This is a genomic window from Vallicoccus soli (genome assembly GCF_003594885.1).
In the GTDB taxonomy this organism is placed as follows: domain Bacteria; phylum Actinomycetota; class Actinomycetes; order Motilibacterales; family Motilibacteraceae; genus Vallicoccus; species Vallicoccus soli.
The window spans coordinates 57,438-112,849 of record NZ_QZEZ01000009.1 but is presented as its reverse complement, the minus strand read 5'-3'; the positions used below and the strand labels follow the sequence as shown (position 1 = coordinate 112,849).

The 55,412-nt window shown below is 73.6% G+C and carries 63 protein-coding genes and 4 tRNA genes (2 of these 67 cut by a window edge); 3 read left to right on the top strand and 64 right to left on the bottom strand.

Features of this window, described 5'->3' with window-relative positions; all coding sequences use genetic code 11:
* From D5H78_RS16820 to D5H78_RS16590, 46 genes are all read right to left on the bottom strand, one after another.
* Positions 1–1,369 carry the start of an alpha-amylase family glycosyl hydrolase gene (locus tag D5H78_RS16820; RefSeq protein WP_119951661.1) on the bottom strand. It extends 2,045 nt beyond the left edge of the window, so 1,369 of the gene's 3,414 nt are visible here — the first part of the coding sequence; the start codon lies at positions 1,367–1,369; its stop codon lies beyond the left edge, outside the window.
* 141 nt (positions 1,370–1,510) lie between these two features.
* The gene (locus D5H78_RS20505; RefSeq protein ID WP_177891316.1) at positions 1,511–3,145 is read right to left on the bottom strand and encodes an ATP-binding cassette domain-containing protein; all 1,635 of its coding nucleotides are present in this window, start codon (positions 3,143–3,145) and stop codon (positions 1,511–1,513) included.
* Between the two features lie 166 nt (positions 3,146–3,311).
* Positions 3,312–4,169 carry a tRNA pseudouridine(38-40) synthase TruA gene (gene truA / locus D5H78_RS16810; protein WP_218566724.1) on the bottom strand — a complete coding sequence of 286 codons (858 nt, stop codon included), beginning with the start codon at positions 4,167–4,169 and terminating at the stop codon, positions 3,312–3,314.
* 50 nt (positions 4,170–4,219) lie between these two features.
* Complete coding sequence (rplQ, locus tag D5H78_RS20340; protein ID WP_119951659.1) at positions 4,220–4,900, bottom strand: 50S ribosomal protein L17; 681 nt, start codon at positions 4,898–4,900, stop codon at positions 4,220–4,222.
* A gap of 110 nt (positions 4,901–5,010) precedes the next feature.
* Positions 5,011–6,045: a DNA-directed RNA polymerase subunit alpha gene (locus D5H78_RS16800; RefSeq protein WP_119951658.1), complete on the bottom strand. Its 1,035-nt coding sequence runs from the start codon at positions 6,043–6,045 to the stop codon at positions 5,011–5,013.
* A gap of 100 nt (positions 6,046–6,145) precedes the next feature.
* Positions 6,146–6,772 (bottom strand): 30S ribosomal protein S4, encoded by a 627-nt coding sequence (gene rpsD / locus D5H78_RS16795; protein ID WP_119951657.1) that lies wholly within the window; start codon positions 6,770–6,772, stop codon positions 6,146–6,148.
* A gap of 19 nt (positions 6,773–6,791) precedes the next feature.
* Positions 6,792–7,196 carry a 30S ribosomal protein S11 gene (gene rpsK / locus D5H78_RS16790; RefSeq protein ID WP_119951656.1) on the bottom strand — a complete coding sequence of 135 codons (405 nt, stop codon included), beginning with the start codon at positions 7,194–7,196 and terminating at the stop codon, positions 6,792–6,794.
* A 53-nt stretch (positions 7,197–7,249) separates the two neighbouring features.
* On the bottom strand, positions 7,250–7,630 hold the full coding sequence (gene rpsM, locus D5H78_RS16785) for a 30S ribosomal protein S13 (protein ID WP_119951655.1): 381 nt from the start codon (positions 7,628–7,630) through the stop codon (positions 7,250–7,252).
* Positions 7,631–7,824: 194 nt separating this feature from the next.
* Positions 7,825–7,938 carry a 50S ribosomal protein L36 gene (rpmJ, locus tag D5H78_RS16780; protein WP_119951654.1) on the bottom strand — a complete coding sequence of 38 codons (114 nt, stop codon included), beginning with the start codon at positions 7,936–7,938 and terminating at the stop codon, positions 7,825–7,827.
* 341 nt (positions 7,939–8,279) lie between these two features.
* Positions 8,280–9,086, bottom strand: a complete 807-nt coding sequence (map, locus tag D5H78_RS16775; protein WP_218566723.1) for a type I methionyl aminopeptidase — start codon at positions 9,084–9,086, stop codon at positions 8,280–8,282.
* A gap of 4 nt (positions 9,087–9,090) precedes the next feature.
* Positions 9,091–9,762 carry an adenylate kinase gene (locus D5H78_RS16770; protein ID WP_119951652.1) on the bottom strand — a complete coding sequence of 224 codons (672 nt, stop codon included), beginning with the start codon at positions 9,760–9,762 and terminating at the stop codon, positions 9,091–9,093.
* Complete coding sequence (gene secY, locus D5H78_RS16765; protein ID WP_119951651.1) at positions 9,762–11,072, bottom strand: preprotein translocase subunit SecY; 1,311 nt, start codon at positions 11,070–11,072, stop codon at positions 9,762–9,764. Before secY ends, D5H78_RS16770 begins: the two co-directional genes overlap by 1 nt.
* A 291-nt stretch (positions 11,073–11,363) precedes the next feature.
* A complete protein-coding gene (gene rplO, locus D5H78_RS16760; RefSeq protein ID WP_119951650.1) occupies positions 11,364–11,840 on the bottom strand; it encodes a 50S ribosomal protein L15 in 477 nt (158 codons plus the stop codon).
* A gap of 2 nt (positions 11,841–11,842) precedes the next feature.
* Positions 11,843–12,025: a 50S ribosomal protein L30 gene (rpmD, locus tag D5H78_RS16755; protein WP_119951649.1), complete on the bottom strand. Its 183-nt coding sequence runs from the start codon at positions 12,023–12,025 to the stop codon at positions 11,843–11,845.
* Positions 12,025–12,648 (bottom strand): 30S ribosomal protein S5, encoded by a 624-nt coding sequence (rpsE, locus tag D5H78_RS16750; RefSeq protein ID WP_119951648.1) that lies wholly within the window; start codon positions 12,646–12,648, stop codon positions 12,025–12,027. The genes rpmD and rpsE overlap by 1 nt, the downstream gene beginning before the upstream one ends.
* A gap of 46 nt (positions 12,649–12,694) precedes the next feature.
* A complete protein-coding gene (gene rplR / locus D5H78_RS16745) occupies positions 12,695–13,072 on the bottom strand; it encodes a 50S ribosomal protein L18 (protein ID WP_119951647.1) in 378 nt (125 codons plus the stop codon).
* A 2-nt stretch (positions 13,073–13,074) separates the two neighbouring features.
* Complete coding sequence (gene rplF / locus D5H78_RS16740; protein ID WP_119951646.1) at positions 13,075–13,614, bottom strand: 50S ribosomal protein L6; 540 nt, start codon at positions 13,612–13,614, stop codon at positions 13,075–13,077.
* Positions 13,615–13,631: 17 nt separating this feature from the next.
* Entirely contained in the window at positions 13,632–14,030 is a 399-nt protein-coding gene (rpsH, locus tag D5H78_RS16735) for a 30S ribosomal protein S8 (RefSeq protein ID WP_119951645.1), read from the bottom strand.
* 64 nt (positions 14,031–14,094) lie between these two features.
* A complete protein-coding gene (locus tag D5H78_RS16730) occupies positions 14,095–14,280 on the bottom strand; it encodes a type Z 30S ribosomal protein S14 (RefSeq protein ID WP_119951644.1) in 186 nt (61 codons plus the stop codon).
* Between the two features lie 2 nt (positions 14,281–14,282).
* Positions 14,283–14,864: a 50S ribosomal protein L5 gene (gene rplE / locus D5H78_RS16725; protein ID WP_119951643.1), complete on the bottom strand. Its 582-nt coding sequence runs from the start codon at positions 14,862–14,864 to the stop codon at positions 14,283–14,285.
* Positions 14,864–15,187: a 50S ribosomal protein L24 gene (gene rplX, locus D5H78_RS16720; RefSeq protein ID WP_177891313.1), complete on the bottom strand. Its 324-nt coding sequence runs from the start codon at positions 15,185–15,187 to the stop codon at positions 14,864–14,866. Before rplX ends, rplE begins: the two co-directional genes overlap by 1 nt.
* Position 15,188: 1 nt before the next feature.
* Positions 15,189–15,557, bottom strand: a complete 369-nt coding sequence (rplN, locus tag D5H78_RS16715; RefSeq protein ID WP_119951642.1) for a 50S ribosomal protein L14 — start codon at positions 15,555–15,557, stop codon at positions 15,189–15,191.
* Positions 15,558–15,662: 105 nt separating this feature from the next.
* Entirely contained in the window at positions 15,663–15,947 is a 285-nt protein-coding gene (rpsQ, locus tag D5H78_RS16710) for a 30S ribosomal protein S17 (RefSeq protein ID WP_119951641.1), read from the bottom strand.
* Between the two features lie 14 nt (positions 15,948–15,961).
* Positions 15,962–16,210: a 50S ribosomal protein L29 gene (gene rpmC, locus D5H78_RS16705; RefSeq protein WP_119951640.1), complete on the bottom strand. Its 249-nt coding sequence runs from the start codon at positions 16,208–16,210 to the stop codon at positions 15,962–15,964.
* Positions 16,210–16,629 (bottom strand): 50S ribosomal protein L16, encoded by a 420-nt coding sequence (rplP, locus tag D5H78_RS16700; protein ID WP_119951639.1) that lies wholly within the window; start codon positions 16,627–16,629, stop codon positions 16,210–16,212. Before rplP ends, rpmC begins: the two co-directional genes overlap by 1 nt.
* Before the next feature lie 2 nt (positions 16,630–16,631).
* Positions 16,632–17,510, bottom strand: coding sequence for a 30S ribosomal protein S3 (rpsC, locus tag D5H78_RS16695; protein WP_119951638.1), 879 nt, complete (start codon positions 17,508–17,510; stop codon positions 16,632–16,634).
* The gene (gene rplV / locus D5H78_RS16690; RefSeq protein WP_281268713.1) at positions 17,510–17,899 is read right to left on the bottom strand and encodes a 50S ribosomal protein L22; all 390 of its coding nucleotides are present in this window, start codon (positions 17,897–17,899) and stop codon (positions 17,510–17,512) included. The genes rpsC and rplV overlap by 1 nt, the downstream gene beginning before the upstream one ends.
* Positions 17,892–18,173 (bottom strand): 30S ribosomal protein S19, encoded by a 282-nt coding sequence (gene rpsS, locus D5H78_RS16685; protein ID WP_119951637.1) that lies wholly within the window; start codon positions 18,171–18,173, stop codon positions 17,892–17,894. The genes rplV and rpsS overlap by 8 nt, the downstream gene beginning before the upstream one ends.
* 11 nt (positions 18,174–18,184) lie before the next feature.
* Positions 18,185–19,018 (bottom strand): 50S ribosomal protein L2, encoded by an 834-nt coding sequence (rplB, locus tag D5H78_RS16680; RefSeq protein WP_119951636.1) that lies wholly within the window; start codon positions 19,016–19,018, stop codon positions 18,185–18,187.
* A 34-nt stretch (positions 19,019–19,052) separates the two neighbouring features.
* Positions 19,053–19,364 (bottom strand): 50S ribosomal protein L23, encoded by a 312-nt coding sequence (gene rplW, locus D5H78_RS16675; RefSeq protein ID WP_119951635.1) that lies wholly within the window; start codon positions 19,362–19,364, stop codon positions 19,053–19,055.
* Entirely contained in the window at positions 19,361–20,059 is a 699-nt protein-coding gene (rplD, locus tag D5H78_RS16670) for a 50S ribosomal protein L4 (protein WP_119951634.1), read from the bottom strand. Before rplD ends, rplW begins: the two co-directional genes overlap by 4 nt.
* Positions 20,056–20,721 (bottom strand): 50S ribosomal protein L3, encoded by a 666-nt coding sequence (rplC, locus tag D5H78_RS16665; protein ID WP_119951633.1) that lies wholly within the window; start codon positions 20,719–20,721, stop codon positions 20,056–20,058. The genes rplD and rplC overlap by 4 nt, the downstream gene beginning before the upstream one ends.
* Positions 20,722–20,738: 17 nt before the next feature.
* Positions 20,739–21,047: a 30S ribosomal protein S10 gene (gene rpsJ / locus D5H78_RS16660; RefSeq protein ID WP_119951632.1), complete on the bottom strand. Its 309-nt coding sequence runs from the start codon at positions 21,045–21,047 to the stop codon at positions 20,739–20,741.
* Positions 21,048–21,458: 411 nt separating this feature from the next.
* Positions 21,459–22,652 (bottom strand): elongation factor Tu, encoded by a 1,194-nt coding sequence (gene tuf / locus D5H78_RS16655; protein ID WP_119951631.1) that lies wholly within the window; start codon positions 22,650–22,652, stop codon positions 21,459–21,461.
* A gap of 120 nt (positions 22,653–22,772) precedes the next feature.
* A complete protein-coding gene (gene fusA / locus D5H78_RS16650; RefSeq protein ID WP_119951630.1) occupies positions 22,773–24,875 on the bottom strand; it encodes an elongation factor G in 2,103 nt (700 codons plus the stop codon).
* Positions 24,876–24,959: 84 nt separating this feature from the next.
* Positions 24,960–25,430 carry a 30S ribosomal protein S7 gene (rpsG, locus tag D5H78_RS16645; RefSeq protein ID WP_119951629.1) on the bottom strand — a complete coding sequence of 157 codons (471 nt, stop codon included), beginning with the start codon at positions 25,428–25,430 and terminating at the stop codon, positions 24,960–24,962.
* A complete protein-coding gene (rpsL, locus tag D5H78_RS16640; RefSeq protein WP_119951628.1) occupies positions 25,430–25,804 on the bottom strand; it encodes a 30S ribosomal protein S12 in 375 nt (124 codons plus the stop codon). Before rpsL ends, rpsG begins: the two co-directional genes overlap by 1 nt.
* Positions 25,805–26,118: 314 nt before the next feature.
* Positions 26,119–30,006: a DNA-directed RNA polymerase subunit beta' gene (locus D5H78_RS16635; RefSeq protein ID WP_119951627.1), complete on the bottom strand. Its 3,888-nt coding sequence runs from the start codon at positions 30,004–30,006 to the stop codon at positions 26,119–26,121.
* A 93-nt stretch (positions 30,007–30,099) separates the two neighbouring features.
* Positions 30,100–33,639, bottom strand: coding sequence for a DNA-directed RNA polymerase subunit beta (gene rpoB / locus D5H78_RS16630; protein WP_119951626.1), 3,540 nt, complete (start codon positions 33,637–33,639; stop codon positions 30,100–30,102).
* A gap of 375 nt (positions 33,640–34,014) precedes the next feature.
* Positions 34,015–34,407: a 50S ribosomal protein L7/L12 gene (rplL, locus tag D5H78_RS16625; protein ID WP_119951625.1), complete on the bottom strand. Its 393-nt coding sequence runs from the start codon at positions 34,405–34,407 to the stop codon at positions 34,015–34,017.
* Positions 34,408–34,492: 85 nt separating this feature from the next.
* Positions 34,493–35,119, bottom strand: a complete 627-nt coding sequence (gene rplJ / locus D5H78_RS16620; RefSeq protein ID WP_119951624.1) for a 50S ribosomal protein L10 — start codon at positions 35,117–35,119, stop codon at positions 34,493–34,495.
* Between the two features lie 331 nt (positions 35,120–35,450).
* On the bottom strand, positions 35,451–36,170 hold the full coding sequence (gene rplA / locus D5H78_RS16615; protein WP_119951623.1) for a 50S ribosomal protein L1: 720 nt from the start codon (positions 36,168–36,170) through the stop codon (positions 35,451–35,453).
* 85 nt (positions 36,171–36,255) lie between these two features.
* Entirely contained in the window at positions 36,256–36,687 is a 432-nt protein-coding gene (gene rplK, locus D5H78_RS16610) for a 50S ribosomal protein L11 (RefSeq protein ID WP_119951622.1), read from the bottom strand.
* 83 nt (positions 36,688–36,770) lie between these two features.
* Entirely contained in the window at positions 36,771–37,700 is a 930-nt protein-coding gene (gene nusG / locus D5H78_RS20120; protein WP_245941688.1) for a transcription termination/antitermination protein NusG, read from the bottom strand.
* A gap of 73 nt (positions 37,701–37,773) precedes the next feature.
* On the bottom strand, positions 37,774–38,031 hold the full coding sequence (gene secE / locus D5H78_RS16595) for a preprotein translocase subunit SecE (RefSeq protein WP_165865777.1): 258 nt from the start codon (positions 38,029–38,031) through the stop codon (positions 37,774–37,776).
* Positions 38,032–38,119: 88 nt separating this feature from the next.
* Positions 38,120–38,192 (bottom strand) — tRNA-Trp (locus D5H78_RS16590).
* Positions 38,193–38,325: 133 nt separating this feature from the next.
* Between D5H78_RS16590 and D5H78_RS16585 the strand changes: the two genes are divergently transcribed.
* On the top strand, positions 38,326–39,579 hold the full coding sequence (locus tag D5H78_RS16585) for a pyridoxal phosphate-dependent aminotransferase (RefSeq protein WP_119951620.1): 1,254 nt from the start codon (positions 38,326–38,328) through the stop codon (positions 39,577–39,579).
* Complete coding sequence (locus D5H78_RS16580) at positions 39,576–40,670, top strand: adenosine deaminase (RefSeq protein ID WP_119951689.1); 1,095 nt, start codon at positions 39,576–39,578, stop codon at positions 40,668–40,670. Before D5H78_RS16585 ends, D5H78_RS16580 begins: the two co-directional genes overlap by 4 nt.
* On the opposite strand, the gene D5H78_RS16575 is transcribed toward D5H78_RS16580, so the two are convergent.
* The 9 genes from D5H78_RS16575 to D5H78_RS16540 all read right to left on the bottom strand — a co-directional run bounded on the left by D5H78_RS16575 (position 40,667) and on the right by D5H78_RS16540 (position 46,397).
* Entirely contained in the window at positions 40,667–41,716 is a 1,050-nt protein-coding gene (locus D5H78_RS16575; protein WP_119951619.1) for a UDP-N-acetylmuramate dehydrogenase, read from the bottom strand. The two genes, D5H78_RS16580 and D5H78_RS16575, sit on opposite strands and share 4 nt — an antisense overlap.
* 11 nt (positions 41,717–41,727) lie before the next feature.
* Complete coding sequence (locus D5H78_RS16570) at positions 41,728–42,201, bottom strand: MaoC family dehydratase (RefSeq protein ID WP_119951618.1); 474 nt, start codon at positions 42,199–42,201, stop codon at positions 41,728–41,730.
* A complete protein-coding gene (locus tag D5H78_RS16565; RefSeq protein ID WP_119951617.1) occupies positions 42,198–42,644 on the bottom strand; it encodes a MaoC family dehydratase N-terminal domain-containing protein in 447 nt (148 codons plus the stop codon). Before D5H78_RS16565 ends, D5H78_RS16570 begins: the two co-directional genes overlap by 4 nt.
* 111 nt (positions 42,645–42,755) lie before the next feature.
* Positions 42,756–42,887: a 50S ribosomal protein L33 gene (rpmG, locus tag D5H78_RS16560; RefSeq protein ID WP_245941691.1), complete on the bottom strand. Its 132-nt coding sequence runs from the start codon at positions 42,885–42,887 to the stop codon at positions 42,756–42,758.
* Between the two features lie 128 nt (positions 42,888–43,015).
* A tRNA-Met gene (locus D5H78_RS16555) sits at positions 43,016–43,091 on the bottom strand.
* Between the two features lie 31 nt (positions 43,092–43,122).
* Positions 43,123–43,195: transfer RNA gene (locus D5H78_RS16550), tRNA-Thr, on the bottom strand.
* A 73-nt stretch (positions 43,196–43,268) separates the two neighbouring features.
* Positions 43,269–45,806: a putative bifunctional diguanylate cyclase/phosphodiesterase gene (locus D5H78_RS16545; RefSeq protein WP_119951615.1), complete on the bottom strand. Its 2,538-nt coding sequence runs from the start codon at positions 45,804–45,806 to the stop codon at positions 43,269–43,271.
* A 30-nt stretch (positions 45,807–45,836) separates the two neighbouring features.
* On the bottom strand, positions 45,837–45,995 hold the full coding sequence (locus D5H78_RS19445) for a hypothetical protein (RefSeq protein ID WP_165865776.1): 159 nt from the start codon (positions 45,993–45,995) through the stop codon (positions 45,837–45,839).
* Positions 45,996–46,315: 320 nt separating this feature from the next.
* A tRNA-Tyr gene (locus tag D5H78_RS16540) sits at positions 46,316–46,397 on the bottom strand.
* 97 nt (positions 46,398–46,494) lie between these two features.
* Between D5H78_RS16540 and D5H78_RS16535 the strand changes: the two genes are divergently transcribed.
* Entirely contained in the window at positions 46,495–46,983 is a 489-nt protein-coding gene (locus D5H78_RS16535) for a YajQ family cyclic di-GMP-binding protein (RefSeq protein WP_119951614.1), read from the top strand.
* Between the two features lie 50 nt (positions 46,984–47,033).
* Here the strand turns inward: D5H78_RS16535 and D5H78_RS16530 are convergent, their stop codons facing one another.
* The 9 genes from D5H78_RS16530 to D5H78_RS16490 form a co-directional block, all read right to left on the bottom strand.
* The gene (locus D5H78_RS16530) at positions 47,034–47,873 is read right to left on the bottom strand and encodes a M48 family metalloprotease (RefSeq protein ID WP_119951613.1); all 840 of its coding nucleotides are present in this window, start codon (positions 47,871–47,873) and stop codon (positions 47,034–47,036) included.
* A gap of 93 nt (positions 47,874–47,966) precedes the next feature.
* The gene (locus tag D5H78_RS16525) at positions 47,967–49,451 is read right to left on the bottom strand and encodes an NADH-quinone oxidoreductase subunit N (RefSeq protein WP_119951612.1); all 1,485 of its coding nucleotides are present in this window, start codon (positions 49,449–49,451) and stop codon (positions 47,967–47,969) included.
* On the bottom strand, positions 49,452–50,936 hold the full coding sequence (locus D5H78_RS16520; protein ID WP_119951611.1) for a complex I subunit 4 family protein: 1,485 nt from the start codon (positions 50,934–50,936) through the stop codon (positions 49,452–49,454).
* Positions 50,933–52,882 (bottom strand): NADH-quinone oxidoreductase subunit 5 family protein, encoded by a 1,950-nt coding sequence (locus D5H78_RS16515; RefSeq protein ID WP_119951610.1) that lies wholly within the window; start codon positions 52,880–52,882, stop codon positions 50,933–50,935. Before D5H78_RS16515 ends, D5H78_RS16520 begins: the two co-directional genes overlap by 4 nt.
* Positions 52,879–53,232: an NADH-quinone oxidoreductase subunit NuoK gene (gene nuoK / locus D5H78_RS16510; RefSeq protein WP_119951609.1), complete on the bottom strand. Its 354-nt coding sequence runs from the start codon at positions 53,230–53,232 to the stop codon at positions 52,879–52,881. The genes D5H78_RS16515 and nuoK overlap by 4 nt, the downstream gene beginning before the upstream one ends.
* On the bottom strand, positions 53,233–53,865 hold the full coding sequence (locus tag D5H78_RS16505) for an NADH-quinone oxidoreductase subunit J family protein (RefSeq protein WP_218566722.1): 633 nt from the start codon (positions 53,863–53,865) through the stop codon (positions 53,233–53,235).
* Positions 53,862–54,410 (bottom strand): 4Fe-4S binding protein, encoded by a 549-nt coding sequence (locus D5H78_RS16500; RefSeq protein ID WP_119951608.1) that lies wholly within the window; start codon positions 54,408–54,410, stop codon positions 53,862–53,864. Before D5H78_RS16500 ends, D5H78_RS16505 begins: the two co-directional genes overlap by 4 nt.
* 33 nt (positions 54,411–54,443) lie before the next feature.
* On the bottom strand, positions 54,444–54,836 hold the full coding sequence (locus tag D5H78_RS16495) for a hypothetical protein (RefSeq protein WP_119951607.1): 393 nt from the start codon (positions 54,834–54,836) through the stop codon (positions 54,444–54,446).
* A gap of 61 nt (positions 54,837–54,897) precedes the next feature.
* Positions 54,898–55,412, bottom strand: the 3' portion of a protein-coding gene (locus D5H78_RS16490) for a complex I subunit 1/NuoH family protein (RefSeq protein WP_119951606.1). Its footprint extends 445 nt past the window's final position; the window shows 515 of its 960 coding nt (coding positions 446–960); its start codon lies off the right edge, out of view — the gene reads right to left on this strand; it ends in the stop codon at positions 54,898–54,900.

Here is a 55,412-nt window from a genome sequence, read left to right as displayed (position 1 = left end):
CGTACACCTCGCCGAAGGAGAAGAAGTCGGGCGTCCCGGCCGCCTCGGCCGCGGCCTCGATGCGGGGGGCGAACTCCTGCCAGAACTCGATGTTGACGTGCTTGACGGTGTCGATGCGGAAGCCGTCGATGCCGAAGCCGGCCCACGCCTCGTAGACCTCGCTCATCCCGTCGACGACCTCGGGCCGCTCCGTGAAGAGGTCGTCGAGGCCGACGAAGTCGCCGTACTCGTCGGACTCGGTGCCGTCGAACCGGGCGTTGCCGCGGTTGTGGTACATCGTCGGGTCGTTGAGCCACGCCGGGACCTTCACCGTCGCGTCGGACGGCTGCGGGAAGACCGGCGTGTACGGGAACGAGGTCTGCGGGTCGAGCGGCGGGAAGTCCTCGCTGCCGGCGACGTCGCGGTCGTCGAAGACCTCGCCCGAGGCGTCCCGGTACGGCACCTGCTCCTTGCTGACGTAGTCGTACTCGCCCTCGGCGTAGTCGATGACGTCGGCGGTGTGGTTCGTGATGATGTCGAAGAAGACCTTCATGCCGCGGGCGTGCGCGGCGTCGGTGAGCTCGCGGAGGTCCTCGTTCGTGCCCAGGTGCGGGTCGATCTGGGTGAAGTCGGTGATCCAGTAGCCGTGGTAGCCCGCGCTCTCCTGCCCGGGCGGGCCCTGCACGGGCTTGTTCTTGAACGACGGCGTCAGCCAGATCGCGGTCGTGCCCATGCCCTGGATGTAGTCCAGGCGCTCGATGATCCCGCGGATGTCGCCGCCGTGGTAGAAGCCGCGGTGCTCGGGGTCGTACCCGCTCTGCAGCCGGTCCGCGGGCAGCCCGCCGAGGTCGTTCGACGGGTCGCCGTTCTCGAAGCGGTCGGCCATGACGAAGTAGAACCGCTCGCGGGTCAGGTCCTCGCGCAGGGAGCCGCGGGCGGCCAGGCGGCGGTCGGCGGCCGTGACGCCGGCCGCCCGGGCGACGGGCACCACGGTGGTGCGGCGGGTCGCCTCGTCGTACGTGAAGCGCAGCCGGACGTCGCCGGCGACGACCACGGGGCCGCGCGCCGCGCTGCCGTCGGGGGCGTAGCGCGCCCCGTCGTCGGCGACCTGGACGCGCCAGGTCCCCTTGGGCACGGTGAGCACCCGGCTCCACGTGCCGTCGCCGGCGGGCTGCAGGCGGGTGCGGGAGCAGGCGGCGTCCCAGTCGCGGGCGCAGCCGAGCTCGGACTGCAGGCTGCCCACGAGGACGGGGGCGCCGGTGGCCGGCGCGGCGCTGGCGGGCAGGGCCGCGCCGACGGCGGGGAGGGTGGCGACGAGGCCCGCGGCGAGCGCGGGCGCGAGGGTCTTGCGGGCGCGACGACGGCGGTGTCGGGACGCGGGTGGGTGCACGGGGTCCTCCGGCGGCGGCGGGACGGCCGTACGCCGCCCCGCACTGGGTGGTGTCCCGAGAACGGTGCCACCCCGCGGCCCGCTTGGGAAGGGGCTTGCAGCAAGAACCTGCGAAGCGGGTGCAGGTTCTTGCAGCGACCGTCAGCGGGCCCGCTCCACCCGCCCCTCGTCCCACACCGGCTCCGCGCTCTCGCGCACCCGCCCGTCGGCGCCGAGCACGAGGAAGCGGTCGAAGCCGCGGGCGAACCAGCGGTCGTGCGTCACCGCCAGCACCGTCCCCTCGTACGCCCCCAGGGCCTCCTCGAGCGCCTCGGCCGACTCCACGTCGAGGTTGTCCGTCGGCTCGTCGAGCAGCAGCAGCGTCGCCCCGCCGAGCTCGAGGCGCAGCACCTGCAGGCGGGCCTGCTGCCCGCCGGACAGCGACTCGAAGGCCTGGTCGGCCTGCCGGTGCAGCTCGTAGCGGCGCAGCGCCGACATCGCCGGGCCGCGGCCCAGCGCGTGCTCGCGCTCCAGGACCTCCACGAGGGTCCGCCCGAGGAGCTCGGGGTGCTCGTGGGTCTGCACGAAGTGCCCCGGCACCACCCGGGCGCCGAGCCGCCACTCCCCGGTGTGCGCCACCGGCTCGCCCGCGAGCAGGCGCAGCAGGTGCGACTTGCCCGACCCGTTCGAGCCCAGCACGGCCACCCGCTCGCCCTGGTGCACCTCGAGGTCGAACGGCTCCATGAGCCCGGTGAGCTCGAGCCGCTCGCACACGACCACCCGCTTGCCGGTGCGCGCGCCGCGCAGGCGCATGCGCAGGCGCTGCTCCGGGGGCGGGGCCTCGGGCGGGCCCGCCGCCTCGAACTTGGCCAGCCGGGTCTGCATGGCCCGGTAGCGCGAGGCCATGTCGGGGCTGTTGGCCGCCTGCTGCTGCAGGGTGCGCACGAGCTCGCGCAGCCGCGCGTGCTCCTCCTCCCAGCGCCGCAGCAGCTCCGCCAGCCGCTCGTGCCGGTCGCGGCGCGCCTGCGGCCAGGTCGCGAACCCGCCGCCGTGCACCCACGCCGTGCCGCCCTCGACCGTGACGACGCGGGTCGCGGTGCGCGCGAGGAGCTCGCGGTCGTGCGAGACGTACAGCACCGTCTTCGGCGTCGCCCGCAGCTGCTCCTCGAGCCAGCGCTTGCCCGGCACGTCGAGGAAGTTGTCCGGCTCGTCGAGCAGCAGCACCTCGTCCGGCCCGCGCAGCAGCGCCTCGAGCACGAGCCGCTTCTGCTCCCCGCCGGACAGCGTCGCGGCGGCGCGCCACTGGGCCCGCTCGTACGGCACCCCCAGCGCGGCCACCGTGCAGGTGTCCCACAGGACCTCGGCGTCGTACCCGCCGGCGTCGGCCCAGTCCGCGAGCGCCTGCGCGTAGCGCAGCTGCGTCGGCTCGTCGTCGCGCTCCATCATCGCCAGCTCGGCCTCGTCGACCGCCCGGGCCGCCGCCTGCACCCGCGGCGGGGCGGCCCCGAGCAGCAGGTCGCGCACGGTCGGGGGCCCCGTCGGCCCGTCCTCGTCGCCGGCCCGGCCGACGGTGCCGACGAGCTGGCGCATCACCCCGAGCCCGCCGCTGCGCACGACCTGCCCCGCGTGCGGCTGCAGGTCGCCCGCGACGAGCCGCACCAGCGTCGTCTTGCCCGCCCCGTTGGCCCCGACGAGCGCCACCTTCGCCCCGTCGCCCACCCGGAACGACACGTCGGCCAGCAGCTCCCGCCCGTCCGGCAGCCGGTACCCGACGCCCCCCACGTCCACGTGCCCCATGGCCCCGATCCTCCCGGCGCACCCGGTCCCCGCGCACCCGGTTTCCGCGCGCCGTCGGCGTCGCGCACCCCCGCGCCCCTGCCCCGTTGACCACGTGCGGCAGGCGTACGGGTGCCGGCCAAGGCTCGCCCGCCTCGTCCGGCACCCGTACGGGTGCCTCACGTGGTCAACGGGCGAGCGGCGGGTCCGGGCGGCGGGCGCGGGTCTGCGCCGCCCGGGCGGCGAGCTCGGCGTCGGGCGGGTAGCCGACCTCCTCGAGCACGAGCCCCTCCGGCCCGACGACGGTGACGGCGGGGTCGCGGCGGCGCGCGGACAGGACCCCGCGCGGCCAGTCCGGCGGGCGGCGGCCGTCGCCGACCGCGAGCAGGGCGCCGACGAGCGCGCGCACCATCGAGTGGCAGAAGGCGTCCGCGACGACGGTGCCCTCGAGCAGGCCCGCGTACGGCCCGTCCTCGACCCGTCGCCACTGCAGGCGCTGCAGCGCCCGCACCGTCGAGGCGCCCTCGCGGCGCCGGCAGAAGGCGGCGAAGTCGTGCTCGCCGAGCAGCAGCGCGCCGGCGGCGGTCATCGTCGCGGGGTCCAGCGGGCGGGGGTGGCGCAGCACGTGGTGGCGCACCAGCGGGTCGGGCCCCTGCGGGGCGTCGCAGACCCGGTACGCGTACCGCCGCCAGACCGCGCCGAACCGGGCGTCGAAGCCGGGCGGGGCCGGGGCCGCGCGGCGCACCCGCACGTCCGGCGGCAGCGTCCCGGCCAGGCGCAGGACGAGGGCCTCCCCGGGTTGGCGCGGCGAGCGGCCGGGGACCGCCTCCCACGCCGCCCGCGGCACGTCGAGGTGGGCGACCTGCCCGCGCGCGTGCACGCCCGCGTCGGTGCGCCCGGCCACGGTGAGCTGCGCCGGCCCGTCGAGGCGCAGCACCCGGGTGAGCGCCGCCTCGAGCTCGCCCTGCACCGTGCGCAGGCCGGGCTGGCGGGCCCAGCCGGCGAAGGCCGTCCCGTCGTACGCGAGGTCGAGCCGGACGCGCACGAGCCCACCGCCCTCGGGGGCGGTGGGCTCGTGGTCGTGCTGGGAGGCGGTCAGGACGACGGCTTGTCCTCGTCGCCCTCGGCCTGCGACTCCTCGCTGGCGCCCTCGGTCTGCGGCGAGGTCGAGCCCTCGGCCGGGTCCTCGGCGGGCACCTGCTGGTCCGGGCCCTCGCCCTCGGCGACCGGGGCGGCGGGCGCCTCGGTGGCCTCGGTGGCCTCGGTGCCCGGCTCGTCGCTGGCGCCGACCTGGTCGTCGACCGCGACCTCGGACGGGGTGGCGACGTCGCCCGCGCTGGCGGCGGTGCCCGCGGCGGTGGCGCCGGCGGTGCGCCGGGTGGCGGCCTCGGCCTCGCCGACGGCCTGCTGGGCCACGGTCAGCGGCTCGACGAGCTCGATGACCGCCATGGGGGCGTTGTCGCCCTTGCGGGGGCCGATCTTGGTGATGCGGGTGTAGCCGCCGGGGCGGTTCTCGTACCGCGGGCCGATCTCGGCGAACAGGACGTGCGCCACGCCCTTGTCGCGGATCACGGACATGACCTGCCGGCGCGCGTGCAGGTCGCCGCGCTTGGCCTTGGTGACGAGCCGCTCGGCGAGCGGGCGCAGCCGGCGGGCCTTGGCCTCGGTCGTCGTGATGCGGCCGTGCTCGAAGAGGGCGGTCGCCAGGCCGGCGAGCAGCAGCCGCTCGTGGGCGGGGCCGCCGCCGAGGCGCGCTCCCTTGGTGGGCGTGGGCATGGGGTGGTCTCCTCGGGGTCCGCCGACCCCTCAGCGGGTCGGGTGGGCGCGGGTCGGGCTCGGGTCGCGCGGGCGGGCCGCCCCCGGCGGTGCCGGGGGCGGCGGTGGCGTCAGTACTGCTCGTCCTCGGCGAAGGACTGGTCGGCGTCGTCCGCGCCGTCGCCCTCGGCGCCGTACGAGTCGACGACCGCGCTCGGGTCGAACCCGGGCGGGCTGTCCTTGAGGGCCAGGCCCATGGTGACGAGCTTGGCCTTCACCTCGTCGATGGACTTCGCCCCGAAGTTGCGGATGTCCAGCAGGTCGGCCTCGCTGCGCGAGACGAGCTCGCCGACCGAGTGGATGCCCTCGCGCTTGAGGCAGTTGTACGACCGGACGGTCAGCTCGAGCTCCTCGATGGGCAGCGCGAGGTCCGCGGCCAGCGCCGCGTCCGTCGGGGACGGGCCCATGTCGATGCCCTCGGCGTCGACGTTGAGCTCGCGGGCGAGGCCGAACAGCTCGACGAGGGTCTTGCCCGCCGAGGCCATGGCGTCGCGCGGCAGCATCGAGGACTTGGTCTCGACGTCGACGATGAGCCGGTCGAAGTCGGTGCGCTGCTCGACGCGGGTCGCCTCGACCTTGTACGTCACCTTGAGGACCGGCGAGTAGATCGAGTCGACCGGGATGCGCCCGATCTCCTGGCCCGCCTGCTTGTTCTGGACCGCCGACACGTACCCGCGGCCCCGCTCCACGGTCAGCTCCATCTCGAGCTTGCCCTTGGCGTTGAGCGTGGCGATGTGCAGGTCGGGGTTGTGCACCTCGACGCCCGCCGGCGGCGCGATGTCCGCGGCGGTGACGGTGCCCGGGCCCTGCTTGCGCAGGTACATGACGACGGGCTCGTCGTGCTCGGAGCTGACCACGAGGCCCTTGATGTTGAGGATGACGTCGGTGACGTCCTCCTTCACCCCGGGGATGGTCGTGAACTCGTGGAGCACGCCGTCGATGCGGATGCTCGTGACCGAGGCACCGGGGATCGACGACAGGAGCGTGCGCCGCAGGGAGTTGCCGAGCGTGTAGCCGAAGCCGGGCTCCAGCGGCTCGATCGTGAACCGGGAGCGGGCGTCGGTGACGACGTCCTCGGTGAGCGTGGGGCGCTGTGCGATGAGCACGGGTCTGTCCTTCCCGCGGCGCCCACCATTTGACGCCGCGAACGGGACGCCGGGCCCGCCCGCGACCCCGGCGGGGGTGCGGTGCGGGCCCGGTGTCAGGTCACTTCGAGTAGAGCTCGACGATCAGCTGCTCCTGGACCGGCGTGTCGATGACCTGCCGGGCCGGGAGCGAGTGGACGAGGATGCGCATGGTCGAGGGGAGGACCTCGAGCCACGCCGGGACGGGGCGCTCGCCGACCATGCCGCGGGCGATGACGAACGGGTCCAGCTCGACGGAGCTCGGCCGGATGTCCACGATGTCGTTCTCGGTGACGCGGTACGACGGGATGTCGACCTTCTGGCCGTTCACCCGGAAGTGGCCGTGGCGCACGAGCTGGCGGGCGGCGTCGCGGCTCGGCGCGAAGCCCGCGCGGAACACGACGTTGTCCAGCCGGCTCTCGAGGATGCGCAGCAGGTTCTCACCGGTCTTGCCGGTGCGGCGGTTCGCCTCCTCGTAGTAGCCGCGGAACTGCTTCTCGAGGACGCCGTAGATGCGCGCGCACTTCTGCTTCTCGCGCTTCTGCAGCAGGTACTCGCTGTCCTTGGTGCGGCCGCGCCCGTGCTCGCCCGGCGGGTAGGGCCGGATCTCGATCGGGCACTTCGGGGACTCGCACTTCGCGCCCTTGAGGAAGAGCTTCATCTTCTCGCGGCGGCAGCGCTTGCAGTCGGGGCCGGTGTAGCGGGCCATGGTGCTCTCGTTCTCCTTCTCAGACCCGACGCCGCTTCGGCGGACGGCAGCCGTTGTGCGGGACGGGGGTGACGTCCTGGATGGACCCGACCTCGAGGCCGGTCGCCTGCAGCGACCGGATCGCGGTCTCGCGGCCGGAGCCGGGGCCCTTGACGAACACGTCGACCTTGCGCATGCCGTGCTCCTGCGCGCGGCGCGCGGCCGACTCGGCGGCCATCTGCGCGGCGAACGGCGTCGACTTGCGCGAGCCCTTGAAGCCCACGTGGCCGGCCGAGGCCCACGCGATGACGGCACCCGTCGGGTCGGTGATGGAGACGATCGTGTTGTTGAACGTGCTCTTGATGTGCGCGTGGCCGTGGGCCACGTTCTTCTTCTCCTTGCGGCGCACCTTCTTGGCGCCCGCCTGGCGGCTCTTCGGAGGCATGGTTCAGGACTCCTGGCTGGACTTGGTGGTTCCGGGGCAGCGGCGCGCGGCCGTCACTTCTTGCCGGGCTTCTTCTTGCCGGCGATGGCGCGGCGCGGGCCCTTGCGGGTGCGGGCGTTGGTGTGCGTGCGCTGCCCGTGCACCGGCAGGCCGCGGCGGTGCCGCAGGCCCTGGTAGCTGCCGATCTCGACCTTGCGGCGGATGTCGGCGGCGACCTCGCGGCGGAGGTCGCCCTCCGTGCGGTAGTTGGCCTCGATCCAGTCGCGCAGGGCGACGAGCTGCGCGTCGTCGAGGTCGCGCACGCGGGTGTCCGAGCTGATGCCGGTCTGGGCGAGCGTCTCGACCGCCCGGGTCCGGCCGATGCCGTAGATGTAGGTCAGGGCGATCTCCACCCGCTTCTCGCGGGGGAGGTCGACGCCGACGAGGCGTGCCATGTCGGTGGTGCTCCTTGCGTCGTCGGAGGTCCTGCGCGCCGCCCCCGCCGGGCCCGCTGGTGCGGTCCCCGCGGCCCCGGCCTCCGTCCGGGGGTCGACCCCCTGGGGGGCCGTTGCGGTACGCGTGCTTCGTCGTGCTCCCCGCCGCTGCTGCGGCGGTGTCGTGCGTCAGCCCTGCGAGGGCCCGGTGCTGCTCAGCCCTGGCGCTGCTTGTGGCGCAGGTTGTCGCAGATCACCATGACGCGACCGTGCCGGCGGATCACCTTGCACTTGTCGCAGATCGGCTTGACGCTCGGCTTGACCTTCATCGCTCGTCCCTCGGGTTGGCAGTCGTCGACCGCCCCGGGGAGGAGCGCTCGACGGTGTCGTCGCGGCCCGGCGACGCCCGCGAGGGCGCACCGCTGCTGGCCCACGCGCCTGACGGCGGTCCCCCGTGCCGTGCCAGCCGCTGGGCACGCGGGACCGAGGCTGCTCGTGAGCCGACGCACTAGGCTACCCGACCCGCGCCGCTGGGCGAAATCGCGCCCGGGCGGGCCCGCAGGGCGACTGCGCCCAGGGCGCCAGGGGCCCGGGGCGTCAGGGGCGTCAGGGGCCCGGGGCGTCAGGGGCCCGGGGCGTCAGGGGCCCGGGGCGTCAGGGGCCCGGGGCGTCAGGGGCGCGCGGCGGCGCTCGCACCGACCGCCGCGAGGCCGGCGGCGCCGCCGTCGAGCGCGGTGAGCACGCGCGGGCCCTCGGCGGTCACGGTGAACGTGTGCTCGAAGTGCGCCGAGCGCGCGCCGTCGGCGGTGACCACCGTCCAGCCGTCCTCGAGCAGGCGGGTGTGCCGGGTGCCGAGGTTGAGCATGGGCTCGACGGCCAGCACCATGCCCTCGACGATCCGCGGGCTGCGCCGCGCCGAGTGGGCGTAGTTCGGCACCTGCGGCTCCTGGTGCATCGCGGTGCCGATGCCGTGCCCGACGTACTCCTGGACGAGCCCGTACTCGCCCTGGGCGCGGACGAAGGCCTCGATGGCGCCGCCGATGTCGGACACCGTCCCGCCGAGGCGCGCGGCCGCCATGCCGCGCCACATCGCCTCCTCGCAGACCGCGAGCAGGCGCGCCAGCTCCTCCCCCACGGCGCCGACCGGCACCGTCACGGCGGAGTCGCCGTGCCAGCCCTCGACGATCGCGCCGCAGTCGATGCTCACCACGTCGCCGTCGCGCAGGGCGCGCGGGCCGGGGATGCCGTGCACGACCTCGTCGTTGACCGAGGCGCAGATCGTGGCCGGGAAGCCGTGGTAGCCCTTGAACGAGGGGACGCCGCCGCCCGAGCGGATGTGCTCCTCGGCGAGGGCGTCCAGCTCGGCCGTCGTGACGCCGGGGGCCACGGCCCCGCGCAGCAGCTGGAGGGTCTCGCCGACCAGCAGCCCGGCGGCGCGCATCCGCGCGACCTCCTCGGGCGACTTGAGCTCGATCACGCGCTCACGCCTCCGGCGCCACACGCCCCGCCGCCCGCTCCAGGGCCGCGACGGCCCGCTCGGTCACCTCGGCCACCGGCCCGAGGGCGTCGACCTCCTCGACGAGCCCGCGCTCGCCGTAGTAGCCGACGAGCGGGGCGGTCTGCTCGGCGTACACGTGCAGCCGGTGCCGGACGGTCTCGGCCCGGTCGTCGTCGCGCTGGAACAGCTCCCCGCCGCAGGCGTCGCAGACGCCCTCCGCGGACGGCGGGTCGAACTCCAGGTGCCAGACGTGCCCGCAGGAGCGGCAGGTGCGCCGCCCGGAGAGCCGGCGCACGACCTCCTCGTCGTCGACCGCCAGCTCGAGCACCACGTCGAGCCGGGCCCCGAGCTCGGTGAGGATGTCGTCGAGGACGGCCGCCTGGTGGACGTTGCGCGGGAAGCCGTCGAGCAGGAAGCCCTCGGCCGCGTCGTCCTGGGCGAGCCGGTCGCGCACCATGGCGATCGTGACCTCGTCCGGGACGAGGTCACCGGCGTCCATGTACTTCTTCGCCTCCTGGCCGAGGGGCGTCCCCTGGCTCACGTTGGCGCGGAAGATGTCGCCGGTGCTGATCTTCGGCACCCCGAAGCGGTCGGCGATGAAGGCGGCCTGGGTGCCCTTGCCGGCACCGGGCGGCCCCACGAGGACGAGACGCACTAGCGGAGGAACCCCTCGTAGTTGCGCTGCTGGAGCTGGCTCTCCAGCTGCTTCACGGTCTCCAGCCCGACGCCGACCATGATCAGGATGCTCGTGCCGCCGAAGGGGAAGGTCTGCTGGTTCGCGCCGATGAGGGCGAACGCGATGATCGGCAGCAGCGCGATGATGCCGAGGTAGAGCGCCCCCGGGAGGGTGATCCGGGAGAGCACGTAGTCGAGGTACTCCGCCGTCGGCCGGCCCGCCCGGATGCCGGGGATGAAGCCGCCGTAGCGCTTCATGTTGTCGGCGATCTCGGTCGGGTTGAACGTGATCGACACGTAGAAGTACGCGAAGAAGATGATGAGCAGGAAGAACGTCAGCATGTACGACCAGTGGGTCCCCGACACGAGGTAGCGGTTGACCCACTCCGCCCAGCCCGGCGGGTTCGTCCGGTCGGCGAGCTGCACCGCCAGCGAGGGCAGGTAGAGCAGCGACGAGGCGAAGATGACCGGGATGACGCCGGCCTGGTTGACCTTGATCGGGATGTACGTCGAGGTGCCGCCGTACATCCGGCGCCCGACCATCCGCTTGGCGTACTGCACCGGGATCCGGCGCTGGCCCTGCTCGATGAAGACGACGAGCGCGACGATGACCAGGCCGATGGCGATGACGATCGCGAAGACGTCCCAGCCGCTCTGGATGCGGATCTGCCACAGCGAGGTCGGGAACCCGGCCGCGATCGAGGTGAAGATCAGCAGCGACATGCCGTTGCCGACGCCGCGGTCGGTGATGAGCTCGCCGAACCACATGATCACCGAGGTGCCCGCGGTCATCGTGAAGACCATGACGACGATGGTGAACAGCGAGTCGTCGGGGATGAGCGGCTGCGGGCAGTTCGGGATGAGCCCGCCTGGCTGGCGCGCGAGGGCGATGATGCCCGTCGCCTGCAGCACGGCCAGGCCGATGGTCATGTAGCGCGTGTACTGCGTGAGCTTCGCGGTGCCGCTCTGGCCCTCCTTCTTGAGGGTCTCGAAGCGCGGGATCACCACCGTCAGCAGCTGCACGATGATGCTCGCCGTGATGTACGGCATGATCCCGAGCGCGAAGACGGACAGCTGCAGCAGCGCCCCGCCGCTGAAGAGGTTGACGAGCTGGAACGCGCTGCCGCCGGTCGTGCCGGCGGCGTCGAGGCACTGCTGGACCGTCTCGTAGGAGACGCCCGGCGTCGGCACCTGCGAGCCGAGGCGGAACAGCGCCACGATCCCCATGGTGAAGAAGATCTTCTTGCGCAGGTCGGGCGTCCTGAAGGCCCGGGCGAACGCGGTGAGCACGTGTCCTCCTGCGCGGTGCGGCCGGCGCTCGTGCCGGCACCGCCTGGTCAGCGTTGGTGCGGTGGTCCCCGGGCGGACGCCCGGCCGAGTTGCGACGATAACAGTACGGCGCGCCACCCCGGGCCCCGTCGGGCTCCGTCGCGCCCGGGGCCGGGGCCGTCCCCCGGGCCGCGCTGCGCCGCGCGCCGGGTGGTGCGCCGGGGGTGGTGCGCCGGGGGGTGGTGCGCCGGGGGGTGGTGCGCCGCAGCCCGCGGCGCCCCTCGTGGGGGCGCCGCGGGCTGCGGGTGCGGCTCAGCGGGCGGTGGTGCTCCCGCCGGCCGCGGCGATCTTGTCGCGGGCGGACGCCGAGACGGCGTCGACCGCGACGGTCAGGGCGACGGTGACGTCGCCGGTACCGAGCACCTTGACCGGCTGGCCCTTGCGGACCGCGCCCTTGGCCACGAGGTCCTCGACCGTGACCTCGCCGCCCTCGGGGTAGAGCGCGGCGAGCTTGTCGAGGTTCACGACCTGGTACTCGGTGCGGAACGGGTTCTTGAAGCCGCGGAGCTTGGGCAGCCGCATGTGCAGCGGCATCTGCCCGCCCTCGAAGGCCCCGGGCACCTGGTAGCGGGCCTTGGTGCCCTTGGTGCCGCGGCCCGCGGTCTTGCCCTTGGACCCCTCGCCGCGGCCGACGCGCGTGCGGGCGGTCTTCGCCCCCGGCGCCGGGCGCAGGTGGTGGACCTTGAGCGCGTGCGTCTTCGGCTGGCCGCTCTGCGTCTCGTCAGCCATCGTCAGTCGACCTCCTCGACCGCGACCAGGTGGGCCACGGTCCTCACCATCCCGCGGACCTCGGGCCGGTCGTCGCGGACGACGACGTCGCCGATGCGGCGCAGGCCGAGGGTGCGCAGGGTGTCCCGCTGGTTCTGCTTGCCGCCGATCTCCGACTTCAGCTGCGTGACCTTGAGGCGGGCCATCAGGCACCCACCCCGGCACGGGCGCGCAGCAGCGCCGCCGGCGCGACGTCCTCGAGCGGCAGGCCGCGGCGCGCGGCCACCGCCTCGGGGCGCTCGAGGCCGCGCAGGGCGGCCACCGTCGCGTGGACGATGTTGATCGGGTTCGACGAGCCGAGCGACTTCGACAGCACGTCGTGGATGCCGGCGCACTCCAGGACGGCGCGCACCGGGCCACCGGCGATGACACCGGTACCCGGGGACGCCGGCTTGAGGAGCACGACGCCCGCGGCGGCCTCGCCCTGCACCAGGTGCGGGATGGTGCCCTGGATGCGAGGGACCTTGAAGAAGTGCTTCTTGGCCTCCTCCACGCCCTTGGCGATGGCGGCCGGCACCTCCTTGGCCTTGCCGTAGCCGACGCCCACCGTGCCGTCGCCGTCGCCGACGATGACGAGGGCGGTGAAGCTGAACCGCCGGCCGCCCTTGACGACCTTGGCCACGCGGTTGATGGCCACGACGCGCTCGACGTACGCGGTCTTGTCGGCGCCGCTGTCTCCGCGGCGGTCGCGGTCGCGACGGTCGCGGCGGTCGCCGCCGGCGGCGCCGGTCCCGCCCGTGCCGCCTCCGCGGCGCTGGGGTCCAGCCATCAGAAGTCCCTCTTCCTCGTCGTGGACGGTCGGGTGCTGGGGGTCCTCACAGCTCGAGGCCCCCCTCGCGGGCGCCGTCGGCGACAGCGGCCACCCGGCCGTGGTACTTGTTCCCGCCGCGGTCGAACACGACCGCCGCGACGCCGGCGGCCTTGGCGCGCTCGGCGACGAGCTCGCCCACGCGGCGGGCCTTGGCGGTCTTGTCGCCCTCGTGCGCGCGCAGGTCCGCCTCCATGGTGGAGGCCGAGGCCAGCGTGCGGCCGGCGCTGTCGTCGACGACCTGCACGAAGACGTGCCGCGACGAGCGGGTGACCACGAGGCGGGGGCGGGCCGGGGTGCCGGTGACCTTCTTGCGGACCCGGACGTGACGGCGGGCGCGCGCGACGCTCTTGGCGCCGCGGCGGATCTTGACGGAGATCGCCATGACTACTTACCAGCCTTCCCGACCTTGCGGCGGATGACCTCGCCCTGGTAGCGCACGCCCTTGCCCTTGTACGGGTCGGGCTTGCGCAGCTTGCGGATGTTCGCCGCGACCTCGCCGACCTTCTGCTTGTCGATGCCGGACACGACGAAGCGCGTCGGGGCCTCGACGGTGAAGGCGATGCCCTCCGGCGGGTCGATGACCACCGGGTGGCTGAAGCCGAGCGCGAACTCCAGGCTGGTCCCCCGCGCCTGGACGCGGTAGCCGACGCCGACGATCTCGAGCGTCTTGCGGTAGCCCTCGGTCACGCCCGCGACCATGTTGGCCACGAGCGTGCGGGTGAGCCCGTGCAGGGCCCGCACCGTGTTCTCGTCCGAGGGACGGGTCACGGTGAGCGTGCCGTCCTCGCCGCGGGTGATCTCCAGCGGCGACGGCACGGTGTGGTTGAGCGTCCCCTTGGGCCCGGTGACGGTGACGGCGCGGCCGTCGATGTCCACCTGCACGCCCGCGGGCACGGGGATGGGAAGGCGTCCGATGCGCGACATGCTGTTCCTCCCTCCCCTTACCAGACGTAGGCGAGGACTTCCCCGCCCACGCCCTTCTTGTTCGCCTGGCGGTCGGTCAGCAGCCCGCCGGACGTCGAGATGATGGCCACGCCGAGGCCGCCGAGGACCTTCGGCAGCGCCGTGGACTTCGCGTAGACGCGCAGGCCCGGCTTGGACACGCGCCGCACGCCGGCGATCGAGCGCTCGCGGTTCGGGCCGAACTTCAGGCGCAGGACGAGCGTCTGGCCCACCTCGGCGTCCTGGACGCTCCACCCCGCGATGTAGCCCTCCTGCTGGAGGATCTCGGCGATGTGGCTCTTGAGCTTGCTGTACGGCATCGCCACGGTGTCGTGGTACGCCGAGTTCGCGTTGCGCAGACGGGTGAGCATGTCTGCGATCGGGTCGGTCATGGTCATGGGAGCCTCGAGGCCCTTCCCGCCGTGGTTCCCCCTGGGGGGCCTGCGGCGACTGGAGCGGTGGTTACCAGCTGCTCTTGGTGACGCCGGGGAGCTCGCCGCGGTGGGCCATCTCCCGCAGGCAGATCCGGCACAGGCCGAACTTGCGGAAGACGGAGTGCGGCCGCCCGCAGCGCTGGCACCGGGTGTAGGCGCGCACGCCGAACTTCGGCTTGCGCAGCGACTTGTTGATCAGCGCCTTCTTGGCCACGGTCAGGACTCCTTGAACGGGAAGCCGAGGTGGCGCAGCAGGGCGCGGCCCTCGTCGTCGGTCTGGGCGGTCGTCACGACCGTGATGTCCATGCCGCGGACCCGGTCGACCTTGTCCTGGTCGATCTCGTGGAACATCGCCTGCTCGGTGAGCCCGAAGGTGTAGTTGCCCCGCCCGTCGAACTGCTTGGGCGACAGGCCGCGGAAGTCGCGGATGCGCGGCAGCGCGAGCGACAGCAGCCGGTCGAGGAACTCCCACATCCGGTCGCCGCGCAGCGTGACGTGCGCGCCGATCGGCTGGCCCTCGCGCAGCTTGAACTGCGCGATGGACTTGCGGGCCTTGGTCACGGCCGGCTTCTGGCCGGTGATCGCGGTGAGGTCGCGGACCGCGCCCTCGATGAGCTTGGAGTCGCGCGCCGCGTCCCCGACGCCCATGTTCACGACGATCTTCGTGACGCCCGGCACCTGCATGACGTTCGCGTAGCCGAACTGCTCGCGCAGGGCCGCCTGGATCTCCGAGCGGTACCGGGTCTTCAGGCGCGGCTGCACCCGCTCGGGGGCCGCGGTCTCGGTGGTGGTGCTCATCAGATGTCCTTACCGGTCCGCTTCGAGACGCGGACCTTCTGGCCGTTCTCGTCCACGCGGGTGCCGACGCGGGTGCGCTTGCCGTCCGAGGGGTCGACGAGCATCACGTTGCTCACGTGGACCGGGGCCTCCTGCGTGACGATGCCACCGGCACCGCCGCCGGCGCCCTGCCCGGCCTTCGTGTGCTTCTTGATGCGGTTGACGCCCTCGACGAGCACCTTCTCGCGGTCCGGGTAGGCCGCGATGACCTTCCCCTGCAGACCCTTGTCCTTGCCGCTGATGACCTCGACGAGGTCACCCTTGCGCACGTGCAGACCGGCCATGTCAGAGCACCTCCGGAGCCAGCGAGATGATGCGCATGAAGCGCTTGTCGCGCAGCTCGCGCCCGACCGGGCCGAAGATGCGCGTGCCGCGGGGGTCCCCGCCGTCCTTGACGATGACCGCCGCGTTCTCGTCGAAGCGGATGTAGGAGCCGTCGGGACGACGACGCTCCTTGACGGTGCGGACGACGACGGCCTTGACCACGTCGCCCTTCTTCACGGTGCCGCCCGGGATGGCGTCCTTGACGGTCGCCACGATGACGTCACCGATGCCGGCGTAGCGGCGCCCGGAGCCGCCGAGCACGCGGATGCACAGCAGCTCCTTGGCACCCGTGTTGTCGGCGACGCGCAGCCGCGACTCCTGCTGGATCACTTCACTGTCTCCTGTCGTCGCGCCGGTTCTCGCGCTCGGCGAGCCTGGCGGAACGGATGGTGGCGGCGGTCCCCGCCGCCCGCGGGCGGGCGGCGGGACCGCGCACTACTTGGCCTTCTCGAGGACCTCGACGACGCGCCAGCGCTTGGTGGCCGACAGCGGGCGGGTCTCCATGAGGAGGACCCGGTCGCCGACGCCGCACTGGTTCTGCTCGTCGTGGCACTTGAGCTTGCTGGTGCGCCGGATGACCTTGCCGTAGAGCGCGTGCTTGACGCGGTCCTCGACGGCCACCACGACGGTCTTGTCCATCTTGTCGCTCACCACGAGGCCCTCGCGGGTCTTGCGGAACCCGCGGGTGCTCTCGCCGGCGGGCGAGGTGCTCTCGCTCATGGGTGCCTCTCCGCTCATGCCGCACCGCCGGTGCTGCCACCGAAGGCCTCCACCGCGCCGATGCCGAGCTCGCGCTCGCGCATCACGGTGTAGATGCGGGCGATGTCCTTGCGCACGGCACGCAGTCGGCCGTGGTTCTCCAGCTGCCCGGTGGCCGCCTGGAAGCGGAGGTTGAACAGCTCCTCCTTGGCCTCCCGCAGCTTGGTGACGAGCTCGTCGTCCTCCGAGCGGCGCAGGTCGGAGGCAGTGGTGCCGGTGGCCATCAGACCTCGCTCCCCTCGCGCGTGACGATCTTGCACTTCATCGGCAGCTTGTGGATCGCGCGCGTCAGGGCGGCGCGGGCCACGGCCTCGTTCGGGAACGTCAGCTCGAACATGACGCGCCCGGGCTTGACGTTGGCGACCCACCACTCCGGCGAGCCCTTGCCCGAGCCCATGCGGGTCTCGGCGGGCTTCTTGGTCAGCGGGCGGTCCGGGTAGATGTTGATCCACACCTTGCCACCACGGCGGATGTGCCGGGTGATCGCGATGCGGGCCGACTCGATCTGCCGGTTGGTGACGTACGCCGGCTCGAGGGCCTGGATGCCGTACTCGCCGAACGTCACGCGGGTGCCGCCCTTGGCCGCGCCGTGGCGGTCGGGGTGGTGCTGCTTGCGGTGCTTGACCCGCCGCGGGATCAGCATGGTCAGCTCTCCGTTCCGGACTGGGCCTCGCGCACGGCCACCTCGACCGCGGAGGCGTCGGTCTGCGGCGGGTGCGAGCCCGCCTCGCGCACCGTGCCGTCGCCGGACGCGGTCACCGGGGCGGCCGGGGCGCCACCACGGGCACCGCCGGTGCCGCCGGCACCGGGCCGACGCGCACGGGTCGGGCGGCCGCCGGCGCCGCCGCGGGGACCGCGGCCGGGGGCCGCGGCGGCCGCCTGCTCGCGGGTCTCGCGGACGCTGTTGACGTCGCCCTTGTAGATCCACACCTTGACGCCGATGCGGCCGAACGTCGTGCGGGCCTCGTACAGGCCGTAGTCGATGTTCGCGCGCAGCGTGTGCAGCGGGACGCGGCCCTCGCGGTAGAACTCCGAGCGCGACATCTCCGCGCCGCCGAGGCGGCCCGAGCACTGCACCCGGATGCCCTTGGCGCCGGCCTTCATCGTGCTCTGCATCGACTTGCGCATCGCGCGGCGGAAGGACACGCGGCTCGACAGCTGCTCGGCCACGCCCTGCGCGACGAGCTGGGCGTCGAGCTCGGGGTTCTTGACCTCGAGGATGTTGAGCTGGACCTGCTTGCCGGTCAGCTTCTCCAGGTCGCCGCGGATGCGGTCGGCCTCCGCGCCGCGGCGGCCGATGACGATGCCCGGCCGGGCGGTGTGGATGTCCACGCGGACGCGGTCGCGGGTGCGCTCGATCTCCACCTTGGAGATGCCGGCCCGCTCCATGCCCTTGGTCATCATCCGGCGGATGGCGACGTCTTCCTTGACGTAGTCCTTGTACAGCTTGTCGGCGTACCACCGGCTCTTGAAGTCCGTGGTGATGCCGAGGCGGAACCCGTGCGGGTTGACCTTCTGCCCCACTACCGGGCCCTCCCCTTCTGGCTGTCGCGCGACTCGACCACGACGGTGATGTGGCTGGTGCGCTTGTTGATGCGGTAGGCCCGGCCCTGGGCGCGCGGGCGGAACCGCTTGAGCGTCGGGCCCTCGTCGACGTAGGCCGCCGAGACCCAGAGCGTGTCCGGGTCGAGCCGCTTGTTGTTCTCGGCGTTGGCGACCGCGCTGGCGAGCACCTTGCCGACCGGCTCGCTGGCCGCCTGCGGCGCGAACTGCAGGGTGGCCAGGGCCTGGTCGGCCTTCATCCCGCGGATCGCGTCGATGACGCGGCGGACCTTCATCGGCGTCATGCGGACGTAGCGGGCCTGCGCGAGCGCCTGCCCCTCGGTGAGGTGGCGCGCCTTGTTCTCAGCCACGACGCGACCTCCTGTCCTCCTTGACGTGCCCGCGGAAGGTGCGGGTCGGGGCGAACTCGCCCAGCTTGTGGCCGACCATCGCCTCGGTGACGAAGACCGGCACGTGCTTGCGCCCGTCGTGCACGGCGATCGTGTGCCCGAGCATGGACGGCACGATCATCGAGCGGCGGGACCAGGTCTTGATGACGTTCTTGGTGCCCTTGTCGTTCTGCACGTCCACCTTCTTCTGCAGGTGGTCGTCGACGAACGGGCCCTTCTTCAGGCTGCGCGGCATCGCGACTGCTCCTAGCGCTTCTTGCCGGTCTTGCGGCGACGGACGATGAGCTGGTCGCTCGCCTTGGCCTTGCGGGTGCGACCCTCCGGCTTGCCCCACGGGGTCGTCGGGTGGCGACCGCCGGAGGTCTTGCCCTCACCACCGCCGTGCGGGTGGTCGATCGGGTTCATGGCGACGCCGCGCACGGTCGGGCGCTTGCCCTTCCAGCGCATGCGCCCGGCCTTGCCCCAGTTGATGTTCGACTGCTCGGCGTTGCCGACCTCGCCGACGCTCGCGCGGCAGCGCACGTCCACGTTGCGGATCTCGCCCGAGGGCATCCGCAGCTGGGCGTACGGCCCGTCCTTGGCGACGAGCTGCACGCTCGCGCCGGCCGAGCGGGCGATCTTCGCGCCGCCGCCCGGGCGCAGCTCGATGGCGTGGACCACCGTGCCGACCGGGATGTTGCGCAGGGGCAGGTTGTTGCCCGGCTTGATGTCCGCGCCCGGGCCGTTCTCGATCCGGTCGCCCTGCTTGAGGCGGGCCGGCGCGAGGATGTAGCGCTTCTCGCCGTCCGCGTAGTGCAGCAGCGCGATGCGCGCGGTGCGGTTGGGGTCGTACTCGATGTGCGCGACGGTGGCCGGCACGCCGTCCTTGTCGTTGCGCCGGAAGTCGATCAGGCGGTACGCGCGCTTGTGCCCGCCGCCCTGGTGGCGCACGGTCACGCGGCCGTGGACGTTGCGCCCGCCCTTGCTGTGCAGGGGGCGGACCAGCGACTTCTCCGGCTCGGAGCGCGTGACCTCGACGAAGTCGGCGACGCTCGAGCCGCGACGGCCCGGCGTCGTCGGCTTGTACTTGCGGATGCCCATGAGGTGTCTCAGTCCCTTCTTCTAGAGGCGCCGGTCAGGAGACCGGGCCCCCGAAGATGTCGATCCGGTCGCCCTCGACGACGGTCACGATCGCGCGCTTGGTGTCCTTGCGCTTGCCGTAGCCGAACCGGGTCCGCTTGCGCTTGCCCTGGCGGTTGACGATGTTGACGCCCTTGCGGACCACCTTGACGCCGAAGACCTTCTCGACCGCGATCTTGATCTCGGTCTTGTTGGCGTCCGGGTGGACGAGGAACGTGTACTTGTTCTCGTCGAGCAGGCCGTAGCTCTTCTCGGAGATGACCGGCGCGAGCAGGACGTCGCGCGGGTCCTTCTGCAGCTCGCTCACTGCTCGCTCCCGTCGGTCTCGAGGGCGGCGGCCTCCGTGGAGGTCGCGACGGCGCTCGCACCGCGGCCGCGGGTCGGGCCGGCGAGGAACGCCTCGAGCGCGCCCTGGGTGAACACGACGTCGTCGGAGACGAGGACGTCGTAGGTGTTGAGCTGGTCCGCGGGGAGCACGTGCACCTCGGGGGCGTTGCGCAGGCTCAGCTGCGCGAGCTCGTCCGAGCGCTCGACGACCGCGAGGACGTGGCGGCGCTCGGACACCCGGCGCAGCACGGCGAGGGCGGCCTTCGTCGAGGGGGCCTCCCCCTCCACGACGCCGGTCAGCACGTGCACGCGGCCGTGGCGCGCCCGGTCCGACAGGGCCCCGCGCAGGGCGGCGGCCTTCATCTTCTTGGGCGTGCGCTGCTCGTACGAGCGCGGCGTCGGGCCGTGGACGATGCCACCGCCGGTCATCTGCGGCGCGCGGGTCGAGCCCTGGCGGCCGCGGCCGGTGCCCTTCTGGCGGAACGGCTTGCGCCCACCGCCGCGGACCTCGCCGCGCGTCTTGGTGTCGTGCGTGCCCTGGCGGGCCGCCGCGAGCTGGGCCACGACCACCTGGTGGATCAGCGGCACGTTGACCTGCACGTCGAAGACGTCGGCCGGCAGCTCGACGGTGCCGGCGACCTCGCCGGCCGGGGTGAGGACGTCGATGGTCGTCACTGCTGCGCTCCCTTGCCCTTGGACGCGGTGCGCACGAGGACGAGCCCGCCCTTGGGGCCCGGCAGGGCGCCCTTGATGAGGAGCAGGCCGCGCTCGGCGTCGACCGCGTGCACGGTCAGGCCCTGCGTGGTGGTGCGCACGCCGCCCATGCGGCCGGCCATGCGCAGGCCCTTGAAGACGCGACCGGGGGTCGCGCAGCCGCCGATGGAGCCCGGCGAGCGGTGCTTGCGCTGCGTGCCGTGCCCCGCGCCCAGGCCCTTGAAGCCGTGGCGCTTCATGACGCCGGCGTGGCCCTTGCCCTTGCTGCGGCCGGTGACGTCGACCTCCTGGCCGGCGGCGAAGGCCTCGGCCGTGAGCTCCTGGCCGGGGGCGAAGTCCGCGGCGTCCTGCGTGCGCAGCTCGACGAGGTGCCGGCGCGGCGTCGTGCCGGCCTTGGCGAAGTGCCCGGCCAGCGGCTTGGTGACCTTGCGGGGGTCGATCGCGCCGTACGCGATCTGCACCGCGGCGTAGCCGTCCTTGTCGTCCGTGCGGACCTGCGTCACCACGCAGGGGCCGGCCTTGACGACGGTGACGGGCACCAGGCGGTTGCCCTCGTCCCACACCTGCGTCATGCCGAGCTTCTCGCCGAGCAGCCCGCGGATGCTCTTGATCTGCTGAGTCATGGGGTTGTCCGCGTCCCTCAGAGCTTGATCTCGATGTCGACGCCCGCCGGCAGGTCGAGCCGCATGAGCGAGTCGACGGTCTTCGGCGTCGGGTCGATGATGTCGATGAGGCGCTTGTGCGTGCGCATCTCGAAGTGCTCGCGCGAGTCCTTGTACTTGTGCGGCGAGCGGATGACGCAGTAGACGTTCTTCTCCGTCGGCAGCGGCACCGGACCGGCGACCTGGGCGCCCGTGCGGGTCACCGTGTCGACGATCTTGCGCGCCGAGCTGTCGATGACCTCGTGGTCGTAGGCCTTCAGCCTGATGCGGATCTTCTGTCCCGCCATGGCGTGCTCGTTTCCTCTTCTCGTACCGCTGCTGGCTCTCGGTCTCCGCTGCCGGGACCCCCCGCGAGGGGGGCCGGTCCCGCCCGCCGGGGCGACCGCTCCGACCCCCGGGGTCGGGCGTGTCGCGCTCCGCCTGCACGCGCCCCTCGGGGACCGTGCGCTGCGGGGGCCGGGCGGACCGCGGACGACCCGTCGGCTCCACCCAGGGCGCGGGCGACGGCCCCTCCCCCGCGACCCGTGGGGGCCTGGGGCTGGTCCGTGCGTCCGCCCGCGCTCGGGCAACCGGACTAGTATGCCGCAGCCTCGGGGGCTATGGCGAATCGGTGCCCTGACCTGCGACGGGGGCCGGGCCAGGGGCGGGGCGACGTGCGCCCGGTGACCCCGGCCCGACCCCCGTCGGGCGGTGCAGGACTACTTGATGATCTTGGTGACCCGGCCGGCGCCCACGGTGCGGCCGCCCTCGCGGATGGCGAAGCGCAGGCCCTCCTCCATGGCGATGGGCTGGATCAGCGAGACCTTCATCTCGGTGTTGTCGCCCGGCATGACCATCTCGGTGCCCTCGGGGAGGTCCACCACGCCGGTGACGTCCGTCGTCCGGAAGTAGAACTGCGGACGGTAGTTGTTGAAGAACGGCGTGTGCCGGCCGCCCTCGTCCTTGGACAGGATGTAGACCTGGCCCTCGAACTCGGTGTGCGGGGTGGTCGTGCCCGGCTTGATGACGACCTGGCCGCGCTCGACGTCCTCGCGCTTGATGCCGCGCAGCAGCAGGCCGACGTTCTCGCCCGCGCGCCCCTCGTCGAGGAGCTTGCGGAACATCTCGATGCCGGTGACCGTCGTGGTCTGCTTGGTCTCCTTGATGCCGACGATGTCGACCGTCTCGTTGACCTTGACCACACCGCGCTCGACGCGGCCGGTGACGACCGTGCCGCGACCGGTGATCGTGAAGACGTCCTCGACGGGCATGAGGAACGGCTTGTCGACCTCGCGCTCGGGCTGCGGGATCGCGGTGTCGACCGCGTTCATGAGCTCGACGATCGAGTCGGCCCACTTCTCGTCGCCGTTGAGCGCCGGGAAGGCCGCGACGCGGACCACGGGGACGTCGTCGCCCGGGAACTCGTACTCCGAGAGGAGCTCGCGGACCTCGAGCTCGACGAGCTCGAGGATCTCCTCGTCGTCGACCATGTCGCACTTGTTGAGCGCGACGACGATGTAGGGGACGCCGACCTGGCGGGCCAGGAGGACGTGCTCCTTCGTCTGCGGCATCGGGCCGTCGGTCGCCGCGACCACGAGGATGGCGCCGTCCATCTGCGCCGCACCCGTGATCATGTTCTTGATGTAGTCGGCGTGGCCCGGGCAGTCGACGTGCGCGTAGTGGCGCTGCTCGGTCTGGTACTCGACGTGCGCGATCGAGATCGTGATGCCGCGCTGCCGCTCCTCCGGCGCCTTGTCGATCTGGTCGAACGGCGTGAAGGGGTTGATGTCCGGGTACTTGTCGTGCAGCACCTTGGTGATCGCCGCGGTGAGCGTCGTCTTGCCGTGGTCGATGTGACCGATGGTGCCGATGTTGACGTGCGGCTTAGTCCGCTCGAACTTCGCCTTCGCCACTGGGATCTCCTTCTCGACTGTGGGGTAGCGCCGTACGACGTCAGGGGTGCTGCCGTGCGGGTCTGTGCGCCAGGGTAGTGCCGGTGCCGGCCGCTCCCCGGGGCGGGTGCGAGCAGCTGCTCACTCGCCCCGGGACTTCTTGATGATCTCCTCCGCGACGTTCTTCGGAACCTCCGCGTAGGAGTCGAACTGCATCGCGTAGCTGGCGCGGCCCTGCGTCTTGCTGCGCAGGTCGCCGACGTAGCCGAACATCTCCGACAGCGGCACCAGCGCCTGGACCACGCGGGCGCCCGAGCGCTCGTCCATGGCCTGGATCTGGCCGCGGCGCGAGTTCAGGTCGCCGATGACCTCGCCCATGTAGTCCTCGGGCGTGGTGACCTCGACGGCCATCATCGGCTCGAGCAGGACGGGGTCGGCCTTGCGCGCACCCTCCTTGAACGCCATGGAGCCGGCGATCTTGAAGGCGAGCTCGGAGGAGTCGACCTCGTGGTACGCGCCGTCGAGCAGGGTGACCTTGACGTCGACGAGCGGGTAGCCGGCGAGGACGCCGAACTCCATGGCCTCCTGGCAGCCCGCGTCCACCGAGGGGATGTACTCGCGGGGGATGCGACCGCCGGTGACCTTGTTCTCGAACTCGTAGCCGCCGTCGCCGCCGCCCGTGGGCTCCATGGCGATCTGGACCTTGGCGAACTGGCCCGAGCCACCGGTCTGCTTCTTGTGCGTGTAGTCGATCCGGTCCACCTTGCGGCGGATCGTCTCGCGGTACGCCACCTGCGGCTTGCCGATGTTCGCCTCGACGCGGAACTCGCGGCGCATGCGGTCGACCAGCACCTCGAGGTGCAGCTCGCCCATGCCCGAGATGACCGTCTGGCCGGTCTCCTCGTCCGTGCGGACCTGGAAGGTCGGGTCCTCCTCGGCCAGGCGCTGGATCGCGGTGCCCAGGCGCTCCTGGTCGCCCTTGGACTTCGGCTCGATGGCCACGTTGATGACCGGGGCCGGGAAGTCCATGGACTCGAGGATGATCGGCGCCTCGGGGCCGCAGAGGGTGTCGCCGGTGGTGGTGTTCTTCAGGCCCATCACCGCGACGATCGAGCCGGCCGAGGCCTTCTCGATCTCCTCGCGCTTGTTGGCGTGCATCCGGTAGATCTTGCCGATGCGCTCCTTGTTGCCCTTGGTGCTGTTGAGCACCGAGGAGCCCGAGGTGAGCGTGCCGGAGTAGATCCGCAGGTAGGTGAGCTTGCCCAGGTGCGGGTCGCTCATGATCTTGAACGCCAGCGTCGACAGCGGGGCGTCCTCGTCGGGGTCGCGGGTGAGGACCTCCTCGGCGTTGCCGACCGCGTGGCCCTCGGTGGCGCCGACGTCCATCGGCGACGGGAGGTAGGACACGACGGCGTCGAGCATGGGCTGCACGCCCTTGTTCTTGAACGCCGAGCCGCAGAGCACCGGGGTGAGCTTGCCCGCGATCGTCGCGCGGCGGATGGCCGCGACGAGCGTCTCGGTGTCCGGCTCCTCGCCCTCGAGGTAGAGCTCCATGAGCGCGTCGTCGGCCTCGGCGATCGTCTCGAGGAGCTTGTCGCGCCACTCGCGCGCGGCCTCGGCGTGCGAGGAGGGGATCTCCTCGACCTCGTAGTCCGCGCCCTTCTTCGTCTCGCCGCGCCAGGTCAGCGCGCGCATCTGGACGAGGTCGACGACGCCCATGAAGTCGCCCTCGGTCCCGATCGGGATCTGGAGCACGAGCGGGGTCGCGTTGAGGCGCGAGACGATCATGTCGACGCAGCGGTGGAACTCCGCACCGGTGCGGTCGAGCTTGTTGACGAAGCAGATGCGCGGGACGTTGTAGCGGTCCGCCTGGCGCCACACCGTCTCGGACTGCGGCTCCACGCCGGCGACGCCGTCGAAGACCGCCACCGCGCCGTCGAGGACGCGCAGCGACCGCTCGACCTCGACCGTGAAGTCGACGTGGCCGGGCGTGTCGATGATGTTGATGGTGTGGTCGCCCCACTCGCAGGTCGTCGCGGCGGACGTGATGGTGATGCCGCGCTCCTGCTCCTGCTCCATCCAGTCCATCGTGGCGGCGCCCTCGTGGACCTCACCGATCTTGTAGTTGATGCCGGTGTAGAAGAGGATCCGCTCGGTGGTGGTGGTCTTGCCCGCGTCGATGTGGGCCATGATCCCGATGTTGCGGACCTTGGCGAGGTCGAGCGCGCGGAGGTCGGTCGCCATGGGGGCTGTCGTCTCTCTCCTGGTACGGACGCGTGGTCGGTCGCCGGGGGCGGCGGTCCCGGGGGGTCCCCCGGGACCGCGCACTCACCAGCGGTAGTGGGCGAACGCCTTGTTCGACTCGGCCATCTTGTGGGTGTCCTCGCGCCGCTTGACGCTGGCGCCCAGGCCGTTGCTCGCGTCGAGCAGCTCGTTCATGAGCCGCTCGGTCATCGTCTTCTCGCGGCGCTGCCGGGCGTAGCCGACGAGCCAGCGCAGCGCGAGCGTGGTCTGGCGCGGCGTGCGCACCTCGACCGGCACCTGGTAGGTCGCGCCGCCGACGCGGCGGCTGCGGACCTCGAGGGCCGGCTTGACGTTGTCCAGGGCGCGCTTGAGCGTGATGACCGGGTCGGTCCCGCTCTTCTCGCGGGCGCCCTCGAGGGCGCCGTAGACGATGCGCTCGGCCGTGCTCTTCTTGCCGTCGAGCAGGACCTTGTTCACCAGCGCGGTGACGAGGGGGGAGCCGTACACGGGGTCCGTGACGACCGGGTGCTTCGGGGCCGGGCCCTTGCGGGGCATTAGCTCTTCTCCTTCTTCGCGCCGTAGCGGCTGCGGGCCTGCTTGCGGTTCTTGACGCCCTGGGTGTCCAGCGCGCCGCGCACGATCTTGTAGCGCACGCCCGGCAGGTCCTTCACACGGCCGCCGCGCACGAGGACGATCGAGTGCTCCTGCAGGTTGTGCCCCACGCCCGGGATGTAGGCCGTGACCTCGATCTGGCTGGTCAGCCGCACGCGGGCGACCTTGCGCAGCGCCGAGTTCGGCTTCTTCGGGGTGGTGGTGTAGACGCGCGTGCAGACGCCACGACGCTGCGGGCTCCCCTGCAGGGCCGGCGTCTTGGTCTTGCCGATCTTGTCCTGGCGGCCCTTGCGGACCAGCTGCTGGATCGTGGGCACTGCGGCGTCTCCGTCGTCTCTCGTTCTCGCTGGGTGGCTCTGGTGGCTCCGGGTGGGAGTCCTGCTCCTGCCCCGAGGTCGGGCGTGTCGCCCGGTCCCCCGGACGGGGCGGAGGGATCCGCCGCGCAGGGGGCCCGCGCGGCGCGGAGCGCCGGTGCGGGCGGCCCGGGCCAGCCCAGGCACAAGGTCGTAGGTTACCGACCCCGGGCGCGCCGGGTCAAAACCGGGTGCGGCCGACCCCCGGCACGGGCGGCCGGGTGCCGGCAGGGCGCGCCGGCCGCCCCCGCGGGGGGGGACGGCCGGCGCGCAGCGGGTCAGCCCGAGAAGGGGCCGCCGTAGTCGTAGTCCTCGAGCGGCACCGCCTGGCCGGAGCCCTGCCCGAAGCCGGCGTACTCGCCGAAGGACTCGTCGGCGCCGTACCCGCTGAGCGAGTACATCGCCGCCTTGGCCTCCTCGGTCGGCTCGACCCGGATGTTCCGGTAGCGGGACAGGCCCGTGCCGGCCGGGATGAGCTTGCCGATGATCACGTTCTCCTTCAGGCCCAGCAGCGGGTCCGACTTGGCCTCCATGGCCGCCGTCGTGAGGACCCGCGTCGTCTCCTGGAAGGAGGCCGCGGACAGCCACGAGTCCGTGGCGAGCGAGGCCTTGGTGATGCCCATGAGCTCGGGGCGGCCGGAGGCGGGGGTGCCGCCCTCGGCCACGACCCGGCGGTTCTCGGTCTCGAACCGGCTGCGCTCGACGAGCTCGCCCGGGAGCAGCTCGGCGTCGGCCGACTCGATGATCGTGACCCGCTTGAGCATCTGCCGGACGATCACCTCGATGTGCTTGTCGTGGATCGACACGCCCTGGCTGCGGTAGACCTCCTGCACCTGGTCGACCAGGTGCAGCTGGACCGCCCGCGGGCCGAGGATGCGCAGCACCTGCTTCGGGTCGACGGCGCCGACCACGAGCTGCTGCCCGACCGTGACCCGGTCGTCGTCCTGCACGAGCAGGCGGGCGCGCTTGGAGACTGCGTACGCGACCTCCTCGGACCCGTCGTCCGGGACGACGACGACCTTGCGCTGCTTCTCGGTGTCGTCGACGCGCACGCGCCCGGCGGCCTCCGAGATCGGCGCGACGCCCTTGGGCGTGCGGGCCTCGAAGAGCTCGACGACGCGGGGCAGGCCGTGGGTGATGTCGTCACCGGCCACACCACCGGTGTGGAAGGTGCGCATGGTCAGCTGGGTGCCCGGCTCGCCGATGGACTGCGCCGCGACGATGCCGACCGCCTCGCCGACGTCCACGAGCTTGCCCGCGGCGAGCGAGCGGCCGTAGCACATGGCGCACGTGCCGACCTTGCTGTCGCAGGTGAGCACGCAGCGGACCTTGACCTGCTCGACGCCGGCCGCCACGAGGCGGTTGATGTTGACGTCGCCCAGGTCGGTGCCCGCGGGCAGCACGACCTCGCCGTCGACCTCCACGTCCGAGGCCAGGTTGCGGGCGTACACGCTCGTCTCGACGTTGTCCGCCAGGCGCAGGCCGCCCTCGGCCGTGCGCTCGGCGATGCGCATCGTGACGCCGCGCGAGGTGCCGCAGTCCTCCTCGCGGATGATGACGTCCTGCGAGACGTCGACGAGGCGGCGGGTGAGGTAGCCCGAGTCCGCGGTCCGCAGCGCCGTGTCCGCGAGGCCCTTGCGGGCGCCGTGGGTGGCGATGAAGTACTCGAGGACCGAGAGCCCCTCGCGGTAGTTGCTCTTGATCGGGCGCGGGATGATCTCGCCCTTGGGGTTGGCCACGAGGCCGCGCATGCCGGCGATCTGGCGGACCTGCATCCAGTTCCCTCGCGCGCCCGAGTTCACCATCATGAACAGCGGGTTGTGCCGCGGGAAGTTCTCCTGCATGGCGTCGGCGACCTCGTTGGTCGCGCGGGTCCAGATCTCGATGAGCTCCTGGCGGCGCTCGTCGTCGGTGATGAGGCCCCGCTCGTACTGGCCCTGCACCTTCTCCGCGCGCGCCTCGAAGTCCTCGAGCACGCCCTGCTTGGCGGCCGGGGTGACGACGTCCTCGATGGAGATCGTCACGCCCGAGCGGGTCGCCCAGTGGAAGCCCGCCGCCTTGAGGGCGTCGAGCGTCGCGGCGACCTGGACCTTCGGGTAGCGCTCGGCGAGGTCGTTGACGATCCCCGAGAGCACCTTCTTGTCCACCTGCTTGTCGACGAACGCGTAGTCCGCCGGCAGGGCCTCGTTGAACAGCGCGCGGCCCAGCGTGGTGCGCAGCAGGAACGGCGCGCCGGGCTCCCAGCCCTCGGGCAGCTCGGCACCGGCCGGCGGGACGACGCGCGCCAGGCGCAGGCCGATGGAGGCCTGCAGGTCCAGCTCGCGGGCGTCGTACGCCATGATCGCCTCGGCGACCGAGCCGAAGGTGCGCCCCTCCCCCGTCAGGCCCTCGCGGGTCGAGGTGAGGTAGTAGATCCCCAGCACCATGTCCTGCGTCGGCGCCGTGATCGGGCGACCGTGCGCCGGCGACAGGATGTTGTTGCTCGAGAGCATGAGGATGCGCGCCTCGGCCTGGGCCTCGGCGGACAGCGGCAGGTGCACGGCCATCTGGTCGCCGTCGAAGTCCGCGTTGAACGCGGTGCAGACGAGCGGGTGGATCTGGATGGCCTTGCCCTCGACCAGCTGCGGCTCGAAGGCCTGGATGCCCAGGCGGTGCAGCGTGGGGGCGCGGTTGAGCATCACCGGGTGCTCGGTGATGACCTCCTCCAGCACGTCCCACACCACCGGGCGGGCGCGCTCGACCATGCGCTTGGCGCTCTTGATGTTCTGCGCGTGGTTGAGGTCGACGAGCCGCTTCATGACGAACGGCTTGAACAGCTCGAGCGCCATCTGCTTGGGCAGGCCGCACTGGTGCAGCTTGAGCTGCGGGCCGACGACGATGACCGAGCGGCCCGAGTAGTCCACGCGCTTGCCGAGCAGGTTCTGGCGGAACCGGCCCTGCTTGCCCTTGAGCATGTCGGACAGCGACTTCAGCGGGCGGTTGCCCGGGCCCGTCACCGGCCGGCCGCGGCGGCCGTTGTCGAACAGCGCGTCGACGGCCTCCTGCAGCATGCGCTTCTCGTTGTTGACGATGATCTCGGGCGCGCCGAGGTCGAGCAGCCGCTTGAGGCGGTTGTTGCGGTTGATGACCCGGCGGTAGAGGTCGTTCAGGTCGGACGTGGCGAAGCGGCCACCGTCGAGCTGCACCATCGGGCGCAGGTCCGGCGGGATGACCGGGACGCAGTCCAGCACCATGCCCATGGGGCTGTTGCGGGTGTTGAGGAACGCCGACACGACCTTGAGCCGCTTGAGCGCGCGCGTCTTGCGCTGGCCCTTGCCGACCCGGATCGTCTCGCGCAGCGACTCGGCCTCGGCCTCGAGGTCGAAGGACTCGAGGCGCTTCTGCAGCGCCGCGGCGCCCATGCCGCCCTGGAAGTACATCCCGAAGCGGTCGCGCATGTCGCGGTAGAGGATCTCGTCGCCCTCGAGGTCCTGGACCTTGAGGTTCTTGAAGCGGGTCCAGACCTCCTCGAGGCGGTCGATCTCGCGCTGCGCGCGGTCGCGCAGCTGCTTCATCTCCCGCTCGGCGCCCTCGCGGACCTTGCGGCGCGCGTCGGACTTGGCGCCCTCGGCCTCGAGCTGGGCGAGGTCCTCCTCGAGGCGGCGCTGGCGCGCCTCCACGTCGGCGTCGCGGCGCTGCTCGAGCTGCCCGCGCTCCACCGAGATCTTGGCCTCGAGCGAGGGCAGGTCGCGCTGGCGGTTCTCGTCGTCGACCCACGTGATCATGTAGGCGGCGAAGTAGATGACCTTCTCGAGGTCCTTCGGCGCCAGGTCCAGCAGGTACCCGAGCCGGCTCGGGACGCCCTTGAAGTACCAGATGTGCGTGACGGGCGCGGCGAGCTCGATGTGGCCCATGCGCTCACGGCGCACCTTCGCGCGCGTGACCTCGACGCCGCAGCGCTCGCAGATGATGCCCTTGAAGCGGACCCGCTTGTACTTGCCGCAGTAGCACTCCCAGTCCCGGGTGGGACCGAAGATCTTCTCGCAGAAGAGCCCGTCCTTCTCCGGCTTCAGGGTGCGGTAGTTGATCGTCTCGGGCTTCTTGACCTCGCCGTGGGACCACTGGCGGATGTCCTCCGCCGTGGCCAGACCGATGCGCAGCTCGTCGAAGAAGTTGACGTCGAGCACGTGGTTCCTTCTCTCAAGGTGTGTCGTGAAGGTCTGGCGTACGGCCGGCGGTGGCGGGCGGCGGGGGGTCGCTCCCCCGCCGCCCGCCGGCCGTCAGACCTCTTCGACGCTGCTCGGCTCGCGCCGGGACAGGTCGATGCCGAGCTCCTCCGCAGCGCGGAAGACGTCCTCGTCGGTGTCGCGCATCTCGATGGACATGCCGTCGCTGGAGAGCACCTCCACGTTGAGGCACAGCGACTGCATCTCCTTGATGAGCACCTTGAAGGACTCGGGGATGCCGGGCTCGGGGATGTTCTCGCCCTTGACGATGGCCTCGTAGACCTTCACGCGGCCGAGGACGTCGTCGGACTTGATCGTCAGCAGCTCCTGCAGGGCGTAGGAGGCGCCGTAGGCCTCGAGGGCCCACACCTCCATCTCGCCGAAGCGCTGCCCGCCGAACTGCGCCTTACCACCCAGGGGCTGCTGGGTGATCATCGAGTACGGGCCGGTCGAGCGGGCGTGGATCTTGTCGTCGACCAGGTGCAGCAGCTTCAGGATGTAGATGTAGCCGACCGAGATCGGGTCCTTGAACGGCTCACCGGTGCGCCCGTCGAAGAGCCGGGCCTTGCCCGTCTCGCCGATGAGCTGCACGCCGTCGCGGTTGGGCAGCGTCGAGCCGAGCAGGCCCGTGATCTCCTCCTCGCGCGCGCCGTCGAACACCGGCGTGGCGACGTTGGTGCCCGGGGCGCCCTCGTCCGCGCCGATGCCCTTGAGCGCGACCTTCCATGCCTCGTCCTCGCCGTCGACCTTCCAGCCGGTCTTGGCGACCCACCCGAGGTGCGTCTCCAGGACCTGCCCGACGTTCATGCGCCCGGGCACGCCGAGCGGGTTGAGGACGACGTCGACCGGGGTCCCGTCCTCGAGGAACGGCATGTCCTCGACCGGCAGGATCTTGGAGATGACGCCCTTGTTGCCGTGGCGGCCGGCGAGCTTGTCGCCGTCGGTGATCTTGCGCTTCTGGGCGACGTAGACCCGCACCAGCTGGTTGACGCCCGGCGGGAGCTCGTAGCCCTCGTCGCGGTCGAAGACCTTGACGCCGATGACCTTGCCGGACTCGCCGTGCGGCACCTTGAGCGAGGTGTCGCGCACCTCGCGCGCCTTCTCGCCGAAGATCGCGCGCAGCAGCCGCTCCTCCGGGGTCAGCTCGGTCTCGCCCTTGGGCGTGACCTTGCCGACGAGCACGTCGCCGGTGACGACGTCGGCGCCGATGCGGATGATCCCGCGCTCGTCGAGGTCGGCGAGGACCTCGTCGGAGACGTTCGGGATGTCCCGGGTGATCTCCTCGGGGCCGAGCTTGGTGTCGCGGGCGTCGACCTCGTGCTCCTCGATGTGGATCGAGGAGAGGACGTCGTCCTGCACCAGGCGCTGGCTGAGGATGATCGCGTCCTCGTAGTTGTGGCCCTCCCACGGCATGAACGCCACGAGGAGGTTCTTGCCGAGGGCCATGTCGCCCTGGTCGGTGCACGGGCCGTCGGCGAGCACCTGGCCGACCTCGACGCGCTGGCCCTCGTCGACGATCGGCTTCTGGTTGAAGCTCGTGCCCTGGTTGGAGCGGCGGAACTTCGCCACGCGGTACGTGGAGTAGGTCGCGTCGTCGTTCGCCACGGTGATGAAGTCCGCGGACAGCTCCTGCACGACGCCGGCCTTGGTGGCGGTGATGACGTCGCCGGCGTCGACCGCCGCGCGGTACTCCATGCCGGTGCCCACGAGCGGGGCCTCCGAGCGCAGCAGCGGCACCGACTGGCGCTGCATGTTGGCGCCCATGAGCGCGCGGTTGGCGTCGTCGTGCTCGAGGAACGGGATCATGGCCGTCGCCACCGACACCATCTGGCGCGGGGAGACGTCCATGTAGTCCACCTCCTCGGCCGGGATGAACTCGACCTCGCCGCCCTTGCGGCGCACGAGCACGCGGGCCTCGGCGAAGTGGCCGTCCGGGGTGAGCGGCGCGTTCGCCTGCGCGATGACGTGCTCGTCCTCCTCGTCGGCGGTGAAGTAGTCGACGTCGTCGGTGACCTGGCCGTTGACGACCCGCCGGTACGGCGTCTCGACGAAGCCGAACGCGTTGATGCGCCCGTACGAGGCGAGCGAGCCGATGAGGCCGATGTTCGGCCCCTCCGGCGTCTCGATCGGGCACATGCGCCCGTAGTGCGACGGGTGGACGTCGCGGACCTCGAAGCCGGCGCGCTCGCGGGACAGGCCGCCCGGGCCCAGCGCGGAGAGCCGGCGCTTGTGCGTCAGGCCCGCGAGGGGGTTGGTCTGGTCCATGAACTGCGACAGCTGGGAGGTGCCGAAGAACTCCTTGATCGACGCCACCACGGGGCGGATGTTGATCAGGGTCTGCGGCGTGATCGCCTCGACGTCCTGGGTCGTCATGCGCTCGCGCACGACGCGCTCCATCCGGGACAGGCCCGTGCGGACCTGGTTCTGGATGAGCTCGCCCACCGTGCGCAGGCGGCGGTTGCCGAAGTGGTCGATGTCGTCGACCTCGACGCGCAGCGCGCCGCGCGGGGTCTCCATCGCGGTGTGGCCGGCGTGCAGCGCCACGATGTAGCGGATCGTCGCGACGATGTCGTCGACCGTGAGCACGCCCTGGCCGAGCGGCTGGTCGGTCCCCAGCTTCTTGCCCACCTTGTAGCGCCCGACCTTGGCCAGGTCGTAGCGCTTGGGGTTGAAGTAGAGGTTGTCGAGCATCGTCTGCGCCGCCTCGCGGGTGGGCGGCTCGCCCGGGCGCAGCTTGCGGTAGATGTCGAGCAGGGCGTCGTCCTGCCCCGTCGTGTGGTCCTTCTCGAGCGTCTGGCGGATCGAGTCGAACTCGCCGAGCTCCTCGAGGATCTTGGCGTCGTCCCAGCCGAGCGCCTTGAGCAGCACCGTGACGGACTGCTTGCGCTTGCGGTCGATGCGCACGCCCACCTGGTCGCGCTTGTCGATCTCGAACTCGAGCCAGGCGCCGCGCGAGGGGATGACCTTCGCGCCGTAGACGTCCTTGTCCGAGGTCTTGTCGATGGAGCGCTCGAAGTAGACGCCCGGGGAGCGCACGAGCTGCGACACGACGACGCGCTCGGTGCCGTTGATGATGAACGTGCCCTTGTCGGTCATGAGCGGGAAGTCGCCCATGAAGACCGTCTGGGACTTGATCTCGCCGGTGGTGTTGTTCATGAACTCGGCCGTGACGAACAGCGGGGCCGAGTAGGTGATGTCCCGCTCCTTGCAGTCCTCGATCGAGTACTTCGGGGGCTCGAAGCGGTGGTCGCGGAACGACAGCGACATCGTCTGCTGGAAGTCCTCGATCGGGGAGATCTCCTCGAAGATCTCCTCGAGGCCCGAGCGGGTGTTGATGTCGTCGCGGCCGGCGTCGAGGGCCTGCTCGACGCGCGCCTTCCAGGCGTCGTTGCCGAGCAGCCAGTCGACGCTCTCGGTCTGGAGGGCCAGCAGGTTGGGGACCTCGAGGGGCTCGCGGATCTTCGCGAACGAGATGCGGCCGGGGCTGCTGCCGCGGGTGCTGCGGGTGGTGCTGGACGTCTGGCTCGTGGCTTCGGTGCGCGAGGCGGCCAAGAGGGGTCCTTCCGGCGGGCTGGGCGGGTGGAGCGCGCGCATGCCGGAGAGCCCGTGGCGGGCACGGGACGACTCAGGAGGCAGCGCAAAGCGACAGCGTACCCGAGAGGCACGCTGTCGCCAAGTCCGCGGGGAGCAGACCCCCGCGCACCCGTCCTGCCACGTCCTGTCCTGACCTCGTCCTCGGCACGACCGCGCCCCGTCCTGAGCCGGGAGGGTGAGCCAGAGCATGGTCACCCGGGCGGGGGGCCGCGTCAAGGCGCGCCACGCCGGGGCCACCCGGACGGGCGCGCCCCGCCGGCAGCGGTCGTACCCGCGCCGCGGGCCCCGGGAACGCGCCAGGGCGGCCGCTCCCGGTGTGGGAGCGACCGCCCTGGGGTGGTGCTGGTGCTGCAGCGCCCCGTGCGGGGCGCGGCCTCACTTGACCGTGACGGTGGCGCCGGCGCCCTCGAGGGCGGCCTTGGCCTTGTCCGCGGTCTCCTTGTTGACCTTCTCCAGGACCGGCTTCGGGGTGCCGTCCACGAGGTCCTTGGCCTCCTTGAGCCCGAGGCTCGTCAGGCCGCGGACCTCCTTGATGACCTGGATCTTCTTGTCGCCCGCGGCCTCGAGGATGACGTCGAACTCGTCCTGCTCCTCGGCGGCGGGGGCGCCGGCGTCGCCGCCGGCGGCACCCGGGGCGGCGGCGATGGCCACCGGGGCGGCCGCGGTGACGCCGAAGGTCTCCTCGAACTGCTTGACGAACTCGCTGAGCTCGAGGAGGGACATCTCCTTGAACGCGTCGAGCAGCTCGTCGGTGCTGAGCTTCGCCATGGTGGCGGGTCCTCTCTGGTCTGGGTCGTGCTCGGGGCCCGCGCGCTCGGGTCCGCGCGCGGCGAGGGGTGGTCGGTGCCGGGCCTCAGGCCTCGGCGGGGGCCTGCTCGTCCGCGGGGGCCGCGGTGGCCTCGTCGGCGGCGGGCGCCGGGGCGTCCGCAGCCGGGGTGCCGGCGCCGCCGGCGAGGACGCTGGGGTCCTGCTCGGCCTTCTGGCGCAGGGCGTCGACGACGCGCGCGGCCTGCGACAGCGGCGCGGCGAAGAGGCTGACCGCCTGCTGCAGGCTGCCCTGCAGCGCACCCGCGAGCTTGGCGAGGAGGACCTCGCGCGACTCGAGGTCGGCCAGCTTGGAGATGCCGGCGGCGTCGAGGGGCTTGCCCTCCAGGACGCCGCCCTTGATCACGAGCAGGGGGTTCGCGCGGGCGAAGTCACGCAGGCCCTTGGCCGCCTCGACCGGGTCGCCCTTGACGAAGGCGATGGCCGACGGCCCCTGGAGCAGGTCGTCGAAGGCGTCGACGCCGGCGTCCTTGGCCGCGATGCGGGTCAGCGTGTTCTTCACCACGGCGTACTCCGTGGTCTCACCGAGAGCGCGGCGCAGCTCCTTGAGCTGGGCCACGGTGAGCCCGCGGTACTCGGTCAGCACGGCGGCGCTCGAGCTGCGGAACTGCTCCGTCAGCTCGGCGACCGCCGCCGCCTTCTCGGGCCTCGCCATGGGACTCCTTCGTACGGGGTGCCGCCGGTCGCGGCCCCCGGACGCACGAACGCCCCGGCGCAGGGCGCTCGGGGCGTGGCGGGCGCGCGCGAGCGCGTCCGGGTCCTCGGGTCACCTGCGCGGGTCGCCCGCTCGTCGCGGGGCCTTCGGCCGCCCCGAGCGGTGCTCGCGGCGACGACCGGCGGTCTCTGGCTCGGCACAGCGTACGCGGCGCCGGTGCCGGACACCAAATCCCGCCCGACCGCGGGCCCCCGCCGGACGCAGGACGGCCCCGCTCCCCCTGGCGGGGGTGCGGGGCCGTCCTGCGGCGCGCCGGGGCGCGCGGGGCGGCTCAGGCCTGCGGCGCCGCGTCCTCGAGGAGGTTGCGCGTGCGCGAGGCGTCGAGCGGGATGCCCGGGCCCATCGTCGTGCTCATCGTGGCCTTCTTGACGTAGCGGCCCTTGGCGGCCGACGGCTTGAGGCGCATGACCTCGTCGATCGCCGCGGCGTAGTTCTCCACGAGCGCCGACTCCGGGAAGGAGGTCTTGCCGATGATGAAGTGCAGGTTCGCGTGCCGGTCGACGCGGAACTCGATCTTGCCGCCCTTGATGTCGGTGACCGCCTTCGCCACGTCCGGGGTGACGGTGCCGGTCTTCGGGTTCGGCATGAGGCCGCGGGGACCCAGCACGCGCCCGAGGCGGCCGACCTTGCCCATCATGTCGGGGCTGGCGACGACGGCGTCGAAGTCGAGGCGGCCCTTCTGGACCTCCTCGATGAGCTCGTCCGCGCCGACCACGTCGGCGCCGGCCGCGCGGGCGGCCTCGGCGCGGTCGCCGGTGGCGAAGACGAGGACGCGGGCCGTCTTGCCGGTGCCGTGCGGCAGGTTGACGGTGCCGCGGACCATCTGGTCGGCCTTGCGGGGGTCGACCCCGAGGCGCAGGGCGACCTCGACGGTGGCGTCGTACTTCGTCGTCGAGGTGTCCTTGGCGAGGCGGACGGCCTCGAGCGGGCTGTACAGCGCGTCGGCGTCGACCTTCTCCGCGGACGCGCGGTAGCTCTTGCTGCGCTTCACGTGCTCTCCCTGGTGGTGGGTGCGTGGTGCGGGCCAGCGCGCGGCCCTGCCACTGGTGGTGCGGGCGGTGGTGCCCTGCGGGGCCTCAGCCCTCGACGGTGATGCCCATCGACCGGGCGGTGCCGGCGATGATCTTCTCGGCGGCGTCGACGTCGTTGGCGTTGAGGTCCTGCATCTTCTGCTCGGCGATCGCGCGGACCTGGTCGCGGCTGAGCGTGGCGACCTTGGTCGTGTGCGGGGTGCCCGAGCCCTTGTCGACGCCCGCGGCCTTGAGGATGAGCCGCGCGGCCGGCGGGGTCTTGGTGACGAAGGTGAACGAGCGGTCCTCGAACACCGAGATCTCGACGGGGACGATGTCCCCGCGCTGGGCCTCGGTGGCCGCGTTGTACGCCTTGCAGAACTCCATGATGTTCACGCCGTGCTGGCCCAGCGCGGGGCCGACCGGCGGGGCCGGCGTCGCGGCGCCGGCCTTGATCTGCAGCTTGATGACCGCAGTGAGCTTCTTCTTCGGGGGCATCTCTCGGGTTCCTTCGACGGGAGCGGTGCGGGCACGGCCCGGGGGCCGCGCTGGTCCTCGCCTGCCGGGCGGCGGGCGGAGGGTCAGATCTTCTGCACCTGGTTGAACGACAGCTCGACCGGCGTCTCCCGGCCGAAGATCGACACGAGCACCTTGAGCTTCTGCGCGTCGGCGTTGATCTCGTTGATCGACGCGGGGAGCGTGGCGAAGGGGCCGTCCATGACGGTGACCGACTCGCCGACCTCGAAGTCGACGGCCTTGACCTCGACCTTCTCCGCCTTCTTCTCCTCCTCCTGCTCCGGCGCGAGGAACTTCATGACCTCGTCGATGGACAGGGGCGAGGGCCGGTGCGTGTGCCCCACGAACCCGGTGACGCCGGGGGTGTTGCGCACGGTCGACCAGGACTCGTCGGTGAGGTCCATGCGCACGAGCACGTAGCCCGGCAGCAGGTTCTGCTTCACCTTCTTGCGCTGGCCGTTCTTGATGACGGTCTCCTCGCGCTGGGGGACCTCCACCTGGTAGATGAAGTCCTCCATGTTGAGGCTCTGCGCGCGGGTCTCGAGGTTGCTCTTGACCTTGTTCTCGTAGCCCGCGTACGAGTGCACGACGTACCAGTCGCCGGGGGCCAGGCGCAGCTGCGTGGCCAGGTCCAGCGGCTCGGGCTCGGCCGCGGGGGCCGCGTCCGCGCCGGCGTCGGGCGCACCGGGTGCGTCGGCCGGGTCCTCGGGCAGCGCGTCCGGGACGGCGTCGCCCTCGACGTAGCCGCCGGTCTCGTCGTCGGTGCCGCCGAGCGCGTCGGTGCCCGAGGCCAGGTCGTCGCCCGGGTCGCCCGCCGTGGGGTCGGCGTGGCGGTGGGCGTCGCCGGTGGTGCCCTCGTCGACGGCGCCGGGCACGTCGCCGGGGAGCGCGGCGCCGTCGAGCTCGTCGACGGAGGCGGCGGCCTCGGCGTCGGCGACCTCGGCGTTCTCGCTGCGGAGCTCCTCGCGGTCGTACGGCGAGGTCGGGTCGGTCACGGTGGGGTACCTCCGGTGCTGCGGGTGCGGCGGGCGGGTGGCGCGGCGGTCGGGCGGTCGGCGGCCCGGCGGGCTAGCCGAACACCCAGAGGGACAGCCGGCCGAACCCGAGGTCGAGGACGGAGACGTACGCGATCACCACGAGCACGAAGACGATGACCACCGTCGTGTAGGTGATGAGCTCCTTGCGCGTCGGCCAGATGACCTTGCGCAGCTCCGCCACGACCTGCCGGTAGAACAGGGACAGGCGCGCCAGGGGGCCCGGGCGCGAGCCCGAGGACCCCGAGCCGCCGCCGTCGGGCAGCGCCGTCGCGCCCCGCACGTCCGTCACTGCGTCCCACCCGTCCGTCGCGGTGCCCGGGACGTCCGGGCCCGAGGTGCGTCGCAGGAGGCAGCCCCCGGTGGCGGGGGCGCCGTCGCAGGGCCGGAGGGACTCGAACCCCCAACCACCGGTTTTGGAGACCGGGACTCTACCAATTGAGCTACGACCCTTCGCTGCCCCCGCACCCTGCGGCCCCTGGCGGGGCACGCGGGCACGACGGCCACGACGCACCGAACGACGAGTGTACGCACCCGGGGCCCCCTGGTCGAACCGCCCCGGGGCGGGCGCTGGGAGGATGCTGCCATGACCGCCGCGAGCAGCAGCCCCGCCACCCCGAGCAGCACCCCCTCCCCCGCCGCCCGCCGGGTGTCCCGGCGCGTCGGCGCGATCAGCGAGTCGGCCACCCTCGCCGTCGACGCGCGGGCCAAGGCCCTCAAGGCCGCGGGCCGGCCCGTCATCGGCTTCGGCGCCGGCGAGCCGGACTTCCCCACGCCGGACTACGTCGTCGAGGCGGCGGTCCGGGCCGCCCGCGAGCCCCGCCACCACCGCTACAGCCCCGCCGCCGGGCTGCCCGAGCTGCGCGAGGCCGTGGCCGCCAAGACGCTGCGCGACTCCGGGTACGAGGTCGCGCCGTCGCAGGTGCTCGTCACCAACGGCGGCAAGCAGGCGATCTACGAGGCGTTCGCGACGCTGCTCGACCCGGGCGACGAGGTGCTCGTGCCCACGCCGTACTGGACGACGTACCCGGAGTCCATCCGCCTGGCCGGCGGCGTGCCGGTCGACGTCGTCGCCGACGAGACGAGCGGCTACCGCGTCACGGTGGAGCAGCTCGAGGCCGCGCGCACCCCCCGCACCAAGGTCCTGCTCTTCGTCTCCCCGTCGAACCCGACCGGGGCCGTGCACACCCCGGCCGAGGTCGAGGAGATCGGGCGCTGGGCGGCCGGGCACGGCCTCTGGGTGCTCACCGACGAGATCTACGAGCACCTGGTGTACGGCGACGCCGAGTTCGCCTCGATGCCGGCGCGGGTGCCCGAGCTCGCGGAGCGCTGCGTCGTCGTGAACGGCGTCGCGAAGACGTACGCGATGACCGGCTGGCGCGTGGGCTGGCTGCTCGGCCCGCAGGACGTGGTGAAGGCGGCGGCCAACCTGCAGTCGCACGCCACCTCCAACGTCGCCAACGTCGCGCAGGCGGCGGCGCTGGCCGCCGTGGGCGGCGACCTGTCGGCCGTCGCCGCGATGCGCGAGGCCTTCGACCGGCGCCGGCGCACCATCGTGCGCATGCTCGGCGAGATCGACGGCGTGGAGTGCCCGACCCCCGACGGCGCGTTCTACGCCTACCCCAGCGTCAAGGGCCTGCTGGGCCGGGAGCTGCGCGGGCGCACCCCGGCCACGAGTGCCGAGCTCGCCGCGCTCGTGCTCGACGAGGCCGAGGTCGCGGTCGTGCCGGGCGAGGCCTTCGGCACGCCCGGCTACCTGCGCCTGTCGTACGCCCTCGGCGACGACGACCTCGTCGAGGGCGTCACCCGCCTGCAGCGGCTGCTCGGCGAGGCCCGCTGAGCGGGGCGCGCGCCGCGGGGCGGGGCCGCGACCTCGCGGCCCTGCCCAAGGCGCACCTGCACCTGCACTTCACCGGCTCGATGCGCCACACCACGCTGGTCGAGCTCGCCGACCGGCACGGCGTGGCGCTGCCCGACGCCCTGCGCTCGGCCTGGCCCCCGCGGCTGTCCGCCGCCGACGAGCGGGGCTGGTTCCGCTTCCAGCGCCTCTACGACACGGCCCGCTCCGTGCTGCGGACGGAGGACGACGTGCGCCGGCTCGTGCGCGAGGCCGCCGAGGACGAGCGGGCCGAGGGCTCGGGCTGGCTCGAGCTGCAGGTCGACCCCAGCGGGTACGCCGCCCGCTTCGGCGGCATCACCGCCTTCACGGACCTGGTCCTCGACGCGGCGGCGCAGGCGTCGGCCGCCACCGGCGTCGGCACGGCGCTCGTCGTCGCGGCGAACCGGACGCGCCACCCGCTCGACGCCCGCACCCTCGCGCGCCTCGCGGCCCGGTACGCCGGGCGCGGCGTCGTCGGTTTCGGCCTGTCGAACGACGAGCGGCGCGGGCGCACCGAGGACTTCGCGCCGGCGTTCGCCATCGCGCGCCGGGCCGGGCTGCTCAGCGACCCGCACGGCGGCGAGCTCCTGGGCGCCGCCAGCGCCCGGGCGGTGCTGGAGCAGCTCGGCGCGCAGCGGCTCGGGCACGGGGTGCGGGCCGTCGAGGACCCCGCGCTGCTCGAGCGGATCGCCGCGCGGGGGGTCGTCCTGGAGGTCTGCCCCGCGTCCAACGTGGCCCTCGGCGTCTGGCCGACGCCCGCCGACGTGCCGCTGCGCACCCTGCGCCGGGCCGGCGTCGAGGTGGCGCTCGGGGCCGACGACCCGCTGCTCTTCGGCGCGCGCCTCGTCGACCAGTACGTCCTCGCCCGCGAGCACCACGGCCTCGACGACGCCGCGCTCGCCGACCTGGCCCGCAGCTCCGTCACCGGCTCGTGCGCCCCGTCGGACGTGCGGGAGCGGCTGCTCGCCGGCATCGACGCCTGGCTCGCGGCCCCCGCCCCGGCGCCCGGCCCGGAGCCCGCCCCGGAGCGCGGCCCGGCGCGCCGGGGCTAGAGCGTCGCGCCCACGAGCACCGGCTCGGGGACGAGGTCGACGCCGAAGCGGGCCCGCACGCCGTCGCGGACCTCGCGCGCCAGGCGCAGGACGTCGGCGCTGGTGGCGCCGCCGGGGTTGGTCAGCGCCAGCGTGTGGCGCGAGGACAGCCGGGCCGGGCCGGCGCCGTACCCCTTGGCGAACCCGGCCCGCTCGATGAGCCAGGCGGCGCTGGTCTTGGTGCGACCGTCGGCCTCGGGGTAGCGCGGGGCGTCCTCGGGCAGCCGGGCGGCCGCGGCGGCGTCGAGGACCGGGTTGGTGAAGAACGACCCGGCGCTCCACGAGTCGGGGTCGGCGTCGTCGTGGACCATGCCCTTGCCGCGGCGCAGCCCGAGCACCGCGCGGCGCACCTCCCCGAGGGGGGCCCGCCCGCCCTTGGCGACGCCGAGGGCGCGGGCGAGCTCGGCGTACGCCACCGGGGCGCCCAGGCTGCCGAGGCGCAGCTGGAAGGTCACGTCGAGGACGACCCAGCGCGGCGAGCCGCCGCGCAGCGCGTCCTTGAGCAGTGAGCTGCGGTAGCCGAAGCCGCACTCGGCGGCGGTGAGGGTGCGCAGGGCGCCGGCGTCGCGGTCGTACGTGCGGACCCGCGCGACGGTCTGGGAGACGTCCTGGCCGTAGGCGCCGACGTTCTGCACCGGGGTGGCGCCGGTGAGGCCGGGGATGCCGGAGAGCGCCTCGACGCCCACCCAGCCCTCCTCGACGGCGCGGGCGACGAGGTCGTCCCAGGGCTCGCCCGCGGCCACGGTCACCGTCGCCCCCGAGCAGCCGTCGACGCACGGCGCGACGCCGCGGGTGGCGACCCGCACGACCGTGCCGTCGAAGCCCTCGTCGGGCACCACGACGTTGCTGCCGCCGCCGAGCAGGAGCAGCGGCTCGCCGGCCGCGTCGAGGTCGCGCACGACGCCGACGAGCTCGTCCTCGGTCTCCGCGGTGACGAGGCGGCGGGCGGGCCCCCCGACGCGCAGCGTGGTGAGGGTGGCGAGGGGGACCGCGGACTCGTCGAGCACGAGGGTCGAGCCTAGGCGACGCCGCCCGGGCTCCCCTGCACGCCGCCCTCCGCCGAGGGCGCGGGCGCCAGGCGCACGACGGCCCGGGCGGCGCCGAGCACCTTGGCGCCGGCGCTGGTGACGGTGAGGTCGACGCGCACGGTGCCGTCGTCGTGGACCTGCGCGACGACGCCGGTGACCTCGACGTCGGCGCCGCCGTCGTGGGCGACGGCGACCGGGCGGGTGAAGCGCGTGCGGTAGTCGACGACGGCGCCGGGGTCCCCGGCCCAGGAGGTGACGGCCCGCACGGCCAGGCCCATGGTGAGCATCCCGTGGGCGATGACGTCGGGCAGGCCCACCGAGCGGGCGAAGTGCTCGTCCCAGTGGATGGGGTTCAGGTCCCCCGAGGCGCCGGCGTACTGCACGAGGTCGGCGCGCGAGAGGTGGACCGACAGCGGCGGCAGGGCGTCGCCCACGGCGACCTGCCCCACGGCGGGGCGGCTCACCCCTCGCCCCGGACGAGCAGGGTCGAGGTCGCGGTGCACACGGCCTCGCCGTCCTCCGTCGTGATCTCGCCGCGGGTGGTGACGAGGTCGTGCCCGCCGGCGCTGCGCACGCCGTCGACGGTCACCGTCACGACGAGCCGGTCCCCCGCGGTGATCGGCCGGGCGTGGGAGAAGCGCTGCTCGGCGTGCACGACGCGGCTGAAGTCGACGCCCACCGCGGGGTCGCGCACGACCTGCGCGTCGGCGCCCATCGACAGCACGACCGCGAAGGTCGGCGGGGCGATGACGTCGCGGTGCCCGAGCGCGCGGGCCGCGGCCGGGTCGCGGTACGCCGGGTGGGGGTCGCCGACCGCGTCGGCGAACTCGCGCAGCTTCTCGCGGCCCACCTCGTACACGGGGGTCGGGGGGTAGGTGCGCCCGACGACGGACGGGTCGACGCCCACGTCAGCGCCTCCTCGGCTCGGGGGACTGCAGCGGTGCCGGCACGGGCCCTAGCGTGCCAGAGGCCGCCCCCCGTGCGGGGAGCGGCCTCTCGTGGCTGCGGGGCGCTGCGCTCAGCGCGTCTCGCGGTGCTCGCGGTGGCAGCGGCAGCGCGGGCAGAACTTGTTGAGCGAGATCCGGTCGGGGTCGTTGCGCCGGTTCTTGCGCGTGATGTAGTTCCGCTCCTTGCACTCCGTGCAGGCCATGGTGATCTTGGGGCGGACGTCGGTCTTGGCAGCCACGGGAGTGCCTCTACTTCCAACGGGTCGGACGGATCAGCGTCCCAGGGTAGCCGACGCCTGCCGGGTGGCAGGGGCGTCGGCCCCGGGGGGTGTGGTAGCGGTGGCCGGACTTGAACCGGCGACACAGCGATTATGAGCCGCTTGCTCTACCGACTGAGCTACACCGCTGCGGGCGGGCCGCCTGCGGCGGTCCCACCAGAGCCCCAATACGGAATCGAACCGTAGACCTTCTCCTTACCATGGAGACGCTCTGCCGACTGAGCTATTGGGGCGAGCGGGAACGAGGATACACGCTCCTCGGGGGTGCTCCGCGCGGGGTGCCCGGGACCGGGGTCGCCCGGCGGTTCAGCCGCTCACCACGCGCAGGGGGCGGTCCGGCCCGCTGCCGGGTCGCCCGGCCACGGTGCGCCGCTCGAGCCAGCGGTCGAGGTCGACCTTGGCCAGCGGCCGGCTCAGCAGGTAGCCCTGGATGACGCCGCAGCCGAGCCGGGTCAGCTCCAGGCGCGTCTCCTCGGACTCCACGCCCTCGGCCACGACGGTGAGCCCCAGCGGCTCGGACAGGTCGATGACGGCCCGCACGATGGCCAGGTCCTCCGGCGAGTGGACCATGGTCGAGACGAAGGACCGGTCGATCTTGACCTCGGTCACGGGCAGGCGCCGCAGGTACGTCAGCGAGCTGTGCCCGATGCCGAAGTCGTCGACCGACAGGCGCACCCCCATGTCGCGCAGCCGCTCCAGCACCGGCACCGCGCGCTCGGGGTCGCTCATGACGCTGGACTCGGTGATCTCCAGGGTGAGCCGCTCCGCGGGGACGCCGCTGGCGGCGAGCGCGTGCCCGACCTCCTCGACGAAGCCCGGGTCGAGCAGGCTGCGCACGGAGATGTTCACGGACATCCCGAAGTGGTGGCCGCGGCGCCCCCAGTCGCGCAGGTCGGCCAGGGCGGTCTGCAGGACGAACTGGGTTAGGGGGCCGATGACGCCGGTGTGCTCGGCGACGGGGATGAACTCGTCGGGCGGGACGATGCCGTGCTCGGGGTGCTGCCAGCGCACGAGGGCCTCGAGGCCGCTGAGCTCGCTGCCGGCGAGGCGCACCTGCGGCTGGTAGTGGACCCTCAGGTCCCCCGCCTCGACGGCCCGGCGCAGCTCGGTGACCAGGCGCAGCCGGCGCGGGCTCGAGGCCTCCATCACCGGCAGGTAGGCCAGCACCCCGCGGCTGGTGCGCTTCGCGGCGTACATCGCCGCGTCGGCGCGCTGCAGCAGGGTCGTCGCGTCGTCGCCGTGGTCGGGGTGCACGGCGATGCCGACGACCGCGCCGACCTCCACCTCCACGCCGGCGATGCGCACGGGCGTGCCGAGCTGGGCCTGCATGCGCGCCGCCGCCGCCTGGGCCGCCTCGAGGTCCGGGACGCCGGTGAAGAGCCCGATCTCGTCGGAGGAGAGCCGGGCCACGGCCTCGGGGTCGGGCGCGGACTCGCGGACCCGGTGCGCGACCTCGACGAGCAGCGCGTCGCCGGCGGCGCGGCCGAGCGTGTCGTTGACGTCCTTGAAGGCCTGCAGGTCCAGGACGAGGACCGCGAGCAGCTCGTCGCGGCCGACCCCCTGCAGGGCGGCGTCGAGCCGCTCCACGAAGGCCCGGCGGTTGGGCAGCCCGGTCAGGGGGTCGTGGTACGCCTCGTGGCGCAGCCGCCCGACGAGGCGGGTGTTCTCCTGCGCCACGCCGAGGTGGACCGCGAGCGTCTCGAGCAGGGCCCGGTCGCCCTCGACGAAGTGGAACCGCTCGCCCTGGCGGTCGAGGACCTCGAGGCTGCCGACCACCTCGCCCTGCACGCGCAGCGGCACGGCGAGCACCTCGCGCACCCGCCGGGCGGCGAGCGCGGCGCGCAGGGCCGCGGACGGGCTGCGGGTGTCGGTGAGGACGGACTGGCCCTCCATGACGAGGCGGCGGACCTCGTCCTTGCCGCCGGTGCCGTGCTGGGGCGCGCGGTCGGCCGCGGTCACCACGAGCAGCCCGCCGTCGGCGATCCAGAGCTGGCAGACCTCGGCGCGCAGCAGGTGGCGGACCCGCTCGAGCAGCGCGGGGTCGAGCACGCCCTGCTGGGCGAAGGTCGTGCTGACCTCGCGGGTGAGCTGGTAGAGCTCGGCCAGGTCCTTGTGCTCCTGCAGGCGCCGGCCGTAGGAGCGGTAGGCCACGACGAGCACCCCGACGACGAGGACGAGCCCGACGGTCGACCAGGGCGAGGCGCTGATGAGCAGCACCACCAGCAGCCCGAGGGTGCCGGAGAAGAGCCCCGTGACGAGGGCGGGGACGGACGCCTGCACCACCTGGCGCAGCGCCAGGGGCGGCTGCACGAGGCGCACGACGAGGCTCACGACCGCGAAGGCGCCGAGCACCACGACGACGAGGGCGAGGTAGGCGGCGCCCCAGAGGCGCTCCGCCTCCCCCCACTCCGCGCGGGCCGGCAGCGAGCCCGCGACCGCGTTGAAGATCACGACGCCGACCGACACCTCGGCGGCGAGCAGGGCCGCGTTGAGCAGCGCCTTGTCGACGCTCCCGCGCCGCACGAGCGCCAGGCCGGCCATGGCGAGGACCCCGGCGACGAGCAGGACCCACGGCGGGACGAGGAAAAAGCCGACGACCAGGACGAGCTCGGTGAGCGGGAAGGCGAAGGAGTGCCGGCGCACCTCGACGTGCAGCTGCTCCGCCTCGGCCGCGACGAAGCCGGCCAGGACGAGCAGCCCGAGGACGAGGTGCTCCTCGTGCCAGGGGGTGCCGGTGCGCACGACCGCCGGCAGCAGCGCGACGACGAGCAGGATGAGCCCCAGCGTGACGGCGCGCGAGGGCGCCAGGGAGGGCGCTCCGCCCTCAGCCGCGGGCCGGGGCACCGTCCACCGTCCTCGGGCGCGGGGGGCCGCTCAGCCCCAGCGGGTGCCGCGGTCCGCGGAGCCCCAGCGGGTGCCGGCCTCGACGGTCACCGTCGCGCCGTCGGACGACGACGTGACGACGGGGGCCGTCGCCAGGACGGCGAGCGGGGCCAGGACGGCGGCGGCGACGACGGCGGCGATGCGCTTCACGGTGACTCCTCGGGCAGGACAGCGGGTCGGTTGCGTACACCAGCACCTCGACCTCCCCCCGACCGGCCTGGAGCCGCTCGCTGCACGTGCACACGTTCGGCGTACGCATCGTGGCAGCAGGAGGGCGGGCAGCACCAGCGGGAGCGGCCGTCCGGGATCCTCCCAACGGACCGGTCCCCGGCGCGCGCCCAGGGGATGGTCATCACCCCGGCAGCCTAGTCATGTGACGGAGCGTGATTTGTGAACGCCATCACAGCGGGTCGGGGCCCGGTACGCAGCAGGGGCGCGGCCCGCTCTCGCGGACCGCGCCCCTGGTGGCGTGGCAGGTGTTGGATTCGAACCAACGTAGGCTGAGCCGACGGATTTACAGTCCGCTCCCTTTGGCCACTCGGGCAACCTGCCGTGGCGCTAGGGAGGATAGCGCAGCCCGGGCCGCCCGCCCGACACCCCCCGACCGCGCCAGCCCCGCCGACCACCGCGACCCCCTGGAGGGAACCCCGTGCCGGACGCCTCGTTCGACGTCGTCTCGAAGGTCGACCGCCAGGAGGTCGACAACGCGCTGAACCAGACCGCGAAGGAGGTCTCGCAGCGGTACGACTTCCGCGGCACCGGCGCGAGCATCCGCTGGTCCGGCGAGCGGGTCGAGATGAGCGCGGGCTCCGAGGACCGCGTCAAGGCGGTGCTCGACGTGTTCCAGGAGAAGCTCGTCAAGCGGGGCGTCTCGCTCAAGGCGCTGGACGCCGGCGAGCCGCAGCCCTCCGGCAAGGAGGTGCGGATCTCCGCCGGCATCAAGCAGGGCATCGGCCAGGACGACGCCAAGAAGATCGCCAAGACGATCCGCGACGAGGGGCCCAAGGGCGTCAAGGCGCAGGTGCAGGGCGAGGAGCTGCGGGTCACGAGCAAGAGCCGCGACGACCTGCAGGCCGTCATCGCGCTGCTCAAGGGCAAGGACCTCGACATCGCCCTGCAGTTCGTCAACTTCCGCTGAGGTCGGCCCGGCGGCGGCCGGCCGGCCGCCACCGGGCCCGCTGCGGCGGCTCAGAGGCGCTGGACGCGGGCCACCCGCTCGGCCACGGGCGGGTGCGTCGAGAGCCACGCCGCGGGCCCGCGCCGGGGCAGCGGGTCGGTGACCATGAGCACGGCGGTGCTGCGCACGCCGGCCCCGCGCGGCAGCGGCAGCGCCCTGGCCCCCACCTCGAGCACCCGCAGCGCCGACACCAGCGCCGCGGCGTCGCCGGTGGCGGCCACCGCGGCGGCGTCGGCGGCGTGCTCGCGCTCGCGCCGCAGCCCCAGGTGCAGCAGCAGCGCCGCCATCGGCGTCAGGAGCAGGAGCAGCAGGGCCACCGGGCCGCCGCCCTCCTCGTCCTCGTCGGCGCCGGGCAGCAGCCACCCCAGCGCCGCGGTCGCGAGGACGGCGCTGGACAGCGCGGCCGCCACCCCGCCGAGGAGCGTGTCGCGGGCCCGTACGTGGGCCAGCTCGTGGGCGAGCACGGCCCGCAGCTGGCGCTCGTCGAGCACGGCCAGCAGCCCCCGCGTCACGCAGACCGAGGCGGTGCGGGGGCAGCGGCCGACGGCGAAGGCCGTCGGGGCGGCCACCGGGGAGACCCACAGGCGCGGCACCGGCTGGCGGGCGTCGCGGCACAGCTCGCGCACGAGCCGGTGCAGCAGCGGGTGCTCGGCCTCGCCCACCGGCCGGGCCCGCATCGACCGGAGCGCACGGGCGTCACCGCGCCACCAGGCCCAGGCGGCGGTCGCCACGACCAGCCCGGCCGCGGCGACGGCCAGCGCGGCGCTCACCGTGGAGCAGGTGCCGAGCGCGAGCCCCGCGACGAGGCCCACCAGGGCCGCGGCGCGCAGGCCGTTGTGGCGCTCGTGCACGCCGTCCTCCCGCTCCCGCCGGCGCCCGCTCCTGCGGGCCGTGACGGGGGCTGAACGCACCGGGACCGCCCCCGCGTTCCCGCCGGCGGGGCGTCAGGGCGCGGCGACCGCGCCGACGGCGTCGAGCACCGGGCCGGGGACGAACCCGAGCACGAGCACGGCCGCCAGCGCGGCGCCCAGCGCGACCGCGTGCGCGCGGGGCAGCGGGCGCGGGCGCGCCGGCGACGGTCCGTCGGGGCGGGCGACGAGCCGCGCGCCCCAGGCCAGGTAGTACGCCAGCCCGACGACCACGTTGACCGCCACGGCGGCGGCGAGCCACGGCGCGCCGGCGGCCACCGGCGCCTCGAGGACGACGAGCTTGGCGAAGAGGCCGAGCAGCCCCGGGGGCAGCCCCGCGAGGCTCACCAGGGCCAGGGCGAGGGCGCCGGCGACGAGGGGGCGGCGCGACCAGAGGCCCCGGTACGACGCCACCCACTGCCCTGGCGCGTCGGGCCCGGCCGCGACGACCGCGGCGAGCGCGAGCAGGTTCATCACCGCGTACGCGAGGGCGTAGGCCGCGCTGGCCGCGACGGCCCGCCCGAGGTCGTCCGCCGCGGTGCCGAGGGGCAGCAGGACGTACCCGGACTGGGCGACGGAGGACCACGCGAGCAGGCGGACCGCGTGCCGCTGGCGCAGCGCCACGAGGTTGCCGACGCTCATGGTCAGCACGGCGAGGACGGCGAGGGCGGGGGCCCAGCGGTCGGCGTACGCGGGGAAGCCGACGGACAGCACGACGAGCAGGCCGACGAAGCCGGCGAGCTTGGACACGACCGACAGGAACGCGGTGACCGGGAGGGGGGCGCCGACGTACGTGTCGGGCGCCCACCAGTGGAACGGCACGGCGGCGACCTTGAAGGCGAGCCCGGCGAGGGTGAGCAGCACGCCCAGCTGCGCCGGGCCCGCGGCCGTCGCCGGGTCGGCGAGGGCGGCGGCCACGCGGTCGAGGAGGACCTGGCCCGTGGCGCCGTACACGAGGGCGACGCCGTAGAGCATCGTCGCGACCGACACGACGGAGACGAGGAAGAGCTTGAGCGCGGCCTCGCTGGAGCGCCCGTCGTGCCGGCGCAGGGCGACGAGGGCGTACGTCGGCAGGGTGACGACCTCGAGGGCGACGACGAGGGTCATGAGGTCGCGCGCGGCCGCGAGGACGAGCGCCCCGCTCACCGACGACAGCAGCAGGAACCAGTGCTCGCCCGCCGGCAGCCGCTCGGCCGGGACGACGGGCAGCGCGAGGAGCACGACGACCGCCGCGGCGGCCACCGTCACGGCCTGGAACGGCAGGGTGAGCGCGTCGACGACGTAGCTGCAGGACTGCGCCGGCGGGCCGGGCAGGCAGAACGTGCCCCGCCGCTCCCCCGCCAGCGGCACGAGCAGCGCCCCGGCGACCGCCAGGCCCGCCAGCGCGAGCCAGCCGAGCGCGCCGCGGCGGGCCGGGCCGAGGAGCAGGTCGGCGACGAGGACGACGACGGCGGCGACGGCCGCGGCCAGGGGGGCGCCGACGAGGGCCCAGTCGACGCTCTGCGCGGTCTGCGGCAGCACTCAGCCACCGCCCAGCAGCGCGCGCACCGGCTCCGCCGTGACGTCGAGCAGGAGCGCCGGCCAGAGGCCGAGCAGCAGCGTCGCCGCGACGAGCGGCGCCCAGAGCGCCACCTCGGCGGGCCCCGCGTCGAGCACCGGCCGCTCGGCCCGGGCCGCCGCACCCCGCCCCTGCGCCACGCGGCGGACCATGCGCAGCAGGTACGCGGCCGCGAGCACCGTCCCGAGCCCGGCCAGGGCCATGAGCACGAGGTAGAGGCCGCGGTCGAGGCCCTCGGCCGGGCGGTAGGCGCCGAGCATGGCGAGCATCTCGCCCCAGAACCCGGCCAGGCCCGGGAGCCCGAGGCTCGCGACGGCGGCGAGGGCCAGCACGCCGCCGAGGCGGGGGGCGCGGGCGTAGAGGCCGCCGCCGAGCTCGTCCATGTCGGTGGTGCCGTGCCGCTCCTTCACCGCGCCGGCGAGGAGGAACAGCAGGCCGGTGATGAGCCCGTGCGCGACGTTGGCGAACAGGGCCCCGTTGACCCCGGCCTCGGTGAGGGTGGCGATGCCGAGCAGGACGAAGCCCATGTGGCTGACGCTGGAGTACGCGACGAGCCGCTTGAGGTCGCGCTGGGCCAGGCACGCCAGCGCGCCCCAGAGGATCCCGACGACGGCCAGGGCGGCGAGGTACGGCGCGAGGACCCGCGCGCCCTCCGGCAGGACGGGCAGGGCGGTGCGGACCAGGCCGTAGGTGCCGAGCTTGAGCAGGACCCCGGCGAGCAGCACGGAGCCGACGGTGGGCGCGGCGGTGTGCGCGGCCGGGAGCCAGGTGTGCAGCGGCCACATCGGCGCCTTGACGGCCAGCCCCAGGCCGACGAGCAGGAACGCGACCACCTGCACCGTCGTCGACATGCCCGCGCCGCCGCGCTCGGCGAGGGCCTGCAGGTCGCTGGTGCCGGTGCGCGCCCGAACGAGGAGGAAGCCGGCGAGCATGACGACGCTGCCGAGCAGCGTGTAGAGGACGAACACCTGCGCCGCCGGGCGCGCGCTGCCCCGCCCGTCCCCGCCCCACACCGCGATGACGAAGTACATCGGGATCAGCACCGTCTCGAAGGCGACGAAGAACAGCAGCAGGTCCTGGGCGAGGAAGGTCGCGAGGACGCCCGCCTCGAGGAGCAGCAGGAGGCCGACGAGCGCGCCGGGCCGGCCCGGCGCGGGCAGCCCGCGCACGAGGTGCTGCAGGCACAGCAGGACGAGCGCGCCGGTGAGCAGCAGGAGGGGCCACGAGACGCCGTCGACGCCCAGGTGCAGGCGCAGCCCGAGCGCGGGCACCCACGGCACGTCCACGTCGGGGGCGTCGCGGGCGAGGACCGCGAGCACGAGGACCGCGGCGGCCACGCCGCGCCCGAGGCCGAGCGCGGCCGCGTCGCGGCGGGCCGCGGGCAGCAGCAGGAGCACGACGGCGCCGGCCAGCGGCAGCGCGGGGAGCAGCGCGAGCACGCCGCTCACCGCCCGCCCCCGAGGCCCACGGCCCCGGCGACGGCGAGCACGACGACCCCGGCGAGGAGCCCGGTGAGGTAGCCCTGGACGCTCCCCCGCTGCGTCAGCCGCAGCGCCGCGCCCAGCAGCTGGGCGCCGCGGCCGCTGCCGCGCACGTACGCGTCGACGACGTCGCGGTCGCCGGCCACGGCGAGCCGGGCGAGCGCGCCGCTCGGGCGGACGAGGACGCGGTCGTAGAGGGCGTCGAGGCCGTACGCCCCCTCGAGCACCGGCCGGGCGCGCCCGAGCGCCGCCGCCGGGTCGCCCGCCGGGTCGCGCCGGTGCAGCGCCAGGACCGCACCGGCGCCCGCGAGCAGCAGGAGCACCGACAGGGCGCTGGTGAGCAGCGACGGGGCGAGGGACCCGCCGTACGCGATCTCGAGGGACGACGCAGGGGCGGGCTCGGAGGAGGCTCCCAGGACGACGCGGCCGGGGAGCTCCTCGAGCGCCTCGTCGAGCCAGCCGGGCACCGCCAGCAGCCCGAGCAGGGCCGTCGGGACCGCGAGGGCGACGAGCGGCCACCGCAGGACCGCCGGCGCCTCGTGCGCCTCGGCGGCGCCGCGCCGCTCGCCGGCGAAGGCGAGCAGCCAGAGCCGGGCGCAGTACGCCGCGGTGAGCGCGACGGTGAGCAGCCCCGCGACGAGGACGAGCCAGCCGGTCCAGGCGGCGGGGCCGCCGGCGTGCGGGTGCAGGGCGACCTCCTCGGCGGCGGTGAGCACGGCGTCCTTGGACCAGAAGCCGGACAGCGGCGGCACGCCGACGAGCGCGAGCAGGCCCGCCGCGGTGGTGGCGGCGGTGACCGGCATCGCGCGGCGCAGGCCGCCCATGTCGCGCAGCAGCGAGGTGCCCAGGGCGTGCATGACCGCGCCGGCGGCCAGGAACAGCAGGGCCTTGAAGGCCGCGTGCGCGAGCAGGTGGAAGACGGCGGCGACCGGCGCGGCGACCGCGAGCCCGCCGAACATGACCGCGAGCTGCGACACCGTGGACCAGGCCAGCACCCGCTTGAGGTCCGGCTGGGCGAGCGCGGCGAGGGCGGCGCCCACCATCGTGACGGCGGCCACCACGGCGAGCACCGCCAGCACCGCCGTGTCCTGCGCGAACAGCGGCCACAGCCGCGCGACGAGGTAGACGCCGGCGGCGACCATCGTCGCGGCGTGGATGAGCGCCGACACCGGCGTGGGGCCGGCCATGGCGTCGGGCAGCCAGACGTGCAGCGGGAACTGGGCGCTCTTGCCGAGGGCGCCGACCAGCACGAGCAGCAGCACCACGGTCGACGGGTCCTGCAGCAGCACGTCGCCGAGCCGCGACGACCAGCCCTCCTCGCCCAGGGACAGCCCGAAGACGCCGAAGAGCAGGCAGACGTCGCCGACCCGGGTCACGAGGAACGCCTTCACCGCGGCGGCGCGCGCCGCGGGCTCCTCCCAGTGGTGGCCCACGAGGAAGTAGCTGCAGGCGCCCATGACCTCCCACCCCACGAAGAGCACGAGCAGGTCGCCGGCGAGGACGACGAGCAGCATCGCGGCGGTGAACAGGGAGACCAGGGCGGCGTACGAGGAGGTGCGCGGGTCACCGCGCAGGTAGCCGGCCGAGTAGACCTGCACGAGGAGCGCGACGACCGTGACGGCGACGGCGACGACGACGGCCAGGGGGTCGGCCGTCAGCGCCGGCCGCAGGTCAGGCACGGCGCCGTCGCTCCCGGTGACCCAGTTCGGCCCGGCCGGGCCGTCGAGGAGGGGTGGCAGGTCGATGCGCCCGCGCAGCACGTCGACGGCCAGCACGACCGCGAGGACCGCCGACAGCCCGGCGCCGCCGACGGCCACCGGGACGACGAGCCGCGGCCGGGCCCGCCCGACCGCGAGGCCGAGGCACGCGGCGAGCGCCGGCACCGCGACGAGCGCCGTCGCGAGCCCGGTCACCGGGGGGCCTCGTCGGGCGCGGTCGGCTCCGTCGCGTCCCACTGCCGCTCGCCGAGCGCCCGCAGCTCGTCGACCTGGGACGTGGCCCGGTTGCGGTAGACGAGCAGGACGATCGCCAGGCCCACCCCGACCTCGGCCGCGGCGAGGGTGATGACGAACAGCGTCATCACCTGCCCGGCGTGCAGCGCGTCGGACCAGTAGGCGTCGAAGGCGACGAGGTCGAGCAGCACCGCGGCGAGCATGAGCTCGACCGAGGCGAGGACGAGCACGGCGTTGCGGCGGGCCAGGACGCCGGACACCCCCACGGCGAACAGCAGCGCGGACAGGACCGCCGGGTAGGCCAGGTGCACTCAGCGCCCCCCGTCCGGGGGGCGCGTGCCGCCGCTCGCCGCCGCCCCGTCGCCGGTCCCGCCGCCGGTCCCGCCGCCCGCCTCGTCGCCGATCTCGCGCCGCGACAGGACGATCGCGCCGATGAGCGCGGCGAGCAGCAGGACCGAGAGCACCTCGAAGGGCAGCACCCAGGCCCGGAAGACCGCGGCGCCGGTCGCCTCGGCGGTGCCGACCTCGCCCGGCAGCTCCACCCACGCGGTGCGCCAGGCGCCGACGACGACGGTGACGAGCACCCCGGCGACGGCGAGCGCGACGACGGCGGCCACCGCGCGCTGCGCGGGCGGGGCGTCGAGGTCGTCCGAGCGCCCGATCGGCGCGCGGGTCAGCATGAGGCCGAAGAGGAGCAGGACGACCACGGCGCCGACGTACACGAGCACCTGCACCCACGCGACGAACTCGGCGGACAGCAGGAGGAAGCAGCCGGCCAGGGCGCCGAGGGCGAGCACGAGCCACAGGGCGGCGTGCACGAGCTGGCGCGTGGTGACGACGAGCACCGCCGCGCCCAGGGCGACCACCCCGAGGAGCAGGAAGAGCAGCTCCAGGCCCGTCGGGTCGAGGTACGAGCGGTCGGTCACCGCCGCGGCCGCGCTCACGCGGGGTCCGCCGGCGGCGGCGGCGCGGGCAGGGCGCGGCGGGCGGTCGCGACCTCCTTGGGCTCCTCCGCCGCGGGGTCGAGCGGCGCCGGCGGCGGCACCGTGCGCATCCACTCCGCGAGCCGGTCCTTCTCGTGGAGCAGGTCGCGGATGTCGAGCTCGGAGTACTCGAACTCCGGGGACCAGAAGAGCGCCTCGAACGGGCAGACCTCGATGCAGATCCCGCAGTACATGCACAGCGAGAAGTCGATGGCGAAGCGGTCGAGGACGTTGCGGGTGCGCTCGCGGCCGCCGCCCTCCGCGGGCAGGACCTCCTTGTGCGAGTCGATGTAGATGCACCAGTCGGGGCACTCGCGCGCGCAGAGCATGCAGGAGGTGCAGTTCTCCTCGAGCAGGCCGATGACCCCCCGGCTGCGGGGCGGCAGCTCCGGGGCGACCTCGGGGTACTGCGCCGTGACCGCCCGCTGGGTCAGGTGGCGGAACGTCGTCGCGAGGCCCTTGGCGAGCCCCCCGCCCGCGCCCTGCCCGCCGTCCGTCGCTGCCACCGCGCCACCACCGTCCTCGAGGTGGCCCACAGGCTAGCCAGCGGGCGCCGCGTCCCCGAGGTGCCCCGCCGCGCCGGCGCGGGCCACCCGCTCGAGACGGGCCGTCACCGCCTCCGCGTCGGCCCACTGGTCCTCGACGAGCACCTCCACCGCGCCGTCGCCGAGCACGGCCACGAGGTCGCCGGCCCGCACGGCGCCGCGCAGCCGGGCGGCCAGGGCCTCGGGGTCGGCGCCGCCGTCGAGCCGCACGGCGACGACCCGGGCGCCGGTGCGCCGGGCCCGCTCGCGGCGGGCGAGGGCGTGCGCGGCGTAGCGCTCGGCGTCGAGGACGCGCTCGGGCGTGCGCGGGCTGGGCAGCAGCGCGGCCACCACGGCGTCGAGCCGGTCGGACCAGCGCCGTCGGGGCGGGTGGGGCAGGTCGTGCACGGCCGGGATCCTGCCCCACGGGACCCCCGTCCCGCAGCCCGGACGGGCGTGCTAGCCCCGCTCAGCCCAGCGTGACCCTCACCACGCCGGTCAGCGCGAGCTGGGCGAGCGCCACCGGCACGAGCACCTGCCAGGCCAGCCGCTGGAGCTGGTCGGCCCGCAGGCGCGGCACGCTGACGCGCACCCAGATGACGAGGACGGCGAGCAGGAGCGTCTTCACCAGCGTCCAGAGCCACCCGAGCCCGTCGGGCAGGGGCCCGGCCCAGCCGCCGAGGAACAGCACCGTGGTGAGGGCGCAGAGGACGACGATGCCGGCGTACTCGGCGAGCAGGAAGAAGGCGAAGCGCAGGCCGGTGTACTCGGTGTAGGCGCCGAGGACGATCTCGGAGTCGGCGACCGGCATGTCGAACGGGGGGCGGTGCAGCTCGGCGAGGCCGGCGACGAAGAACACCACCGCCCCCGGCAGCTGCCACAGCAGCCACCACGGCTCCCACGCCTCGACGATGCCGCTGAGCGACAGGGTCCCCGCGGCCATCGCGACCGAGGCGGCGGACAGGACGAAGGGCAGCTCGTACG

Bases quoted from the DNA above. Each gene is read 5' to 3' on its own strand.
- D5H78_RS20505 (WP_177891316.1), bottom strand. From the start codon at position 3,145: ATGGGGCACGTGGACGTGGGGGGCGTCGGGTACCGGCTGCCGGACGGG.
- rplQ (WP_119951659.1), bottom strand. From the start codon at position 4,900: ATGCCCACGCCCACCAAGGGAGCGCGCCTCGGCGGCGGCCCCGCCCAC.
- rpsD (WP_119951657.1), bottom strand. From the start codon at position 6,772: ATGGCCCGCTACACCGGCCCCGACTGCAAGCGCTGCCGCCGCGAGAAG.
- rpsK (WP_119951656.1), bottom strand. From the start codon at position 7,196: ATGCCTCCGAAGAGCCGCCAGGCGGGCGCCAAGAAGGTGCGCCGCAAG.
- rpsM (WP_119951655.1), bottom strand. From the start codon at position 7,630: ATGGCACGCCTCGTCGGCGTCGACCTCCCCCGCGAGAAGCGGGTGGAG.
- rpmJ (WP_119951654.1), bottom strand. From the start codon at position 7,938: ATGAAGGTCAAGCCGAGCGTCAAGCCGATCTGCGACAAGTGCAAGGTG.
- rplO (WP_119951650.1), bottom strand. From the start codon at position 11,840: ATGGCTGACGAGACGCAGAGCGGCCAGCCGAAGACGCACGCGCTCAAG.
- rpmD (WP_119951649.1), bottom strand. From the start codon at position 12,025: ATGGCCCGCCTCAAGGTCACGCAGCTGAAGTCGGAGATCGGCGGCAAG.
- rpsE (WP_119951648.1), bottom strand. From the start codon at position 12,648: ATGGCTGGACCCCAGCGCCGCGGAGGCGGCACGGGCGGGACCGGCGCC.
- rplR (WP_119951647.1), bottom strand. From the start codon at position 13,072: ATGGCGATCTCCGTCAAGATCCGCCGCGGCGCCAAGAGCGTCGCGCGC.
- rplF (WP_119951646.1), bottom strand. From the start codon at position 13,614: ATGTCGCGCATCGGACGCCTTCCCATCCCCGTGCCCGCGGGCGTGCAG.
- rpsH (WP_119951645.1), bottom strand. From the start codon at position 14,030: ATGACCATGACCGACCCGATCGCAGACATGCTCACCCGTCTGCGCAAC.
- rplE (WP_119951643.1), bottom strand. From the start codon at position 14,864: ATGAGCACCACCACCGAGACCGCGGCCCCCGAGCGGGTGCAGCCGCGC.
- rplX (WP_177891313.1), bottom strand. From the start codon at position 15,187: ATGGCCGGTCTGCACGTGCGCAAGGGTGACCTCGTCGAGGTCATCAGC.
- rpsQ (WP_119951641.1), bottom strand. From the start codon at position 15,947: ATGAGCGAGAGCACCTCGCCCGCCGGCGAGAGCACCCGCGGGTTCCGC.
- rpmC (WP_119951640.1), bottom strand. From the start codon at position 16,210: ATGGCCACCGGCACCACTGCCTCCGACCTGCGCCGCTCGGAGGACGAC.
- rplP (WP_119951639.1), bottom strand. From the start codon at position 16,629: ATGCTGATCCCGCGGCGGGTCAAGCACCGCAAGCAGCACCACCCCGAC.
- rpsS (WP_119951637.1), bottom strand. From the start codon at position 18,173: ATGCCGCGCAGCCTGAAGAAGGGCCCGTTCGTCGACGACCACCTGCAG.
- rplB (WP_119951636.1), bottom strand. From the start codon at position 19,018: ATGGGCATCCGCAAGTACAAGCCGACGACGCCGGGCCGTCGCGGCTCG.
- rplC (WP_119951633.1), bottom strand. From the start codon at position 20,721: ATGACTCAGCAGATCAAGAGCATCCGCGGGCTGCTCGGCGAGAAGCTC.
- rpsJ (WP_119951632.1), bottom strand. From the start codon at position 21,047: ATGGCGGGACAGAAGATCCGCATCAGGCTGAAGGCCTACGACCACGAG.
- fusA (WP_119951630.1), bottom strand. From the start codon at position 24,875: ATGGCGACCGACCTCCGCGCGCTCGACCTCGCCAAGGTCCGCAACATC.
- rpsG (WP_119951629.1), bottom strand. From the start codon at position 25,430: ATGCCCCGCAAGGGCCCGGCCCCGAAGCACCCGGTCGTCACGGACCCC.
- rpoB (WP_119951626.1), bottom strand. From the start codon at position 33,639: ATGCGCGCGCTCCACCCGCCCAGCCCGCCGGAAGGACCCCTCTTGGCC.
- rplL (WP_119951625.1), bottom strand. From the start codon at position 34,407: ATGGCGAAGCTCAGCACCGACGAGCTGCTCGACGCGTTCAAGGAGATG.
- rplJ (WP_119951624.1), bottom strand. From the start codon at position 35,119: ATGGCGAGGCCCGAGAAGGCGGCGGCGGTCGCCGAGCTGACGGAGCAG.
- rplK (WP_119951622.1), bottom strand. From the start codon at position 36,687: ATGCCCCCGAAGAAGAAGCTCACTGCGGTCATCAAGCTGCAGATCAAG.
- D5H78_RS16585 (WP_119951620.1), top strand. From the start codon at position 38,326: ATGACCGCCGCGAGCAGCAGCCCCGCCACCCCGAGCAGCACCCCCTCC.
- rpmG (WP_245941691.1), bottom strand. From the start codon at position 42,887: ATGGCCTGCACGGAGTGCAAGGAGCGGAACTACATCACGCGCAAGAAC.